Genomic DNA, 56,317 nt, shown 5'->3' on the forward strand with positions numbered 1-56,317 from the left:
AGATGCTGGCATCGCTGACGCCGTGCTTGCGGCAAAGCTCCGAGACCGGCGTACCCGCCTCGTGCTCCTTCAGAATGCCGATAATCTGTTCGTCTGTGAAACGGCTGCGCTTCATTCCCTGGTCCTCTCAATGGGCCAGAGCTTACTTCAAAATGGATTATTTCAACGGGGCAAGGTCACGGCGTTTGAAAGGGCCAGTCATTTCCGCGACAGAGATGGGAAGACGTATCGACGCGATGATCGAGCGGAAACGACTGTCCCTGGCAAATCAATGAAAGGCTCGCGGGCGGGGAGGGCATTGGTGGCGCGCCAATCCGGAGCCATCGTGTTTAACGTCGGCTAAGCGCTTCTTCGAGCCAGTTGGACAAGGCGAGCTGCCCGGCGACTTGCGTAAGCGGCGCGTTGTGGTTCTCCGGTAACTTTAGAATTCCTCCGTAAACACCTCACGTGGCACGGAATTATTTAACTCATAATACGCCGCTTTGCATGTGTCCGCAGCGAAGGAGAGCAGGGTGAAACCGTGATTCCAGACGCTCCCGTTCGTTCCGAGTTCGGTGTTCTTCATTAGCTCGGGTATATGGTCGAGATCATGTCTCGGCTTGTAGATCTCGTCCTTGATGGAGACGGGGATTGCTCCGTGCCCAATGCACCGGCCGCGCTGCACCCCCTCAAAGGGCTGGTAGATACTGAGCGAATGTTCATGGCCCCAGAACCAGGCCGAAATCTCGCCTTTTGCCGAAAGCTCGTTGAACGCTCTCAAAAGATGCGGGTTCGTAGCCTTCCGCTTTCCGGTCGCCAGTTTTGGCCCGACCTCGGAGTAGGCGGAGAACAATTGGTGATGGGAGAGGAGAATTGTCTTCCCCTGAAACTCCTCCATCCGTTTCACATGCCAATCCAGTTCATCGTCGTCGATAGTGACGAGGGCGTCGCCGACGCCATACGGGCTGTAGTCGTGCTTCCCGGTATCCAACGCCAGCAGCTGCCAATTCTCGTCGGTCGACCTCAGGCAGAAGAAGCTCGCCCCCTGATCCTTGGGTTCCGGGTTCAGGCTCTGAACCAGTTCGTAAAAGCCGAGCCCGCCGGAGTACATGTCGTGGTTTCCGGAAAGGGTGTAGACTGCTTTATCGGTGCCCTTGCGATAGATTTTCTCGACAGGAGCGAGGAAGTTCTCCCGGCACTCGTGCGGTGTACCCGAGTAGTAGATGTCGCCAAGGTGAATAAGGACCTGAGGGTCGAAATCTGTGATGGCCCTGAGCAGTTCAAATGCGGGGTTGTTGCCCGTTCCCCAGTCCGCCATCAGCGCGATACTGGCATCAGCGGCGATTGAAATGATCCGATCCCCCACGTCCGCGGGCCGAATATAGGGGATTTCCGCGCGATCTCCTTCCGGCCCAAAGTAACGGTGATACTCCTCCAGGCAAGTTATCCACTCACCGTCACAAGGACTTCCGGCATATTCGTCCGCGACCTGTTGAAGCGACATTTTGTCATTCCGGGAAAGCGCCTTTAGGTATCGCAGCGCTAGCTCAGAACAGAGACGGGGGACGCTTCGAAGCTGGAGGTCCCTTGGACGCGGTCCGTCGTAGAGTTCGGGCAAACCTGCCTCTCGCCGAGCGATATTGCGGGCGTCCTCTCTCGCCTGACTTGATGCCGATCGTTGCAGCCCTCGGCGTCGAGCACCGATGTGTGACGCATCCAGCCTCTGACCGATCTCCTCGACAGCCGACTGAAAGACCGACAGCAATGGGTCTCTGAACGTCTCGAAATCTTCGCTCATCACCGGGCCTTGTCCCTTGAGGAAATCCACCGCTCGATCAGGGGAAGGTACTTCATCACCTGTTCGCGATCGCTCGCCTTCTCCTCAGGCGAAAGATCAGAGTATCCCGTTTCTATCTGCAATTCCCACCGTCGAACCAGTTCCTTCGGAATGATTAGCGAACCGTCTGGCTGCCGTTCACAGGATGAATGGACGTAACGTTGCCAATGGGCCCAACGGGCATGCTCTATCGCCGCAAGCTCTTCAATCAACTGGGAAATCCCGGAAATCATAGCCATCTCCCTAGATAAGGCCCTCGTCGACTAATCTGCGGTAGTGCTTGCCGAGTGTCGTCAACTCGCAATGTTGACTACTCATCGCGGCATGCCACATGTGCTTCGTTCCCACGGGCCGAACAAGATTGACTCGAGCGAAGTTTTGGAGTGTCGCGAAAACCGCGTTGTTGGTTGGATCGGGTTTCGGAAACGTGGAGTCTGCTTCCTGGTCGGTCGTCCGCTCGGGCTCGAAGGAGGGGTCGAGCTGGAATTGATGGTTTTGTGTTGGAAAAAGCTCTGGCAATTGGCGCAGTTCATTCAGGGCGATAGGCGGCCGGGCCTTTCTGAGCGAAACGAAGGATTCCACGTTGGTCTTGAAAACCGGTCGTTGGCCGCCCCATGGTCCCAAGGATTGATCGATGTGGGCGTATACGCTGCCAGGGGTGATATCCCCGACGAGGTTGGCGGCCGCACCTTCAAGGGCGTCAACCAGTAGGTTGGTGAAGACGCCCGGTGCGCCATTGCCGCCCTCGTGAGCGTATTGCACTTCGCTTGACGCCGTAAGAATGGTGAAACCAGGGTCAAGTTCGGTAGTGCCGGAGCCGGCTTGCTTGTTACCGATGATCCCTCCGTGGCAGCTGTCCAAAATGATGATCTTGTTAGCGGCACCGGATTGCTTCGCGAGGTTCATAACCTCGAGAAGCGGAATGCCATCGCTTCCATCCCGACAGTCGCTCGGACAAAGAAAGCCGCCCGCTGCGTCAATATACCCATGGCCTGCGAAATACAGGAGCGCGATTTCGGGCTTCCCGGAAAATAGCTTGACGATGCTGTCTCGAAACTGCCTTCGGTCGACCGACGTCAATTTATCGGTGCCCAGGAGTTTTCGGGGCGTTTGGAAATTCAAGTCCCCGTTTTCGTGTTTCTCTAGCACTTGAGCGACCGACTGCGCATCCGCCACGCAACCCCGGAGCGGGGTGAAACGCTCGTAGTAATCGATCCCCACGATCAGTGCCTTGCGGTCTTTCATCGCCTTCCCCCCCCGGAAGCGAATGGCTTCTGCACCGGCGCCGGAACTTTCAACGGCTACCCCTAATTAAAAGCTTCAGGTTATCCCATGTCCAGCGGTACATAGTGTCGGACGCGTACGCGGCGATCGGTTTCACACAGGACTTCCCGAAATAGCCCCAGAGCAGAAAATACGGGACATTATTGTCCTGGGCGATTTCGGCGCTGACACCCGTTGCCGTATTTGTGTGCTGCCCGCAGATTACGGCGACGACATCTACCGACCGAATACGCAGGCGAGCTTTGTCTTTCCACCGGACGTCTATCGCCTCTTTGATTGACCAATCCGCCAGCTCGAAAGGGCTATCCGGATGTTTTGCTTGTCCAACCAGCAGGGTTTTGAGCGCTTCGTCGTTGTCATAATCGAAGCTGATGAATAGCCGCTTTTTATACATCCGACGTTCTCCCACCGCGCATTAATGACGAGTCTGAGTCTTCCGTCCACCACGTTCCGAGTTCTTCGTATCGGCCAGCGTTGATTGAGCAGCTGCGACGCCGTTTCAACTCAGTCAATGTCATTGTAGCGGACGCTTACGAGCCTAAATCGCCGCTTCTTCGCTTGGTATGTCTCGTCGAATTTCCGATAGTGCGGATGGTCAGCGAGCGCCGCCTCGATCTCCTCTTCGGCCTTACCGAATTGTTCGTTGTCCATCCAAGGTCCATTGTCCGTTCTGTGGCGACGAACACAGGACGTCAGGTATCGGCTTCGAAAGATGACTATGTTCACATCGCGGTGAGCGCGGGTGACGTCTTCCCAGTATTCAAGGAGGCTAGGGTCCCAAGGCCTCGGTGGTCGTGTCTCAGCGACAGCCTTGGTAGTAGGTCCCCATATTAGCCTCGGGGCGAAGTAGAGAATGCCTTCGTAACCCGAACCAATTGCCCACTTCCCAACGTTGTCAGTCAAGCTTGTGCCGCCCGTTACCTCTTCGGCCATCTCCTCAGCGATGAACGTATCCGCACGATACGATGCCTCGGTTACGGCCTCGTATGCGCGGCGTCGTGCAGCGGGTTCTGTAAGATTCAAGATTTTGTCGAACGATGCATCCGCTTCCACGAATGCCGCGTTCTCGATTTGCATCTCATAGTGTTGGGCCTCCGAGAGGGCTGCCTTAGGTGACAAAGCGAAATAATGCCCACAGTTGATATCTTTCCCGGCGAACCTTCCCTGTGCGGACCACTTCCGCTCGTCGTCCATGAAAAGTCGCCACAGTGGCGGATCGCCGATGACATCCTCCTTGTCGTGCCACCTGCTGAACACTCCTTGGATACTACGCGAATGATCCAGGCTGCTTGACTGGCATTCAAAGCCTGGAATGTACGCCGCCTCGGTTTCGTCAGGCGAAGGGTTGACGTCGGGCAGAATCTGGATGCTCCTGCGGAGCCGCGCCAGCCACTTGAACATATCGAGCGACCACTTCCTGAGAGTTCGAGCAGAACGAATCTTGCGGACTTGCGCTCTTCGTGCAAGAAGATCATTTTATCGCGCTGATTGTTGGCCTCAGCCGATTGCCTCAATGTAGACTTGCGATGGCAACGGCCATGTCGCCCGACTTGTATCCGACGCTGTCTTGGGATCCGCGATCACCAGTAAGTGCCTTTGGTCGGTGCCGCTTGGTCTCTGCGACGGGAGAGGGGAATACAAGGCGCACCTTCATTCATGCGGCGAGCCGCGTCGCGGCAGCCTTGATGGCCGTGGAACACTCAGCGAAGGCGCTCTTGCGAGCTTCGCGGAATTTTTCTCGAAACCTGCATCGATCAGTTGGATTTTATGAGGCATCACATGCAGCCGCACACGTAGCGTGACCGCGTACTGATATGGGCACGGGAGGAAATGCGTCCGCCAAGCTTTGAAGCGGTACTGACGGCCCTACTCTTTATCTAGGAGAACCGGAACGTCCCGAGATCGTGACCCTTAAATGCGCGCCAGCGACAGATCCGTTCGGCGATTGACAGCAGCGCTGTTCGAGTCCGGAGCCGTGCAGTCTGAAGCGTCCCGCATTGCTTTCCCGCTCGAGTTTCAGCCAACTAGGCGCGAGGCTACCTAGGCTCTTTCGAAGTGTTAGTTGCAACAAGCATAGGTTGTAAAAACAACCTGTCACCGAACCCTCGACATGACCGTTGCTAATCTCACCGGCTATTGACGCAATTGGACGTTCGCCATTCAAATACGCGATGACCAAAGCAAAACGGACATCTATCAATCCAGGAAAGGCGGTCGCATGTGTGCGATTGCTTGAATTCATGCGCTGAAATGGCGGAAGCTTTTCGAAGATGACAATCACAGACGCCGAAGAAATCCTTCGAATTGTCACGATGTATCGCACTTCCGATGTGGGGCAATTGGTGTCCAACGACACCGATCGCAACAACTGATCGCCAGGCGAGGTTCCACCGCTCTTGAGCCCTTGATTTCTGAGACAAGCGCAAAATAGGTTTCCGATACCGTTGGTCGACTCTGTCGCGAGAGGACATGTCGTAGTACGTATGTAACTGCTCAAAGTAGACGGCGGTGGCGCTGGTCGGCACAGATACCATCTTGCCAAAAGGATCGGATAGGCGACCACTTTGTTGGACGAATCCAATCAATCGCTCGCCCGTAGAATATTTGGCTGGACGCGACACGGAGGATTCGAGGTTCTCATTGCGGATGCCAGCGGTTCGTTTGGGAAAACTCGGCATTCGATTTTCATCAGGACACTTTAACTTGCGGCTACAAGGGTGTTCCATAAGATAGATTATGCCACTTTTGCAATTATAAATTGTAATAAACATAATATGCTCGTCATTAGATGGTTCCGGGAACCCCGCTTCGGCAACGGACGCGCTGCATCTGCTGTCGTCCGATTGGCCAATACAAGATAGTTCCTCCTTTCTCGAAGCGATGGAAGCATCTCAGGGCGTTGGGAATGGCACCGTGACAAACGAGGCGGCTCAATATGCCTTTCTAGCCGCGGCGATGGATGCGGGCATCGCTTTCGAGTTTCCCTGAGGCCAATCAGACCGGCAAGCCAAGGGGCTCATTGCGTGGAACAAATGCCGGGAGGGCTTGTTCGGGACAGGAAGAACCGGCCCGCAATTCCCCGTCCTCCCTCGGCCCAGTCGCGGGGGTGCCCCACCTGCTCCGCGTTCAGGTGGGGCTCTTTATATCTTATGCCTGCCTGGTCCACCACACTTTTGCGTGGGATCTCCCGGCGACGTCCTGATGTCGTCCCTTGTTGACGAGCGGCTCTCGAACCTCCGGCGCCTTTCCTAGGCCCCATTCCTAGACGTCCTGCCGTGGAAGCCTCAAGCACTCGGCACTCTCGCATCCGAGCACTTGGTCGCCCGTGCCGTCTCGGATGGAACCCGGCGGTCACGGAAGCGCTCGCGCGAGATTGAGCAGCGGCTGCTGGGTGGGCGACATGGTCACCATGAACTTGATCAGCAGGCCAACCGTGCCATACACGGTCGTTATGGATTAGGTATTGAGCACTGTCCGACGGGGATATCATTGAAAACCATAGGGATATCGGCAGCAGTGCCCTTCGAGTCGCAATCGATCGTCACCCCGACGACGCTGCCCCAACGGTCGATGATGACATCCCTCGCCCGTTCCTGCTCTTCAACCGTTGGAAAGAGTGGATCGGCCTCGGTGCCTGAACCTCGGGATTGTGCCTCAGGCATCGGCAATTTGGGCATCCTGCCACTGCGGACCATTTCCCCTGAACGAATTGGATGGCAATGGCCGTCGGCGAACATGAGCTGGGTTTCATCCGAGTACAGGTACTCGAGCCACAGACGGGCGGCATTCGGATGTGCGGCGAAAGCGCTGATCGCCTGCGCATAAACCCCCGCGACCACGCCGGTCTTCGGCCTGATGATTTCGATCCTGCTCTTGTCCTTCAGTCTCTCGCGGTCCGCAATAGCAAGATAGTCCCAACGGATGAGGATCGGCGTTCGTCCGTCGACAAGCGTAGCGAGATTGCCGACGAGCGAGACGAAGTTTCCTTTCTCATGGAGGGTGGCGAAAAACGTCAGCCCCAATTCGGCGGCCGTCTCATGGTTGCCGCCCGCTGCCGAAAGGCCGGCGGCGAAAATGCTCTGGATTGCCTGATTGGAACCAAGATCCCCGGCTAGACCAACCGCGCCCTTATATGCAGGCTTTTGAAGATCCGCCCAATTGGTCGGCAATATCCTGATGATGTCCGTGTTCACCTCTATCGCGATCGTTCCATAGTAGGCGCCGGCCCAGTATCCGTCCGCATCCTTGGCGGCGTCCGGGATGGTCGCCCAGGTCCTCACTTTGTAGGGCTGAAGCAACCCCTCCTTTTTCGCTGACGAAGCGAAAGGGTGGCCAACGTCTATCACGTCAGGCGCAGGCGCAGCACTCACCGCCCGCGCGTTTCTTATCTCGTCGATCACCTTGGTGGATCCGATGTCCGGCGAAAGCTCGATCACCGGTATCCCGAACCTTGTCTTGAAACCGTCGATGATGGCACCGTACCCGCACCAGTCGTGGGGCAAACCGATGACGTTGAGCTGGCCTTCAGCCTTGGCGGCCGCAACCAACTCATCGAGTGGTGTCGCTTCGGTCGCTACGGCAAATGCGAGCCACCCCGCTGTTGCCGAAGCTAGGAGTAAGGAATGTTTCGTCCACTCACCTCCCATGGCCGCTCCCTTCAACGTGATGGCCAAAGCTTGTTTAATTATAGCAGTCATGGAGTTGGAGAAAAATCGCTAAAAGGCCGCCTAGTTCGTCATAGGCGTAAGGACGCCGATCCAGAGGGCCATGGCATCGGTAGAAGATCGTCGATCTCGGCCAGTGACTTGCAGGGGCTGAGAATCTCACCCGGCCGCCGAACGGCAGTAACCGACATAGGAGATTTCTGCGCGCGCACCCGGCTACAATCCGCAACCCTCGCCGATGTCGGACGTTATCGCACCATGACGCGGCCCGAATGCGCCGCCGTGCAACAGCGGAGAACGCCATGAAGAACATCCTAGACTGGCTCGAAGAGAACGTAGACAATGACGATGTGAATTTCGATGGGGAACCCGCCCTGGAACAGCAAGCCGAGATCATTCGGGCGAAAGCGGAAGCTGCCGGCTATTTGGCCGCAGATCTCTACAGAGCATGTGGTGGCGGCATCGCCGAATATCTCAGAAATCGGCGTAGAGAAGCTGTTGGCGAGAACACCGACGGTAAATTGGCGGGCGACGCCTCTCCCGGTATTACGCCCGGTTTCAACCAGCAATGAGCGGCGAACATGCGGAGGCCGCTCAACCATCGGGTGGAAGCGCCATCAAACCAGTGATAGTGGATGTAGCGATCGTCGGATCTGGCTTTGAGAGCGGACAACGGGACAAGCGCATTTTCAGTCGGGTCCCTGCTTGGATCGCGTTATGAGCCGATTTGAGGATACAGAAGCTGCCGTGACCGAGAAGCTGCGCGCACTAAAGCTGAAGCCAGACATGACAATCAACCTGTTCGACATTGCTGTTCCCTTGAACGCAGCTGGGTTTTCTCAGGAAGAAATCATGGCAATCCTCTATGCTCTGGAGCAGGACAAGATCGTCGCGTTTGCGCCGGGAAACAGGATTCGATTGCTGAAACGATTGCCCTGACGCGGTCAATGCCAAAGCACCCTCGCCTTATCTTGTTTGAAAATCGACCGGCGGCGTCCACGGCAAGACAAAAGTGTCCTGCGTCTGCAAAGTAGGAGTGTCACTCTCTCACCGATGACGGCGGAGACTGCGAATGGGATGACTGCGGTTGCGTTATCTGCAGCGGACCGAGGTTTTGCTGAAGGCAAGCGCCGGCCGCATGACGTTCCTGTCGGCGCACATGTGCTTGACCCGAGCGCGTGCGAGGTGCGTCGGCTACTGGGTCGGATCCGAAGGTTCCCGTCGTCCCTTCACCGTACCGGCGCCCACGGAGCCAGCAGCCAACCATGACGCTTGCGAACAGGCAGCAGCAACTTGGCGAGCCTTCCCTCGTGGATTCGGTGCCCTGCCCGCTTCGCCGCCGGCAGCGCTTGCATTGATGCGCTCCCAAGGTCACGAACATGCTGGTTTTGTGTTAGAATTTCGGGGTGAATTTAAACGTCACAACTTATCGGAAATTTTCATTGATCTGTGACATAGTGCGTGCTAAATACATGACCGATCGGTCGGTTAATGTATTTGATGCGAGAGCCGATCGGGAGCAGGAGGAAATTGCGCATGCCGGAAGCGTTCATCTGCGATGCCGTTCGCACACCCATCGGCCGCTATGGCGGCGTACTTTCTTCGGTGCGCGCGGACGATCTCGCAGCCTTGCCACTCGCTGCCCTTATGGAACGAAATAGGGGTGTGGACTGGAGCAGGGTCGATGATCTTATCCTCGGCTGTGCTAATCAGGCGGGTGAAGACAACCGCAACGTCGCCCGCATGGCAGTGCTGCTTTCCGGAATGCCGGTCACCGTCCCCGCAACCACGATCAACCGGCTGTGCGGTTCCGGCATGGATGCCGTCGGAATGGCAGCGCGGGCGATCCGCGCAGGTGATTGCGACTTCGTTGTCGCGGGTGGTGTGGAGAGCATGAGCCGAGCGCCTTTCGTGATGCCAAAGGCAGACAGTGCTTTCTCCCGGGCAAACGCGGTCTACGACACCACGATCGGCTGGCGTTTCATCAATCCGAAAATGAAGGCGGGATTTGGCGTCGATTCCATGCCAGAGACGGCCGACAATGTAGCTGAAGATTTTGGCGTCAGCCGTGCCGATCAGGACGCCTTTGCCGCCCGCAGCCAGGCGCGGTGGGCCTCTGCGCAGAAGGTTGGCCTGTTTGCAGACGAACTGGTCTCAGTCCGGGTAGCTCAGAAGAAGGGCGATGCAGTTGTTGTTGACCGCGACGAGCATCCCCGTCCGGGCACGACTGCCGAGCAACTTTCAAGGCTCAAAGGCGTCAACGGTGCGGACCTCAGTGTCACCGCGGGCAATGCTTCGGGCGTCAACGATGGCGCTGCGGCCCTCGTTATCGCAAGCGAGGCAGTTGCAAGAACACAGGGGTTGTCGCCGAAAGCACGCATCGTCGCGATGGCTGCAGCCGGCGTTGAGCCGCGCATCATGGGAGTGGGCCCGGCGCCAGCTGCCCGGAAAGTCCTCGCACGTGCTGGACTCGCTATCGGGCAGATGGACGTGATCGAACTTAACGAGGCATTTGCTGCGCAGGCGCTTGCCGTGCTGCGCGATCTGGACCTTCCCGATGACGCGCCCCATGTCAATCCGAATGGTGGTGCCATCGCAATGGGGCATCCACTCGGGATGAGCGGGGCCCGATTGGTAACGACCGCAACCTACCAATTGCACCGCCGTGGCGGCCGCTATGCGCTCTGCATGATGTGCATCGGCGTCGGCCAGGGCATCGCCATCATCCTCGAGCGCGTCTGACGCGCGAAGGCAAGGGAGACAAACGATGTACGCACAGATGGTCAAGACCGACAGCGCCCACGTCAAGACGCTCGACGAAATGGATCCCGTCGAACGCGCCTTCCAGGAACGGGTCGACGCCGGCCAGAAGATCGAGCCAAAGGAATGGATGCCGGAAGGCTATCGCAAGACGTTGATGCGTCAGATCAGCCAGCACGCCCATTCCGAGATTGTCGGTCAGCTGCCGGAAGGCAATTGGATCACCCGAGCGCCCACCTTGGAGCGCAAGGCGATATTACTCGCCAAGGTGCAGGATGAGGCCGGACACGGGCTCTACCTATACTGTGCCGCTGAAACGCTCGGAATTAGCCGGGACGAAATGTATGAACAGCTGCATAGTGGCAAGGCAAAGTACTCCTCGATCTTCAACTACCCGACGCTGAACTGGGCAGACATCGGCGCGATCGGCTGGCTGGTCGATGGTGCTGCGATCATGAACCAGGTGCCGTTGCAGCGCTGTTCCTACGGGCCTTATGCCCGTGCCATGGTCCGCATCTGCAAGGAGGAAAGCTTCCATCAACGCCAGGGCTTCGACATCCTGATGAAGATGGTCAAGGGAACGCCCGCGCAGAAGGAAATGGTCCAGGACGCCTTGAACCGCTGGTGGTGGCCATCGCTGATGATGTTTGGCCCCTCCGATGACGCATCGGTGCATTCCGCACAATCGATGTCTTGGAAGATCAAGCAGAACTCCAACGACGAGCTGCGCCAAAAGTTCGTCGACCAGACGGTACCGCAGGCAGAATACCTCGGCCTCACGGTCCCGGACCCGGATCTGAAGTGGAACGAGGAAAAGGGTGGCTATGATTTCGGCGAACCTGACTGGACCGAGTTCTTCGCCGTCATCGCTGGCAACGGTCCGTGCAATGCCGAGCGCCTTGGCGCACGGCAGAAGGCATGGAACGACGGCGCTTGGTTCCGTGACGGTCTCGTTGCACATGCCGACAAGATGAAATCGCGTCGTGCCGCTGCGCAGGTCGCCGCCGAATAATGTCAGAACGCCGCGAGGCGCTCTTTGAGTAGTTGCTATCGTAACAAATCCGCGATCTCGCGCCTTCGGCCGAGGAAATGCGAGCAGGGAGAAACAACCATGTCCAGCGAATGGCCCCTTTGGGAAGTTTTCATCCGTGGCCAGCACGGCTTGAATCACCGGCATGTTGGCAGCCTTCATGCGCCCGATGCCGAGATGGCCGTCAACAACGCCCGTGACGTTTACACTCGTCGCAATGAAGGTGTGAGCATTTGGGTCGTTCGGTCCAGCGACATCACGGCCAGCGCGCCGTCCGACAAGGGCCCGCTGTTTGATCCGTCGAATTCGAAGGTCTATCGGCATCCGACTTTCTTCGACATTCCGGATGAAGTGGGGCACATGTGATGAGCGCGATCTCCAATATATCAGTCAGTGACGCGACTCTTTTCGAGTGCCTGACCCGTCTCGGCGACAATTCACTGATCCTCGGTCATCGCGTTTCAGAATGGTGCGGGCATTCACCGGCCCTTGAAGAGGACATCGCGCTTTCCAATACGGCGCTTGATCTGATCGGTCAGACGCAGCTTTGGCTCGGCCTTGCCGGAGAGATCGAAGGTCGTGGTCGCAGCGCCGACAATCTTGCTTATCTGCGTGATGCTCGCGACTTCCGCAACGTTCTGCTCGTCGAGCGTCCGAACGGCGATTTTGGGACGACGCTGATGCGTCAGTTTCTCTTTGACGCCTGGCACTTCCTCATGCTGAAGGCACTTTGCGGCTCGACCGACAAACGCATTGCAGACATTGCCGAAAAAGCCACCAAGGAAGTTGCCTACCACCTCGATCGCAGCCGTGACCTGATCATCCGCCTTGGCGACGGTACTGCCGAAAGCCATCGCCGCATGCAGGGCGCACTTGACGACCTCTGGGCCTATACCGGCGAGCTTTTTATGGGCGACACGTCCGACGTGGAGCTGGCCGAGGCGGGCATCGCGCCGGAACCCGAGAGCCTGAAAGCTGCGTGGGACGAACTGGTTGGCGAGGCACTGTCAGAGGCGACACTGAAGAAGCCGACGGACGGTTACATGCACAAGGGCGGCAAACGCGGTGTTCATACCGAACACATGGGCTTCATCCTCGCTGACCTGCAGTTTTTGCAGCGGGCTTATCCGGGCGCGACCTGGTAACGGAGGGAGGCGGTTATGACGACCGCGACTTTGCCATCGACCGCAGATGTCTGGCAGTGGCTTGGGGAGGTTCCGGATCCGGAAATCCCGGTGATCTCGCTTGTCGATCTCGGCATTATCCGAGCCATCGCTTTTGAAGGCGACACGCTGGTTGTGACAGTAACACCGACCTATTCGGGCTGTCCGGCAACCGCGATCATCAACCTGGATATCGAGCGGGCTCTACACGACAAGGGGATCGATAAGCTGCGGCTCGAGCGTCAGCTTTCGCCGGCGTGGACGACGGACTGGATTAGTGCCGATGGTCGCGAAAAGCTCAAGGCCTACGGTATCACGCCACCCGTTGATGGTACCGCGATAGATGGCCTCCTGCGCCTGCGCGCCGATCGCCTATCCGGCCGCTCCAATCTGACGATCGCCTGTCCGCGGTGCGGGTCGACGAAGACGGAAAAGATCAGCCAGTTCGGTTCGACGCCCTGCAAGGCGAGCTATCGCTGTACCGACTGTCTGGAACCATTCGATTATTTCAAGTGCATCTGACTTTTGCCTCGTGAGGTCCGTAACATGGCACGTTTCCATTCTCTTCAGGTCACCGACGTCAGGCGCGAGACGCGTGATGCCGTGGTTGTCACGCTCGCTCCGCTTGACCAGGACCGAAGCTCGTTCGATTTCACGCAGGGACAGTACCTGACGTTCCGTCGCAAGTTTGACGGCGAGGAGTTGCGCCGATCCTATTCGATCTGTGCCGGGCGCGACGAGGGTGTACTGCGGGTCGGCATCAAGCGGGTGGATGGCGGATGCTTTTCGACCTGGGCGAACGAGGAACTGCAAATCGGTGATACGCTTGAAGCCATGCCGCCAACGGGGGCCTTCTTCACCGCGATCGAACCCGAAATATCCAAGAACTACCTCGGATTTGCTGCCGGCAGCGGGATTACACCGGTTCTTTCCATCATCAAAACCACGTTGGCGCGTGAACCGAAATCGCGCTTCACGCTCGTCTACGCGAACCGTCAGATCAGTTCGATCATGTTCCGCGAGGAACTGGATGACCTGAAGAACAGCTACCTTGGCCGCCTGTCAATTCTGCATGTTCTGGAAAGCGAGGCACAGGATATCGACCTCTTCACCGGCCGGATCGATGCGGACAAATGTGCGGCGCTCTTCCGGCATTGGGTTGACCTCAAATCCGTCAACACGGCCTTCATCTGTGGTCCCGAACCGATGATGCTGACGATCGCAGCCGCGCTTCGCGATCACGGGATGCGCGACGAGCAGATCAAGTTCGAGCTCTTTGCATCCTCGCAGCCGGGTCGGGCGCGCCGCAAAACCGAAAGCACAGCCTCTCACGATCGCGACGCGAGCTGTGAGGCAACGGTCACGCTCGACGGCGCAACGCGTGTTTTCAAGATGCCGAAGCAGGGACAAACTCTTTTGGAAGCGGCGTTGGAGAACCGTATGGACGCCCCCTACGCCTGCAAGGCAGGTGTGTGTTCCACATGCCGGGCCAAGGTCATCGAGGGTGAGACCGAGATGGAGGTCAACCACGCGCTGGAGGATTACGAAGTGCGCCAGGGCTACGTCTTGACCTGTCAGTGTTATCCGCTGAGCGACCGTGTCGTGGTCAGCTACGACCAATAAGGCGCGCCAGCGAAGGAGGAATAGCCGATGTCCGATACGATGCCGATCGAGGAATACCTGCTCAAGGGTGGCGCGCTGACGTCGCCTGACAACGTCCCACCACGCTATCGCGGCGAGCTTTTGCGGCTGATGGCAAGTTTCGTTGACAGCGAGCTTGCAGGTGCTGCCGGGTTTGCCGATACGATCAACGATGCGCCCGGTATCAAGGAACGTATCGCCTCTGCCAAGATAGTGCTTGAGAAAACCGACCATGCCGGTCGGGTCCTTGATATCATGGGGAGTTTCGGCGCAGACACTGGCCGCTATGCGGTTCATCATCCCTGGGACGCCCGGCTAGCCCGCGCAACCGACATCGGTGCCGCCCGGCAGAGCGGTGACATGCGCCTTTCGGTCTTCCACTATCCCTTGCAGGGCTGGGTCGACGCTGTGGTCATGAACGTGCTGATGGGCAGTGCGAGTGCCATCCAGCTGCGCGAGCTTACCCATGTTTCCTATCAGCCGCTTGCCGAAGTGTTCCGTGCCATTTTACCGCGCGAGGCACATCACACCGAGCTCGGCGTCGAGGGACTGAAGCGAATTGTCCAAAGTGAAGACGGGACGACAGCGGCGCGAGCAGCGATCTCCTACTGGCGCCCGCGTGTTGCTGCAAGCTTCGGGCTCTCCGGCTCGGCGCGCTACGAGACGTTGGCGCGCTTTGGCCTGCGCCACACCCCCAACGAGGCGCTGCTTTCACAATGGCAGGCGGCCGTTGACGAGCAGCTTAACGCGCTCAATCTGAACTGACCCGGAAGGACAAGACAATGAATGTTCTGGCAAACCCGCCCCGTCGTCTCGAAAGCTATGTCTATGGCCGCTGGGTTCCTGGCACGCAGGATGGCACTAAGCTACTTGATGCCTCGACGGGGGTGCCGGTGGCTACAATCGATTCCACTGGCGTCGACTTTGCCTCATCCGTGGGTTACGGCCGAGAAAAGGCAGGCCCCGCACTGCGTCGCATGTCTTTCCACGAGCGTGCCGCTATGTTGAAGGCACTTGGCCAAGCATTGATGGAGCGCAAGGAGGAGTTCTACGCGCTCTCGTCGGCAACCGGTGCGACAAAGACAGACAGCTGGATCGATATCGATGGCGGCATTGGCACCTTGCTGTCCTATGCCTCAAAGGGCCGGCGCGAACTGCCCAACACGCGTGTCCTCGTTGACGGAGAAGTAGAACCGCTGTCGCGCGACGGAACTTTCGCCGCCCGGCATATTTTGTCGCCGCTGCAGGGCGTCGCCATACATATCAATGCATTCAACTTTCCGGTCTGGGGCATGCTCGAGAAGCTGGCGCCGACCCTGCTTGCCGGCATGCCGGCGATCGTCAAACCGGCGAGCCAGACGGCTTACCTGACTGAACTCGTCGTACGTCACATGGTTGCAACGGGCCTGCTTCCCGAAGGCGCGGTGCAGCTTGTCTGCGGTTCCGTAGGCGACCTCCTGGACCATGTCGATGGACAGGACGTGGTCACCTTCACCGGCTCGGCCTGGACCGGCCGCAAGCTGAAAACCCATCCGGCGATCATCGACAACTCGGTGCGCTTCACGATGGAGGCAGATAGTCTCAATGCCTCTGTTCTCGGTCTCGATGCCGCCCCCGGTACTGAGGAGTTCGACCTTTTCGTCAAGGAAGTCTCCCGAGAGATGACGGCAAAGGCAGGTCAGAAGTGTACGGCCATCCGTCGCGTCATCGCACCCCGCCCCTATTGCGACGCTCTGATCTCAGCCCTCGGCGAGCGCCTTGGCAAAACGGTGCTCGGCAATGCCGCCGATGAAAACGTTCGAATGGGACCGCTTGCTAGCCTTGCCCAACGCGACGAGGTCCGCGCGCGCATCCGCGATCTCCTGGCCGACGCCGAGATCGTTGCGGGTGATCCGGACATTCCCCGCATCGTCTCGGGTGACGTCGAAGCTGGTGCCTTCCTCAACCCGGTGCTCCTTTATTGCGACAATCCCTCGCACGCCCGGGCTGTTCATGACGTTGAAGCGTTTGGTCCGGTCAGCACGGTCATGCCCTATGACAGCGCTGACGAGGCCGTCGATCTTGCCCGCCGCGGCAAGGGTAGCCTAGTCTCCTCGGTCTTCACCAACGATCCGGCCTTCGCCGAAGAGGTGGTCCTTGGTATGGCTCCATTCCACGGCCGCGTACTGATCGGAAATCGCGTCAGCGCGAAGAGCTCGACCGGCCATGGCTCGCCGTTGCCAGGCCTTGTGCACGGTGGTCCTGGACGGGCCGGCGGCGGCGAGGAGCTGGGCGGGATTCGTGGGGTCAAGCACTACATGCAGCGCACTGCGGTCCAGGGCTCGCCGACGCTTCTGTCGGCGGTCACCGGCCGCTGGGTCCCGGATGCCGAGGTGCGCAAGGACCAGGAACATCCGTTCCGCAAGTCGCTTGCGGAATTGCAGATCGGCGATCAGCTCGTCACCGGCACACGGACGGTGACGCTTGAAGATATAGAGCATTTCGCCAACTTCACCGGTGATACGTTTTACGCCCATATGGACGAGGATGCGGCCAAGGCCAATCCGTTCTTCGACGGGCGCGTTGCCCACGGCTATCTGATCGTTTCCTTTGCCGCTGGCCTCTTTGTCGACCCAGCCCCGGGCCCGGTTCTTGCCAATTATGGCGTCGACAACCTGCGCTTCCTCACGCCAGTCAATCCCGGTGATACCTTGCAGGTGCAGTTGACCTGCAAGGAGATCAATCCGCGCATCGGGGCCGAGCACGGCGAAGTGCGCTGGGACTGCCGGGTAACCAACCAGAATGCAGCGACGGTCGCTCAATATGACGTGTTGACGATGGTCGCCAAAAGAAGGGACTGACTGACATGGCGCAGGTCTATTCCTATGATGGTGTCGTGCCCGTCATCCATCCGGAGGCCTTCGTCCATCCGGCCGCTGTGGTGATCGGCGACGTCATTGTAGGTCCTGCCTGCTATGTCGGGCCTTGCGCCGTATTGCGCGGGGACTTCGGACGCATCGTGATGGAACGCGGGTCGAACGTCCAGGAAACCTGCGTCGTCCATAGCTTCCCCAATGTCGAAGTGGTGATCGGCGAAGAGGGACATATCGGCCATGGCGCCGTTTTGCATGGTTGTCGGATTGGTCGCAATGCAATGGTGGGGATGAATGCGGTCGTCATGGACGAGGCCATCGTCGGGGAAAATTCGATCGTTGCCGCCATGGCCTTCGTCAAGGCGGGGGCCGAGATCCCCGCAAACAGCCTTGCCGTCGGCTCCCCTGCCCGGGTCGTTCGCGAACTCAGCGAGAAGGAAATGGCCTGGAAACGCCAGGGCACGGGCGTCTATCAACGCCTCGCACTTGAGGCCAGGGAAAAGCTTCAGCCAGCCCAGCCGCTTAGCGCGCCGGAGCCAGAGCGTCGACGCATCAGGGCCCCGGACTATGATCCCTTGATCCTGGAGCGGCTGAAATTCGGGGATTGAGTATCCCTATCGGACAGCCTTTACGCCCTCGAGGATCAAGGTCGTGGCGATATCGGCATACTCGTCACGACTGACCGGGCCACCCGGGCGAAACCACATGTAGACCCAGTTCATCATGCCGAAGAGCGACATCGTAACGGGCATCAAGAGAGGTTTGCTGGCGTTGAGATCCGGGTTGATCTCAATGATGGTGTTGGAGAAGCGCTTGACGATCCGACGCTCGATCGCGCGTAGCTCATCAAGCTGGTCCTGCGACAGCGCACTCGTGCCGTTCAGCTGCACCTTGTGCTCGTTGTCGGCGTCTCTGTAGTTTTCAAGCACTTGCCGCACCAGCAACCGTAGACGCTGCTGGGGTGTCGCCCCCGGCTCGTCTGCAGCGGCAACGGCGGCTTCCAGTTCCTCGAGATGGTTGCGAATGATGTCGAATATCAACGCGTCCTTGCTCGGATAATAGTGATAGAGGAGAGCCTTGGAGACGTTGCTGCGCGAGGCAATGTGGGCCATGGACGCTTTCTCCATCCCCATCTCTGCAAAGACGGCAGCGGCGCTGCTCAAAAGGCTGCGTTGTTTTTCTTCAAAGTCGATCGCGCGCGTGCGTGCCATATGATCCTGTGTCCCTGTCCTTCTCTCGCGCCCTCCACGCGATAAGCCGCTGTAAGCTCTTAATGACGCTTCCCGACGTCTCCGTGCCGGGAAGCGTCTGTCCTTATTCCTTGGGTCTGTTGTCGACGACCCGTTTCGCCTTGCCCTCGGACCGGGCGACTCCACCCGGATCGCGAATCTCGATCTTTGTGGTAACACCAACGATGCTCTTGATGTAGTGGGCAAGGGATTTTGCCGATGAGGCGCGGGCGATTTCGTCGGCTGCGTCAGGCGTACACTCGACATGAACCGTCATCTGGTCCATCCGCCCGGCCCGATTGAGTTCGATCTGGAAGTGCGGGGCAAGGCCCTGACACTTGAGGATCTGCTCCTCGATCTGCGTCGGGAAGACGTTGACGCCGCGCAGGATCATCATGTCGTCGGAGCGGCCGGTAATCTTTTCGATGCGCCGCATGGAACGGGCCGTGCCGGGCAGCAGCCGCGTCAGGTCGCGTGTGCGGTAGCGGATGATTGGCAGACCTTCCTTGGTCAAGGTCGTGAAGACGAGCTCGCCCATCTCTCCGTCGGGAAGAACCTCGCCCGTCACCGGGTCGATAATTTCAGGATAGAAGTGGTCTTCCCAGATGTGCAGGCCGTCCTTGGTCTCGACGCACTCACTGGCAACGCCCGGTCCCATGACCTCGGAGAGGCCGTAGATATCGACGGCATGCATGTCGAACGACTGTTCGATCTCCTGGCGCATCGCATTGGTCCAGGGCTCGGCACCGAAGATGCCCACCGCCAGCGAACTTTCGCGCGGATCGATCCCCTGCCGACGAAACTCGTCCAGGATCGAAAGCATGTATGAGGGCGTGACCATGATGATGCGGGGCTTGAAATCCTGCATCAGGATGACCTGCCGCTCCGTCATCCCACCGGACATCGGCACGACGGTACAGCCAAGCCGCTCGGCGCCGTAGTGGGCGCCAAGGCCACCGGTAAAGAGCCCGTAGCCGTAGGCAACATGCACCATGTCGCCTCTGCGGCCGCCGGCAGCCCGGATCGAACGCGCCACCATGTCTGCCCAGGTGTCGATATCCTTTTGTGTGTAACCGACGACCGTCGGCTTGCCGGTGGTGCCCGAAGAACCATGGATGCGCACCAGCTTCTCCCTGGGCACGGCAAACATTCCGAACGGATAGGTGTCGCGAAGGTCCTTCTTGGTCGTGAACGGGAACTTCGCAAGATCGGCGAGCGACTTCAGATCCGAGGGGTGGATGCCTGCCTCATCGAAGCGGACACGGTAGAACGATGAGTTGTCATAGGCGTGGACCAGCGACCATTTCATCCGGTCAAGCTGGAGCGCGGCAATCTCGTCGCGCGATGCCCTTTCGATCGCGTCAAGGTCGCCGGGGCGTGGTGATAGGTCTTCCATGTCTGTCTCCTCCGAGATAAGCGGCCGGCGGCTTTACGCCTCGTCCGGCAAAAGAGTGCCCTTGACCGTGCGCGAATGGCCGCGGAATTCAGCAATGTGATCGCCATTCTGATTGGTCACGTTGATATCGTAGATCCCGCCGCGCCCGCGTCGCGAGACCTCGCGCGCGGTCGCCGTCAATCGGTCGCCGACAAAGGCGGGTGCGATGAAGGTGACCGAGCAATGCTGCGCGACGGCGCGCTGATTGTACGTGTTGCAGGCAAAGGCGAAGGCGGAATCGGCCAATGTGAAGATATATCCACCATGGCACGTTCCGTGTCCGTTGGTCATTTCGGGTCTGATGATCATGGAGATCACCGAAAGGCCCGGCGCAACGCGGTCTCTTCTCATGCCAAGATGCCGGGTGGCATTGTCCTCATGCCACATCGCATCCGCGCAGGCATCGGCAAGCTCCTGTGCCGTCAGAACTACCCGGTCCGTCATCGTCCCTTAAACTCCGGCTTGCGCTTTTCCAGGAATGCGGCGACGCCTTCGGCATAATCCGCGCTACGGCCGGCCTCGCGCTGCAGATCGCGTTCGAGTTCAAGCTGCTGATCCAGCGAATTGGTGGCAGCAGCCTGGAGGGCGCGCTTGGTCATGCCGAGACCCTTCGTTGGTCCGGCTGCCAGTCTGCTGGCAAGCGCATGGGCTTCATCCAGAAGTGCCGCATCGTCGACCACTTTCCAGATCAGGCCCCAGCTCGCCGCCGTTTCCGCATCGAGCGGTTCAGCCGTCAGTGCGAGCGCCTTGGCGCGCGCCTCTCCAAGCAGGCGTGGCAGGCTCCAGGTGCCGCCGGAGTCGGGTACCAGACCGATCTTCGCGAAGGCCTGGATGAAGCGAGCTGATCGTGCTGCCAGAGCGATGTCGCAGGCAAGCGCGATATTGGCGCCGGCGCCGGCGGCGACGCCATTCACCGCACAGACGACTGGTTTGTCGAGCGTCCTGATCAGCCGGATCAGCGGGTTGTAGAACAGTTCAATGGTACGTCCGAGGTCCGGGGCTATCCCACCCTTTCGCGGATCACGGTCACCGAGATCCTGCCCGGCGCAAAAGCCACGTCCTGCCCCGGTCAGGAGCACGGCGCGCACCGCCGCATCGTTGTGAGCGCGCTCGAAGCCGTTGCGCAGCGCCACATGCATCTCCTCGTTAAAGGCATTGAGTTTGTCTGGGCGATTGAGCGTCAAGGCAAGGACGCCATCGGCAAGCGCCGACAGGACGGTGTCGGATTCGGACATGTTTCCTCCAGTTCCGCCAGGATCGGGCGGTTCATTAAAAAACTCTTGCATAAACCGACCGGCCGGTCAATTATAAATCCACACCACGCGAGGAACATATAATGGATGCCCTTTTTGACCGCTACCAGCCGACCCTTGTGGCGGCCCTCAAGGCCACGCAGGACCGCGGCTATTGGTCGGCCTATCCTGAAATCCCAAGCGGCAAGATTTATGGCGAAACAGCCAAGGACGATGGTCTGGCGTCTTATAACGCCCAGCTTGGCAGGCCCTTCGACCTGCCCGGTCATCCTGGAAGTGGGATTGTCGGGGCCGAAGTTTCGCCATTCGGCCCGTCGCTCGGCGTCACTTATCCGGCGGCCGATGCAAACAGCCTGATTGCCGCCTCGCAGGCTGCAGCATCCGCATGGGCAACTGCCCCGATCAAGACCCGTGTCGGCGTCTGCCTGGAAGTACTCGCACGTCTCAATCACCGCAGCTTTGAGATCGCCAATGCTGTCATGCACACGACGGGGCAGTCCTTTGCCATGGCATTCCAGGCTGGGGGACCGCACGCGCAAGACCGCGGCCTTGAGGCCGTCGCCTATGCCTACGCGGAGATGAGCCGCACGCCTGCGCAGGCCGTGTGGTCGAAACCGCAGGGCAAAGCCGAGCCGATCGTTCTTCAAAAGCACTGGCGGGTCGTTCCCAGAGGTGTCTCGCTGGTGATCGGCTGCCAAACCTTTCCGACCTGGAACAGCTATCCGGGCCTGTTTGCCAGCCTCGCGACCGGCAATACGGTCATCGTCAAGCCGCATCCAGGTGCAATTCTTCCTCTCGCGATCACCATTTCGGTTATTCGACAGGTGCTTGCGGAAGAAGGTTTTGACCGCAATATCGCGCTTCTCGCACCGGACGCTCCGGGTGCAGAAATCACCGCTGGCCTCGTTCAGAGCGAAGCCGTTTCCATCATCGACTACACCGGCTCCAGCAGCTTTGGGGAGTGGGTGCGGCGGCATGCCGGAGAGGCGAAGGTCTACACCGAAGAAACCGGTGTCAATTCGGTGGTCGTCGCAACGACTGACGACTTTGCCGGCATGTGCGCGAATATTGCCTTTTCGCTTTCGCTCTATAGCGGCCAGATGTGCACCGCCCCGCAGAACATCTATGTCCCCCGGAGTGGCATCGCGACGAACCAAGGCCATAAGGGTTTTGAGGACGTCGCGAAGGGAATTGCCTCGGCGATCGATGACCTTCTTGCCGATCCTGCGCGTGCTAACGGCGTCTGTGGCGCAATTGCCAATTCGGCAACCCTGGCGCGGATCGAGACAGCTCGCGGCCTTGGAACGCTCATTCGCGACTCTGCCCCGATCGATGCCGGGGATGCGCGCACGGCAACCCCTCTTATCCTTGGCGTGGATGCCGAAAAGACAGATGCACACGAGGAAGAACGCTTCGGTCCGATCGCCTTTGTCGTCGCGGTAGCCGATGCGGCCGAAGGCATTGAGAGGGCGGCAAGCCTAGCCCGTCGAAAGGGTGCGATCACGGCGGCGCTCTATGATACGGATGACACCAGGATTGAGAACGCCGTAAACGCGTTTTGCAACGCTGGCGTCAACCTCTCGATCAATTTGACGGGAGGAATTTTCGTGAACCAGAGCGCTGCCTTCAGCGACTTCCACGTCACAGGTGCAAACCCGGCAGGTAATGCCAGCCTCACCGACGCCGCCTTCGTGGCAGAGCGGTTTAGCACAGTGATGTGGCGCCAACCGAGGACGGTCTGACCGGTTACCAAGACGCCAACAACGCGAAGCCTTATTCCCTCCCTGCCCGCAATGACGGCATAGGAACGAACGGAACCAGACAGCTTTGCGATGCAGACGAGGATGCAAGCAAATGACACTGACAATAAAACAGATCGGCAAGATCGCCGTCGTGACCGTTGATAACCCGCCGGTCAATGCCCTTTCGCAGGCTGTACGACAGGATCTTTGGAACGCCGCTGAGGCGCTCGACCGCGACCCCTCGGTTGACGCGGTGGTGCTGATCTGCGCCGGACGGACATTCATTGCCGGGGCCGATGTGAGCGAATTCGGCAAACCGCCCCTCCCCCCTCACCTTCCAGACCTCGTCACGCGTATCGAGAAGACGGCCAAGCCGTGGGTCGCAGCAATCCACGGCAGTGCGCTCGGCGGAGGCTTCGAGATTGCACTCGGCTGCCGTTTTCGCGTGGCCTCGCCATCGGCGAGCATCGGTCTGCCAGAAGTACGGCTGGGGATCGTCCCGGGTGCTGGCGGCACGGTGCGCCTTCCGCGTCTGGCCGGAGCGGCGCTCGCCGCTGACATGGTCACGTCTGGCCAACCTGTCACGGCCCTGCGGGCTCGCGCGCAAGGGTTGATCGATGCCGTTGTCGAAGACGACCTGGAAAGCGGCGCGATCGACTTCCTCCGCCTGGCTCTCGCCCAACCCCTCCCGCCTCCCCTTTGCGAACGGTACGTCCCTGCCGTGGAGGCGAGCTTTTGGGAGACAACTGCGAAATCAGTTGCGTTGCGCGCCAAGCGGGAACAGGCTCCCCTTCGGGCTCTCGACTGTATCCGCAAGGCCTGCGAATACGAGTTCGAGGCTGCAATGGAGTTTGAACGTGAGACATTCCTTGACTTGCGCGGCTCGCCCCAGGCTCGAGCCTTGCGTCACGTTTTCTTCGCGGAGCGTGCAGCACCAAGGCCGCCAGAGCTTCGCGCGACAGTCCCGCAATCGATCAGATCCGCTGCGGTGATTGGCGGCGGAACGATGGGAGCCGGGATCGCTGCGGCACTTTGTGATGCCCAATTGCCAGTCACACTGGTCGAGCGTGACAGCGAGGCGCTCGACCGCGGGCTTTCCAATCTGCGCGCAATCTTCGAAAGCTCCGTCAAGCGCGGCAAGATCAGCCCCGATGTCGCGGAAGAGCGGCTTGCCGCAGTGACCGCCACGACCGACTACGGTGCCCTCGCTGACGTCGACCTCGTAATCGAGGCAGTCTTTGAGGATCTCGGCGTCAAGCGCGATGTCTTCGCCAGACTGTCGGCAGTCTGCCGCCCCGATACTTTGCTGGCCACCAACACCTCCTATCTCGATCCGGGGCAGATCGCGGCCGACATCGCGCATCCGGAGCGCTTTCTTGGCCTGCACTTCTTCAGTCCAGCTCAGGTGATGAAGCTGCTGGAGATCGTGCCAACACCGGATACGGCCCCGGTCACGCTCGCGACTGGCTTCGCACTCGCCCGCATGATGAACAAGATCCCGGTCCGTGCCGGCATCTGTGATGGCTTCATCGGCAACCGGATACTCAAGGTCACACGTGCACAGGCGGAACGCCTGCTGTTGTCGGGTGCAGAACCGCAGACCGTCGATTCCGCCATGCGTGCCTTTGGCCTGCCGATGGGGCCGTTCGAGGCGCAGGACCTTGGTGGTCTCGACATCGCTGCGTTTCAGCGTCGGGCTGCCCGCGTAAGGGGAGAGACGCCCTTTGCACCGGTCGCCGATCGGCTCTATGCCTTGGGACGTTTCGGGCAGAAGAGCGGTGGTGGCTGGTATGACTACGACAAGGGCGATCGGACGCCCAAGCCGTCCGTTGCAGTTGCTGGCATAATCGCTGCCGAAGCCTTGGCCACGCCGCAGCGACAGTGGAGCGAAGGCGAGATCGTTGATTGCATCGTATTGCCCATGATCAACGAGGCCGCAAGAATCCTGGACGAGACGATTGCTGCGCGGTCTGAAGACATCGATCTCGTTCAAATTCACGGTTATGGATTCCCACGCTTCAGAGGCGGTCTGATGCATTACGCCGAGACACGGGGACTTGGGGATATCGTTGCGATACTCGAACGTTTTGCCAAAGAAGGCCTTGCTGAGCCTCCATGCGGCCTGCTCCGCAACAGCACAGGTTCTGGCCGCTTTGGTTTACCATAGTTGCGCGTTGGACCAAAGCTGCCAACCAGTCAACTGCTCTTGGTCCGGTGCGTCCTACGAGTCAACGTGCCTCGCTCTTTGAGAACGCCGCCAGACCGGGCGGCGCCACTTCGACAAATTCAAAAATCAACGGAGTGGCGATGGTCGGAGCAGAAGTTATGTCGCTGAGCGGTGACCTAACCGGGCCTGAAGAGGTCTGCGTTCGAGGCGCGATGCTGGGGTGGGCATTTGCCTTACCGGTCCGACACCAGTGTGGGTACTGGGAGAGGGTTGGAATTCTCATCGCGAATATCGAAGGCATAGCGCCCCCTCTCATCCAGCGACACCGAGTAACTCAGCCTGTCGCGGACAACGTTGTTTTCATCGAAGGTTAGGATCTTCGGCTTGATGGACGTCAGCTCCGCCTCGCCAAGATAGATCGAATTGCAAATGATTATTTGGTCGCCGGCCTGACATGTTCTAGCGGCCGCGCCATTCAAAATGCAGCATCGAGAGCCGCGTTCGCCAAGAATGACATATGTGGATATTCGCGCTCCAGAGTTTTTGTTCCAGATCTCGACAAACTCCATCGGCAGGATACCTGCCTCCTCGCAGTGGTCTGGATCGAGGGCGATCGACCCACGATAGTTCAAGTTCGCTTCTGTCACATAGATGCCGTGCAGCTTGCCGGCGACCACTTTTCTCATATTCCAACCTTTCTTTATCTCTCGCCGCGCCAGCCTTGCTGTCGCGCATGACGTCGATCGACGCGCGTCATGATGATCACCTGGTCAGCATGGGGCGGCCTTGCCCTGTCCTGATCGACTACGTGACCAATACGCAGGCACCGCCAATCATTCCCGCGCCGGCCGCGGCGAGAAGCAGGCATTCACCGGGAACAAATGGTTTCGTCGCATTGGCGATTGACAGTGACAGGGGAATTGTCGCGGCGGACGAATTCCCGAAGGCCTCGATTGTTCGCGCCGTCTTCGATGGATCGATGCCAAGATCGTTACAAACGGCATCGAAAATCCGGGCATTGGCCTGGTGCGGAACGAACCGGTCAACCTCAGATGCCGTCAGGCCGGCCCTCGCGAGTGCCTCGCGTGAGCATTGCGTCATGACTGCGACGGCGCGCGAGAAAACCTCTCTCCCGTCCTTCATAGACATCAGGAACTCCTCTCCGGCTATTTTGCCCGTAAAGGGGCGGTTGCTCCCGCCCGCTGGAATGGTGATCAGGTCATAGCCACTGCCATCGGAGGCGAGTTCGACCCCCCTCAGTCCAGCTTCGGGTTCGGCGGAAGGTGAAAGGACGACCGCGCCGGCCGCATCGGCGAACAGGACGGCGCTGGCGCGCTCGTTGGGATTGATGCGGCGGGACAAAATATTGGCGGCCACAACCAGAACCGAACGACCATGCAGGCGCACGAATCCGTCGGCCAGGGTTAGCGCGTAAAGAAAGCCCGAGCAGGCACCGGCGAGATCGATCGCGCCGGATCTCGTGAGCCCCAGCTGATACGCGAGCAGTGGCGCGGATGGCGGAAGCAGATGATCTGGCGTCGAGGTTGCTAGCAAGGTCAAGGCGACATCGTCCGGTGAGACACCTGAATTTTCGAGTGCCATCCGGCCTGCTTCTGCTGCGAGTGCACTGAGCGTCTCGCCAGCGCTTGCCCAATATCGGCTGCGAATACCGGTCCGGCGCTCGATCCAACCCGGTTCGAGCCCAAGCGTTGCCTCGATTTCGGTGCTGTCGACGCGCCGGCCGGGTACCGCATGCCCGAAACCCGCCATACGCGAGGAAGCTGCTGGTCTCATCGCGATCCTCCCTGAATGATTGTGGCAACCTCGTCGATCGCGTCGTAAACGAGGCTGAGCTCTGGGGCGCTGACGCAATAAGGCGGCATGAGGTAGATGACATTGCCAAGCGGACGAATGAGAAAGCCACGCTCGCGAAAGAGCCGCCGCATGCGCGGACCGACTTCTGCAAGATAGCCAGCGGCGGTTACATCCAGGTCAAGCGCAACGATGGTACCTGCCTGTCTCACCCCAGAGAACCGGTCGTCATCCTCAAACTTTGGCAAGTGCTGACGGTGGAGACTTCCCAATCTCTGTATACGGGAGCCTACATCCTCGTGTTTCCACACCTCGAGATTTGCGACACCGGCGGCGCAGGCAACGGGGTTGGCGGTATAGGAACTCGAGTGGAAGAATGTCTTGCGCCGATCGGTCGACAGATGCGCCTCATATATATCGGATGTGCAGAGCGTTGCCGCCAGTGGCAGGGCGCCTCCGGTCAATCCTTTCGAGGTGCACAAAATATCGGGTGACACATCCGCTTGCTGACACGCAAACATTGTTCCGGTTCGGCCCCAACCTGTCATCACTTCGTCGGCGATGACCAGACACCCGTGGCGGTGAGCGATTTCCCTGAGGGCCTTGAGGACCTCGGGGGTGTAGGTCTTCATGCCCCCCGCACCCAGCACCAGCGGCTCGAGCAAGATGGCCGCGATGCGGCCAGTGCGGCAGAATGCCTCGAAGGCGTCTAGCGCCCGCTGCTCGAGATCCGGTTCCGGAAACGGTATTCGGTCGACTCCAAAGAGCAGCGGCGCGTATGAAGCGTTGAAGACACCGCGTTCACCGGCGGACATGGTGCCGATTGTGTCCCCGTGGTAGCCGTGTTCCATCACGACAATTCGATCGCGCGCTTCGCCCGTGTTGTGGTAAAAGCCGAGCGCCATCTTCAAGGCGACTTCGACAGACGTCGAACCACTGTCGGAGTAGAAGACATGCCGTAATCCGGGGGGCGCAACAGCAACCAATCCTTCCGCCAAACGTTGCGCTGGCTCATGTGAATACTCGGCAAAAATGATCTGATCATACGCTTCGGTCGCGGCGCGGATTGCCTGCATGATGGCCGGATGTCGATGGCCGTGGGTGATCACCCACCATGAGGAGATGGCATCTAGAATTCGATTGCCATCCTCATCAACGAGGTAGGCTCCTTCCGTGGAGACGATGCGCTTCATCGGAGGTTCCAGCGCATGCTGGGTGAACGGATGCCAGATAATCGATCGGGTCATGGGCTGACCTCTCCAAATGCGGAAAGATCAAAATTGTCGTGGAACGCCCTCCTCAAACCCGTTGCTGTCAAGCTCGTCAGGATTGGCAATCGACCGAGGGACCGAGTGCCGCTCAATTTGCTGATGATGGATTCGGTTTCCAGGTTTTCATTACCGATAAAGGCGATGCCGAGGATCGGAACCGCGCGATGGCGCATCGCTTCGACGGACAACAGCGTGTGATTGATGGTGCCAAGCGTCGTCCGCGTGCACAGGATGACGGGAATCTGCCAAGCGGCAAACACATCGGCAAACACAAGACTTTCAGAGAGCGGGACCATGAGGCCCCCTGCCCCTTCGATCACAAGTGGTCCATCGACATCGGGTGGGACAAGCCTGCGCGGATCGATTGAAGTTCCGTCGATTCGGGCTGAAAGATGCGGCGAGGCAGGTGTCGAGAGTTTGTAGGCCTCAGGGAGGATGCGTTCAGAAGGCACGCCGCCCAATCGGGACACGGTTTGTGAATCCGTTTCCCCATCGAGACCTGACTGCACCGGCTTCCAGTAATGACCGCCCAACGCATTTGTGAGCGCAGCAGCAAATACGGTCTTGCCAAGGCCGGTATCCGTGCCGGAGACGACAAAGTGTGCCGTCATTGCCCATTCTCCTTCAGGATCGTGAAGAGCCGTTCGAACATTGCTGAAATCTGCTGTTCCTCCACATTCAGAGTAATGGAGATCCGCAACCGCGCCGTACCCTCGGGAACCGTCGGTGGCCGGATTGCGCGAATATCAAATCCTTCGGCCTGCATCTGGCGGGCAATCGAGACCGCGCGTCCGTTGTCACCAATCAAGACCGGGATGATCTGCGAGCCGCTCGGCGTCTTGGCTAGTCGGGATTGCAGTTGTGCGCTGGCAAAGGCGACGAGTTTCTCCAGGCGGGTCAGCCTCTCCGGCTCATCGGCCAGGAAACGAAGCGCCTCACGGACCGCCGCTGCCATTAGCGGCGATGGCGCGGTGGAGTAGATGAAGTTGCGGGCGCGATTGATAAGGTAGTCCACGAGGATCTTCGGCCCCCCCAGGAGCGCCCCGCTAGCGCCCAGCGCCTTGCCGCAGGTATGGACCGTCAGGACATGACTACCCGCCCCGAGATTGGCGGCAAGGCCTCGACCTTCTTGGCCGAAGACACCGGTTGCATGCGCTTCATCGACGACAAGGAAACCGTCATGGCGCCGGGCAAGTTCGGCCAACTCACGCAGCGGCGCCCTGTCACCATCCATCGAGTAGAGACTCTCAACGCCGATCCAAGGAACCCCCTTTCCTCCCTTGTCCCGCCATTCCCGAATTGCCTGCTCGACTGCACAGGCATCGTTGTGGGGCACGGCGCGGGTGATTGCCTTGCTGGCTGAGATCCCCTCCATTGCACTTGCGTGGATCAGTTCGTCATAGACGACAAGGTCGTCGCGCAGAGGCAGGGTGGAGAAGATCGCCGCATTCGCGGCATATCCGCTGGCGAAATATAGCGACTTCTCCACGCCGAAGAGCCGTGCCGCTTCCGCTTCCAGCATCTCGTGCTCGATGTGATTACCGCGGAGCAGCCGCGAGGCACCGGCGCCCACGGGAACACCCCGGTCAACCGCTGCCCTAATTGCCGCTTTCAGGCGAGCTGAATTGGCGAACCCTAGATAGTCGTTCGACGCAAAGTCGATGCCCGATGCCACGGTTACGGAACGGATGCGCGACTTGCGCTCCAACCCGGCCATGGTCTTCGCATAACGGGCAAGCGCGACCCCGCTCAAGGGCGATGTTCCAGTGGCATTGGTTCCAGGCCTAGGCGCCGAAACAGCATGGCGTCCTTGTCTTCACCGGGATTGTCTGCCGTCAGAAGTGTCTCGCCGACGAATATGGAATTGGCTCCGGCAAAGAAGCAGAGCGCCTGCATCTCATCGCTCATGTCGGTGCGTCCTGCCGATAAGCGGACATGGGACTTCGGCATCAGGATGCGGGCAAGGGCGATGGTGCGGACGAAGTCGATCGGATCGACAGCTACGGCATTGGCAAGCTTCGAGCCGGGGATTGGGATCAGCATGTTGATTGGCACACTCTCCGGGTGCTCCGGAAGGTTGGCCAATGTGACAAGCATGGAAATCCGGTCAGCAGTGGTTTCACCCATTCCGAGAATACCGCCTGCGCAGACCTTGATACCAGCATCTCGCACGGTGGCGAGGGTCTCCAGCCGATCCTCAAAGGTACGGGTGGTGATGACCTCGGGATAAAAACGTTCGGAGGTGTCGATGTTATGGTTGTAATAGTCCAGGCCGGCATCTGCTAGGCGCTCAGATTGCTCAGGAGTGAGCATGCCGAGCGTCATGCAGGTCTCCATGCCAAGAGCCTTGACGCCCTCGACCATCGCCACAAGCGTGTCCATGTCTCGGTCCTTCGGGCTGCGCCACGCCGCACCCATGCAATAACGGGTCGCTCCGCCGGCGCGAGCCTGACGTGCCGCAGCAAGGACCCGCTCGACCTCCATCAGCTTGGAGGCCTTGAGGCCCGTCGGATAGTGAGCTGATTGGCTGCAGTAACCGCAGTCCTCGGCGCATCCACCGGTCTTGATGGACAAAAGCCGGCTCATCTGAATTGCGTTTGGATCAAAGGTCTCGCGATGGATCTGCTGGGCGCGGAAAACGAGATCGTTGAAAGGTAAATTATAGATAACACCAGCCTCGTCGTAACCGATTTTTACCCTGATCGTCGCGTCCGCCTGCTCCATGCGATGCCTCCCTTCGATATTGATAGATAGAATCCATAATTATCTATAAAATGAAACGAGACGACTATGTGCAACAAACCAGCCGAAGAATTTCGGCAGTGCGAAATCAACCTGAGCGGGATTTGAGGCGCGCGTTCTTGAGCCGGCCAGGCCCAGAGCAATGGTTCCAGGGTGGGGTTAACAACCCGCACGTCGCAAGTCAGCGCTGAATGGGACCTATCCGCTGCACATGCCGTTCAAGAACGACGACGGCTTGACTGACTTCACCTTTTCGAAGGTGGTCGAGGATCAAGTGGTGATCGAGGTCGATCCGCGGGATCCATACCGCGCCATAGGTCGCAAACGCGTAGCGCGAACCCACCATCTGGAGATCATCGATTGTTGCCAACAATCGCGGCATTTTGCTTGGAGCCAGCAACAGGTGGTGGAAGCGCCGATTTGCCTCGTCCCAGGTTCGCGCGTCGCGTGCGGTATCACCAGCAATCATCGCCGCCATTGCTTCGTCCATGATGGATGTCGTCAAGTTCGGCGCGGCTTGCCGCAACGCCAGTCCCTCGAGGACCGAACGCATCAGCGCGGCTTCCTCTACGGCGGCCCGGGAAAAGCTTGCAACGCGAACGCCCCGGCGGCTCTCGCTAATGGCAAGCCCTTGGGCCTCGAGCCGGCGGAATGCTTCTCGCACCGGTACGTGACTGGTGTCGAACTCGTCGGCGATGTGGTCCTGCCTCAGCTTGCTCCCAGGCTCAAGTGCACCTGTAATGATGCGGTCCGCGAGAACGCGGCTAATGCGATTGGCAATTGTGTCCTCAGTGGCAGCGGTCATCATTTATAGATAAAAGCTGCCAGGCGCGCTGTCGAGCGTGCCTGACTATTGACCCACTGAAAAGAGAAGTTGGTGGTGCGGCCTCGAGCGGTGAAGGTCCGAAGGTCGTTCGTCGTTAGCGAGGTGGTCCCGATTTATTCTGCCCCTGCTTCTTCGCATACATCCAAAGCTGCGCGGGTGGAATGTTTCCTCATCATGAACGCGAGGTGGCGGACCTCGTATCCCGCGGGCAGCGCGACGACGGGGGACAGCAAGCCATAGGTTATCTGGACGACCGGCCTGCCCGCCGGGACGCGCTCGAGGAGGTCGAGGACGAGTTCCCGCCGCTTCTCCGGTGGCAAGTGCAGAAGCGGTATAGCTGAGATGACAGAGTCAAATTTGGTTTTGCGCTGCGCTCCCAGCGTAAGATCGAGGGCGAAGGCGTCGCCACATCGCACGTCGACTGCAGGGAACTGCTCGCGGAGATGGCGACAGAATTCCTGCGAATACTCGATCGAAATAAGATTCCTTGGGAGAACACCACGTTCCAGGATTGCCTTGGTGGTAACCCCCGTCCCCGGTCCGAGTTCCAGTACGGGAAGTCCGGAGCCCGGCTAAATGATGCTCGCCATTTTCGTGGCCGTCGCAACCGAGGTTGGGGTAGTTGCGCCCACCGCTGTACGGTCGCGCTTCCATCCCCTCAAAAACTCGATCTCATCCCTGAACTTCAAACTCACCCGCTGCCGTATGCTCACTGTTCGACTCCGCTCGTGTTTTAGTGATCGCGAACAGATATTCCAAAATCGACAAATGCAAGTCTCTTACCGGCGTTTTCAGTTCGAATTTGTCATGCTCGCGTCAACCCAATCTGCAGAAGGCAAAAAAATCGCCTCGCCTTCGACCAGCGCACGAGGATAGTGAGACCGCGCGACCACCGTCGCCCGTATGGGAGGAAATATTGCCGTCCACTAGAGGCGGCCGGCCAGGTCGAGGCCGTCCGTCGTCCCACACTCTTCTTGCGGCCGACCAAAGCTGCTCGGTCCCGATATGTTGTGTTCACGACAATGAGAGATGACCAAAGCTGTGATGAGACGTACAAGACATCTGCCGCCACAAGTACAAGGACCTTCGGTATGTCTTCGACAAGAGCTTCATTCGCTTTGACGTCGTTCGCAGCCCTTACCGTCGCTGCTGGCGCCTCCGCCCAGATGCCTCCTCAGCAACCCGACTTCAAAGCCTTCAGGATAGGTGCTCTTGAGGTCGTGGCGTTGCACGACGCTGAATTTGTGCGGCCGAATGATGGCAAGATATTTGGTGTCTCCCACACAGTTGGGGAAGTTGGCGACGTCCTCAAGGCCGCAGGCGTCCCAACTGACACCGTAACCCTCAGCGTCGACGCGCTGCTCATTAAGGAGCCGGGGCGCGTAATATTGGTCGACACCGGGGTGGGTGGCGCACTGGAGAAGTCTCTCACTCAGGCTGGTATCAAGTCGGAAGACGTCACCGACGTCCTGATCACGCACTCGCACCCTGATCACATAGGCGGTCTCGTCAGAGACGGGAAGCTTGCCTTCCCCAAGGCGACGATCCGCATGTCCTCGGCTGAATGGACGTTCGCCAAAAAGGACACACAACTCGCCGATATCATCAAGGTCATCAATAGCCACGTGCAGACGTTCAAACCAGGTGCAAAGGTCGTGCCGGCAGTCGTCTCGGTTGGACTGAAGGGTCACACGCCCGGGCATGTGGGCTATGAAATCGCGTCAGGCAAAGAAACGCTGCTCGACATCGGTGACACGGTGCACAGCTCGATCATTTCGCTCGTGAAGCCTGAATGGCCGGTTGGCTTTGACAACGATCAAAAAGCCGCCGAGAAGAACCGCATCGAGACCTTGAAAAAGCTGGCGAAGTCAGATCAGCTTGTCTTTGCACCACACTTACCATTTCCAGGTGTCGGCCACATCCAGGCCGACGGCGACCACTTCAAGTGGGTGCCGGGTGTCCCGGAAATGAAATAGCAACAAAAGACGCGGCAGCATGTCTTCCGGACTGCCGTGCTGATGGACGCGTGCGGTACGCATGGTTCCCTTCAACGAGACTGAGGGCGGATCGCCGTTGCGCGGTGGCATTCACAGTTGAGACAGAGCCGTCGAGGACGTCGCGGACACCCCGCCTCGGCGAAAAAATACGCTGCGAAATTCGTGGACGTGACAGTGATGCCGCTTGGGAGAAACGCACCCTTTGCAGTGATTTGGATCTCGTGGACGTGGGTTGCGCCCACTTCGACGATCTGACGGCAGGGCCGAAGGGCAGCCTTGGATGCGCCATATTCCTAACGAAAGTTGTGGGTGCGGAGCGCAGTGATACTCAGGGATCGTCACAACCGGCGCCAGACAAAGGCATGCCATTCCGAAGCATGGGCGTCAGATGTGCCGGGACCTCATTGAAGTCGAATCGTGCGGACTGGTCCGGCGGAAGATGGAGCTATATAGCGTTACTCGGCGTATTTAGTGATCCCCAACAAGGACGGCCACCTTCACGGAATGCGTCCTGCGCGTCGATCTCGCGTTCGGCGAGAAGAGTATATCGCTTCAGGCCGTGTCCCTGCGCAAAGGTGCACGAGTCGCACCTCTTGTCGCCAGTCTTTCGATTTGAAAAGCTTCGAACAACAGAGAGTCTTTTGCACGGTGAGAGGTCGCCGAAACATGGCGTTTTGCGACAGTAGCCCAAAGCCACTTCCTGGAAGGAACTATTGATCCACTCGACGTTAACGCCTTGGTGTCTTTCGCCTTCACGTCCGGACAGCGCGCTTCCCTGGAGGAGTATTGAATCCAGCGCGTGCGCGATGCCATGGTATCATGCTCGCCCCTGGAGGCATCATGAGGGCGACTGACGAAACTCACACTGTGCGAGCCCGTGCAACCGCTTCCTTGCGGTGATATTCGCCGCCAACTTGTATGGCCTGCAACGCTCGTGGTCTAGGCCGATGCGTCAGATTTGGGTTTGCGTCCACGTCTTGCCGCGCCCGGTTGCGGGGCGGTTGTTGCTTTCGTCTTCGAGGCTGGTTTCGCACGGGAAACGATTGTCTTCGTTGTAGCAGAGCTTGCTGTCGCAGCGGGCTTGGACGGTTTGTCCATTGACTTGGCACCCGCCGACTTGGCTGCATTCAGGAACCCGACCCGCCGAAGCCGGTTCTGTTCGAGCGCCTGCTGGAAGCCAACGTCGTTCTCTGCGTGATAGGCAAGGTCATCGAGAAACTCGGCTACATCCGATGTCGATGAGACGACGACATAGCTCAGGCCGTGGCCTGCATCGACGGAGTCTCGACCGACCGTAACGCCGAACCCGCCCGGTACCTTCTGAAACCACGTTGAACGCCACTTGCTAAAGCCAGATGTGTCGCGCTCGTATTCCTCTAGATAGGCCTTCTGCTCAGCCACTCGTCCGCGAAATACGTCAACGATGTTTTTGGCACCTGGAGTCGGCTTGGTTGCCTTCTTGGTAGACCACTTTTCAAGGAAATTAGCCATTGATTGCATCTCCACTCATGTTGAGGCATCAGAATGAGAAGACTGTCTTTCAATAATCGTTGAATCTATGCAGTTCTGTTAGAAGTCAATGCATTCAGTTGCGCAGACTGCATAGGGGCGATCTCGATATACACCAACTCTTCCTTCCCGCAGTTGCCGAACACGCGGTGGCAGCTCCGACAGGTCGATATCTGCGAGCTTGGTGCTGGCATGTCTGCTTCGGTGAGACTTTGAGACAGTCCGCGGTGGAGTGCCCGACGCATCCGTTTACGGGCAGTCTCTCGTGTTCGTTTCGCCATGTGCATTTAGGGGATGACAGGCGCTCTCTTCTCTGCGAGAAGCTTGGCGTGAGAGACAGGGGCGCCACCGTCTGGTTGGCTGAGACGTACCCTTTGAACCTGAACCGGATAATGCCGGCGGAGGGAGTCGCTCGGGATCCTTCGCTTAATGCATTGGTCTCAGCGCCTTCCTTCCCCGATCGAAAGGCGAACCATGCTGTTTCAAATCCCACCTGGGACATTGCTGAACGAGCTGCGAGAGCATGTTCCACTTGTCCATTGCATCACCAATTACGTTGCCATGAACATTGCTGCCAACGTCCTTCTGGCAGTCGGGGCCTCTCCTGCCATGGTGCATGCAGAGGAGGAGACCGCCGAGTTTGCCAAGATTGCCGGGGCACTAACGATCAACATAGGTACGCTATCATCCGGGTGGCTGCGTGGCATGGAGGCAGCTGCGATTGCCGCGAGGCAATCTGGCAAGCCATGGGTTCTCGACCCCGTCGCCCATTACGCAACGTCGTTCCGCCGTGCTGCTGCCGACCGACTCATCGAGCTCGGTCCCACCATCGTCCGCGGCAATGCCTCCGAAATCATCGCTCTTGCCGGGGGTGCTTACCGAGGCAAGGGCGTCGACAGCGGGGACGGCGTCGAACACGCTGAGTATTCTGCCCGGCTGCTTGCCGACAGGCACGGTGCGATCGTCGCGGTAACGGGCGCCGTAGACTTCATCACTGACGGGAAGCGCGCGGTTCGCATCGAAGGTGGCTCGGAATTGATGCCGCAGGTGACAGCACTGGGTTGCTCATTGACCTGCCTTGTCGGGGCATTTGCGGCTGCGCGACCCGACGTGCCGTTCGATGCGACGGTTGCGGCCCTTGCCACTTTCGCTGTTGCCGGTGAACTGGCGGCCAGCAGGTCTCAGGGCCCGGGCTCTTTTTCCTGGCGGTTCCTGGACGCGCTGGCAACGGTTGATGGGCCTTGTCTTGATCACAGCGCAAAGGTTGCGGGCGCATGAAGAACCTCGATCTTTCTTTCTATCTTGTCCTTGATCCAGACCTTTGCGCTTCCTTCGGGCTCGTGGCGACAGCGCTTGCTGCAGTTGCCGGCGGGGCGACCGTGGTTCAGTTGCGCGACAAGCGAGCTGCCACCGATCAAATCATCGAAACGGGCCGCGCGCTGAAGATGGCCTTGTCGGGCACAGGTGCGCGATTGATCGTCAATGATGACGTCGAGGCTGCGCTCGCGGTCGGTGCAGACGGCGTCCATGTCGGTCAGGACGACATGGATGTCCGCCTGGCACGCGCCCGCATTGGGCCCGACATGGTCCTCGGACTATCCGTGGAAACGCAGGCATTGGCAGAGGCGGTAGATCCAACAATTGTCGACTATGCCGGGATCGGCCCGGTGTTTGCGACCCCGACAAAGGCGGACCACAAGCAGCCAATTGGCTTTCATGGCCTTGCCTGCCTGATAACGTGTTGTCCCGTTCCATCCGTCGCGATTGGGGGACTGAAGGCTGGCCATGTGCGTGAGGTGTTTGCGGCGGGAGCCAAGGGTATTGCTGTCGTCTCCGCAATCTGCGGATCTGCGGATCCTGAGGCCGCCAGCCGTCGGATATCCTCGAACATCAGAAGCATAAGGTAAATCAATGATCCGCAACATACTCACCATCGCCGGCTCAGATCCCTCGGGAGGCGCGGGAATCCAAGCCGATCTCAAGACATTCTCTGCATGCGGTGTCTATGGGATGGCGGTGTTGACCGCGCTGACAGCGCAGAACACCCAGGGTGTCTCCGGCGTACATCTCGTCCCCGCTGCATTCGTTGCGGATCAGATCAGAGCTGTGTTCGCGGATGTGCGTGTCGACGCTATCAAGATTGGCATGATTGCCAACGCGGAAATTGCCACCGCCATAGTCGATGTGATTGTGGAGCATGAGGAGGTGCCGATCGTTCTTGATCCGGTCATGGTGGCGAAGGGTGGAGCCGCCCTCCTCGACCTGTCTGCTGTTGACGTCATAACGCGACGCCTGTTGCCGCTCGCCTCACTGCTGACGCCCAACCTGCCAGAGGCTGCCGCACTGCTTGGTGAAGACGTGGCTCAGTCACGGGAGGAAATGGCGGATCACGCAAGACGCCTCAGGGCAATGGGCCCGCAAGCAGTCCTCGTCAAGGGCGGTCATCTTTCTGGCGGTGAAAGCCCGGATGTCCTGGCGTCGGACGCGGGACTGGATTGGTTCGAAGCAAGCCGGATTGCGACCGCGAATACCCATGGCACCGGTTGCACGCTCTCGAGCGCGCTGGCTGCAGAGCTCGCAAAGGGTGCGACGCTTCCCAACGCGGTTGCCAATGCAAAGGGTTACCTTGCGCGTGCTATCGAGCATTCCGGATCGTTAAGCGTAGGCTCGGGGCATGGTCCGGTCCTGCATTTCCATCAGTTCTGGCCTCTGCTTGAGAGCCGTTGAGACGCTGGCGATTGACATGTGGCGGGGCGTCAGGATTTGACCGCTCCCGCTGTCAGCCCTGCAATGATATGCTTCTGGGCCAGGAAGAATACGACGATGGTCGGCATGATCGTCAGCGTGATGAAGGCGAGTACAAGCTGCCACGCAGTGCCAAACTCGCCGCGATAGACCATGATCCCCAGGGGCCATGGATACATCGTCTCGGAATTCAGCATGATCAATGGCAGAATGTAGCTGTTCCAGCTACCGACGAAGGAGATGATACTAACGGTCGCGATGATCGGCCGCGATAGGGGCAGAGAGATGTGCCAGAAGAAGCGGATGTATCCGCAGCCATCGACGATAGCCGCCTGAAATAATTCTTCCGGAAGGTTACGAAAATAGTTCCGGAACAAGAGAATGCTCATGCCGAGCCCAAAAGAGACCTGCGGTAAGACCACGCCCCAGTAGGAATTCAACAGCCCCAGGTCACGGATTCGTATAAACAAAGGGAGGATTGCGGTCGCTGCCGGAAACATCAAGCCGATCAGGAAGTAGTTGAGCAAGAAGCCGGCACCGAAAAACTTCACATGTGCGAAGGTGAAAGCGGCCATCGCAGAGACTGAAACGGTCAGGCAAACTGTCAACGTCGCGATGATCAGAGAATTCATCATCTGCCGCCAGTAGCGGTCTCCGAAGAGAATGTCGGTGTAGTTCTCCGGATGCCATGTGGCAGGCAACCCGAAAGGGTTGGTGCGAAGATCGCCGAGATCCTTGAAGCCGCCAAGCGCTGTCGTCAACAGCGGCACCAGCACGATCGCGGCAATGAGCGTCAGCGAGACGTAGAGGTAGATCTTCGTGCCGGTAGCAATCCGGGCGGTTGAGGCCGTGTCAGTCATTGCGCATAAATATCCGTTTGTAACCGAAAGCGAGCGTCACGCAGATGACGAACAGGACGACACCGACGGCGCTCCCGAGGCCAACCTGCATGCGCGTGACGCCAAAGTTGAACAGGAAGGTGACCATCGTCTGTGTCGCGTTGAAAGGCCCACCGCCGGTCAGCGGCATGATGAGGTCGAAGAGCTGTAGTGAACCAACGACGGCAAAGAAGACGGACAGTCGGACCGTCGAGCCGAGCAGTGGCAGCGTGATATAGCGGAACCGCTGCCAACCGCTGGCGCCGTCGATTTCGGCGGCCTCAAGCACGCTCTTGTCAAGCGACTGCAGTCCGGCGATGAACAGCATCATGTGGAAGCCGAAGTACTTCCAGACGACCACGGCCAGTACTGCGTAAATTGCCAGGTCCTTGTCCGCAAGGACATAGGGTGTCTCGACACCGATGAGGTGGGCCGCCGAGGCAAACAATCCGTAGTCGCCGTCATAGACGAAGCGCCAGATGAGACCGGCCGCAACCTCGGCGAGGACGTAGGGCAGGAAGAAGATCAAACGGAAAAGAACCACCCCGGCGATCCGGTGTGCCAGCATCATCGCCAGCCAGATGGCAAGCGGAATCTGGATCAGGATCGAAACGACGATGATCAGGGCATTGTTTTTCAGAGCCGTAAGGAAGGCAGTGTTTTTGAACAGAACCTCGAAGTTCCGCATTCCAACGAACTGCGTCGGCAAACCGTAGCCGTCCCATTTGTAGAGACTGTACCACGCTGCCTCGCCCATTGGGAGAATGACGAATATCGTAAAGAGCAACAGGGCTGGAGGCAGAAACAGGAGCAGGACCGGCAGCCGTCGCGCTAGGCTGGGATCCTTGCTGCGCGCCGATGATTTTACAGCCGAGCGCTGACGGATGACGCCAGTTGCGCTTATAGTGGTCATGTCGGCAGATCCTTCTGATGCAGATTGATTGCGGCGCGGATATCTCTCCGCGCCGCGACAGTCGTGATCAGAGCTGATCCTGCTCAAAGGCTTCCTGGATCTGCTGTGATCCGTCGGCAGGGCTCATCTGACCTGACACGATGGCCACGGAGACGTCGTTCACGACACGGCCAACGGAGGGGCCAAGATCCTGATCGAAGAAGTTCTGGTGCCAGGTCGAGTGCGCCAGCTGTTCTGCAGACTGGTGCAACAAGGGGTTCGTGACACCATCCTCGGCACCGACGGTGACAGGGATGAGCATGCCGGCCTTTGCCATTTCGCGCTCATTTTCGGCATTCGTCAGGTAGGCGAGGAAATCGAGCGTTTCAGGGGGCGCCTTTTTCGTTACCGCCCAGCCGTTCAAGCCGCCGAGAGTGTCTGTGACGGCGCCAGCGCCGCCGGCAACCGCTGGGAATGCGAAGCGACCGATGTTGTCGGGATCGAGCCCCTTTCCGTCACCGGCATTGGTGCGCTGGTTCGCCGCCGTATTTTCGAAGCCCAAGATCATCGCCGCCTTGCCGTCGCCGAAGACGCCGAGGGTTTGCGGCCAGGTGGCGCCGAGATACCCCGGCTGGAACGGCTCCAGCTTGCCGAGCTCGGCTAGCTGTTCGCCGGCCCTGACGATCGCCGGGTCGTTGAAACCTTCGCCATCACCAGCCTTCGCCGCCTCGAATGCCTTCTGGCCGCCATTACGCATGACCAGATAGCTCCAGTAGAAATGGATCGGCCATTTCTCGCCACCACCGCCAGCAATCGGCACGATGCCGGCATCCTTGAGCTTCTTTACGGCAACCAGATAGTCGTCCCACGACTTGATGCCGGCGGCATCGACCCCGGCCTCGGCAAAGAGCGCCTTGTTATAGAAGAAAGAGACGGTTCCCATCTTGAATGGCACGGCACCGATTTTTCCGTCATAAGACAGGCCCTTGACTGCCGCCGGGTTATACGTTTTTACCCAGGCACCGTCTTTCGCGTTCATCGCCTCTGTGAGATCCATCAGCGTCACTGTGGCCAGCTGCTGCTTCAGCACGCCACCGCCCCAGCTGTAGAAGAAATCCGGCGCGTCGCTCGACTGCAACAACGTCGGAAGCTTCGCCTTGAAGGCCTCGTTTTCCAGGAACTGCATTTCGATCTTCACGCCGGGGTGTTCGGCCTGGTATTTGTCCGCGATCTTGCGCCAAATCGCGACGTAATTCGGATCGAGTTCAAGATGCAGCCACCTGACTGTCGTGTCTGCTGCCGCGCTTCCCGCAGCAATCAGGAGCGTAAGTCCGGTCGCTGCAGAGCGAGAGATGAAACGGCTGCGAAGCATGGCTTTCGCCTTCATATGGTCAAACATGATTTCTCCTCCAGTAAGGGCAAAAATCGTCCTCTTCAATTTTTCCCTTATGCGGATTAAATCATCGGGAGGTTTTGGCGAATGTCAACTACCCTGCAGAAAAATGACAGTTTTTCCTTGACATCGGGGGGCGGCGACGCGTTATTTAATTCGCATACCGTTGAAATTATGAGTCCCGTGCGCTTTACGGGACATGGAAGAGCCGGCTCGCCCACATGAAGACCGCAGATCCCGAATTGATGCGCGCGATCAATCGTTTGAATGTGCTGGACACGATCCGCCGTCACGGGGCGATATCGCGTGTCGAGATCAGTGAGCGAACGCAACTGTCGACGACGACGGTGTCGGCGATCACCGGCTCTCTCCTCGATGACGGGCTCATCCTGCCTCGCCACGAGGGCGACATTCGCAATGAAGCGGCACGCGGCCGGCCACGGGTGATGCTCGAGCTCAACCCGGATGCCGCAAGAGTGGTCGGCGCCAAGATTGCCGCGAACCGCCTCGTTTTCGTGGTGGCCGACTTTCGTGGCGACGTGTTGTCGCAACTCACCCTTCCCATTCGGATCGATCGACAGCCGATCGGTGTGATTGCCGATCTTGTGGAAGATGGCGTGCGGCGCTGCGTGGTCGATGCCGGGCTTTCGCTCGAAGATATCGATACGGTCTGCCTTGGCCTTCCCGGCGTGATTGAGCATCGCACCGGTCATATTCGCAGCAGCCAGATATTCCGCGACACGAATGTTGATTTTGCCGGCGAGATGACAGCCCGCCTAAACACGCCAACAATCGTGGAGAGCGATGCACACGCCATCACGCTTGCCCATCACTGGTTTGGAAAGGCGCGCGATCTAGAGGATATGGTCCTTATTTCTCTGGAACAGACGCTCGGTCTCGGGGTGCTCCACGACAATCAGTTGTTCCGGGGCGCCGGCGGGCTTAGCCACAACCTCGGCGATCTGGTCCTTGGGATGGGACCGCGCGGCGTCGTGAGACTATCCAGCCAGGCTGGAGAGAGCGAAATTCTGGGTGACCAACCTGCCAGTGGCCGCTTTGCCGAGGCGATCCGGCTTGGGCGCGGAATGACGCATGCTCAAGCCCTTATCAAGGCCGAAGATAACACCTTGATCAGTGCCGCCATCCGCGCTGGAGAAGCCGTTGGCGTGGCGATCGCCAACATCGTCACTTTGTTTGCGCCCCCCCGCGTCATTCTTGTCGGTTCGAGCCTGGCGCTCGGCGAGCCGTTTCTCGACAGCTTGCAAAACGCCTATTCACTCGCGGTTCCCCCCTCGTTGAAGGGAGTTGCTGAACTTGTCTTTGACGATTCGACCGACGACTTCTGGGCGCAGGGGGCAGCTGCGGTAGCGCTGTATGAACTCTACGAGTCGCCGTGGAACACTACCGGTCCGGCGCTCTGATCAACAAATCACGACATTCAACGGGAGGAAATAATGGAACCAGTCGGTATCGGCATTATTGGGTGCGGGAACATCTCAGGCGCCTACCTCAAAGCGATGGCGTCCTTCCCCATCTTGGATGTTCGTGGTGTGGCAGACCTGAACCATGATCTGGCTGTGGCAAGGGCCAACGAATTCAACGTGCCGGCACGACGCATCGATGAGCTGCTTGCCGACCCCAAGGTCGAGATCATCGTCAATCTGACGATACCGAAGGCGCATGTTGCGGTTGGCCTGCAGGCGCTTGAGGCCGGCAAGCACGCCTATTCGGAAAAGCCGCTCGGCATCAATTTTGCGGAAGGCAAGCGGCTTGCTGACGCGGCAAAAGCCAGGGGTCTGCGCATTGGCGCCGCACCCGACACGTTCCTCGGCGGCGGCCATCAGACCGCGCGCACGCTGATCGATCAGGGCGTGATTGGCCAGGCCGTCGGGGGAACTGCGACCTTCATGTGCCCCGGCCACGAGCGCTGGCATCCCAACCCTGCCTTCTACTATGAAGTGGGCGGGGGACCGATGCTTGATATGGGACCCTATTACATCACCGATCTTGTCAATCTTTTTGGACCGGTTGCGCAGGTGGCGGGCTTCGCCGTCACGCCGCGCAAAGAACGGGTCATTACCAGTGAGCCGCGAAATGGTGAGCATATTCCCGTGCACGTCCCTACCCATGTCGCGGGCCTCATGGCCTTCGTGAACGGTGCTGTTGTCCAGATCGGCATGAGTTTCGACGTCGCCGGTCATAGGCACGTTCCGCTGGAGCTTTACGGAACCGAGGGAACCCTGATCGTCCCCGACCCGAACCACTTCGGTGGCGACGTGGAGGTGCTGAGGAAGGGTGGGACCTTCGAGCTGCAGCAACCAACAGCGCCTTATGGCGACGGAAACTATCGCTCGATCGGCGTTGCCGACATGGCGCACGCGATCCGCTCGAACCGTACGCATCGCGCAAATGGCGACCTCGCCCTGCATGTCCTTGAGGTCATGGAAGCGTTCCACACTGCTTCCGCGAGCGGCCGTACGGTCAACATAAGCACTCAAACAGAACGGCCCGCGCCGCTGGCACAGTCGCTCGTCGACGGCCGCTTGGCGAAGTAATTATCAGGAGGAAAATATGCGTGAAGCACTGATCGTCTGGGGCGGATGGAGTGGCCATGAGCCCCAGGAATGCGCGGCAATCATCAAGGACATGCTGGAGGAGGACGGCTTCAAGGTCTACGTCGAGCATACGACCGAAGCCTTTGCAGACCCATCGGTCCACGACCTCAGCCTCGTGGTGCCCATCGTGACGATGTCGAAGATCGAGAAGGAAGAGATCAAAAACCTGGCGGCGGCGATTGAAGGTGGGGTTGGCATTGCCGGATACCATGGTGGCGCCGGTGACAGCTTTCGGGACTGCGTTGAATACCAGTTCATCATCGGCGGCCAGTGGGTCGCCCACCCTGGAAATATCATCGACTACACGGTCAACGTTACCCGCCCTGACGATCCGGTCATGGAAGGCATCGGCGACTTCCCCTACACGTCCGAGCAATATTACATGCATGTCGACCCGTCGAACGAGGTGCTGGCGACAACGCGTTTCACCGGCGACTATGCCTATTGGATCGACGGCGTTGTAATGCCGGTTGCATGGAAGCGGAGATATGGAAAGGGGCGGGTTTTCTATTCCTCCCTCGGTCATCAGGCCAAGGAGTTCTTGGTGCCCGAGATGAAGACGATCTTCCGACGCGGCGCGAACTGGGCAGCACGCTGAGGCAACATGATATGCCGGTGCGGTCCATCGCCGCTCCGGTATTTAATAAGGATACCGTACGAATTCCTCGACGGTGTCAGATGAAGCGTTCAGCGGTCGGCGACGGAGTTGAGCGGCTGCGGGTAAGCAGGGACAGCGAGCGGACGAGGCGGAGATCGGCGATTGGCCGAGTGGGGGAATTTTCTGGGAGCACGGCAAGGTGTGCGCAGAGCATACCTGGTGGCGTTTGTCGGAGCTGCGGCATGATGCGTTTCGCCGTATCAAGCAGGCGTTCAATCGGGACAACGGATTCAATCCCGGGAAGCTCGTCGCATTGAGACAACGCCGTTTCGCGCCGTGAATGCCGCGGATAATGATCCGCTCAGCCTTCGTTCAAATGCAACGGCAATGCTCAATGTCTGAGCTATCAACGCAGCAATGTCATGTGCCCATCGTTCAAGGTGACGCGAGACCTTCATCACTCCCCGAAGGGCCGCGCTGACGCACTGGGACACTGGCACCGGGCCTATCGGCAACATTACGCAGACGAACAGTTGGAGAGCGATATGCTCTCGGCACTCGACGGATGTCTTGGCTGCAAGGGCTGTGCCACTGGATGTCCAGTCCAGACCGATATACCCCGGATGAAATCCCACTTCCTCGGCACGCTTTATCAGAAACGTCGGCGCCCTCTCGCTGACGGGGTGTCGCGACTGGAAGAGTATTCATGGATCATCGAGCGGTACCGCAAGGTATTTGCAATTGCGCCTCGGATCACGAACGCGATGACGGAAAGAATGACTGGCTTGCGCGTAAACTCTTCCTTCATTGCAGCGAAAATAGGCGTCCCGGCGCGAACGCATGGAAGAAGGTCTTCGCCGCACTCGATGCGCCTGTCGAACTCGCCGCAACGGGATGTTGCGGCATGGCTGGATTGTTTGGCCACCAGAAGCGGCATCAGCACCTGAGCACGCGGGTTTTCGATTTGTCCTGGGCGGGGCAGCACGAAGGACAGAAGGACGCCATGGTTTCCGGCTTCTCATGCCGTTGTCAAACGGAGCGGTTCGCATCTGTTCGCAGCGAGCAGCCGATGCGATGGATTGCCGACGCTATCGATGCCGGTTCGAGGTAGACGTGAGATGCGCCAGGTCGGTTGGCCGTTTGACTGCGCGTTCGTTGTTTTCGGAAGCGCTTGCCTCGAACGGACTCATGGCACTTGATCCTGTTGCTTGGAGCAAGGATTGCTCAAAACGTCCGGCAGCAACTGACAGAACTGCGGGCTGCGCGCATCTCCAGTGGCCGCCACGACAGGCGCGGATGCTTCTCCTGGCGGCTGCGGTTAGTCTTTCTGGCAGAGATGGGTGAACGACGTTTTGCGACATACGCCATAAGGATCGCAAGACGATGGCGTGCGTGGATGCTAGCCTGTTGGCGTAGGGCGGACCATTGGGGGACCGGAATGTATGATCATTGCATCATTGGGGGCGGCATCGTCGGTCTGGCCGTTGCGATGGCGTTGCAGGAAAGAGTTCCTGGTGCCAAAGTTATTGTCCTCGAGAAAGAGGAAGAGCTCGCGAGGCATCAGACGGGCCACAATAGCGGTGTCATCCATGCTGGGATTTACTACGCTCCCGGTACCCTGAAGGCAAAGCTCTGTCGTGAAGGGGCGGAAGCAACAAAGCAGTTCTGTCGCGAGAACCGCATCCCCTTCGAAACCTGCGGGAAATTGCTTGTCGCTACGAGCAAAGCAGAGATGCGCCGGATGGAGGCGCTCGAGGACAGGGCGCAGTGCAATGGAATTGACTTTACCAGGCTGACAATTGGCCAGTTGAGAGCCGATGAACCGAATATTGCGGGCATGGGCGCCCTTCTCGTTCATTCCACGGGGATTGTCGACTACGCGCTTGTGTGCCGCGCCATGGCCAAGAGAATCGTGGATCGGGGCGGCGAAATCATCCGTGGGAAAGAGGTCCTGGCCATCCTTGAGCATGAGAAAGGCGTACGGGTCCAAACATCGGCGGTGGTCGTCGAAGCCCGGAGACTGGTTGCGTGCGCCGGCCTTCAGTCAGACCGGATCGCGTTGATGGCCGGGATGAAGATCGATCATCGGATTGTGCCTTTCCGAGGAGAATATTATTCGTTGCCTGCATCCAAGGCGAAGGTGACGCAGCGCCTGATCTATCCGATCCCGGATCCTGACTTGCCCTTTCTCGGAATACATCTGACGCGAACGATTGATGGTGGAATGACCGTGGGACCCAACGCAGTGCTTGGATTCTCACGCGAAGGCTACGCTAAAGGCAGCTTCTCACCTCGAGACGTTTACAGCATGGCCACGTTCTCCGGTTTCTGGAAAATGGCGAGGAAGAACTGGCGTTCGGCGGTGTTGGAATTTGCCAATTCCGCCTCGCGTACACGCTATCTGACTGAGTGTCAGAAATACTGCCCGTCGCTGACGATCAGCGATCTTCAAAACCCACAGGCCGGCATTCGCGCACAGGCGGTCATGGCCGATGGCACTCTCGTGCACGACTTTCTGTTCAAACAGACAGACAGGATGCTGCATGTCTGCAATGCCCCATCCCCTGCGGCGACATCGGCCATTCCCATCGGTCGAATGATCGTTGATCGTTTGCTTGATCGTGATGACGGGACTTCAGACGCCATCCCTGCGCAGGCCGAAGCGTGACTGCTGCGCCGCCCCCTTCACGAAACAGCAAGGCCGCCATCGACGGGCAGAGATATGCCCGTAACCATTGATGCTTCGTCGCTCAGCAGGAAGAGGATCGCTTCGGCGACTTCATTCGGGGAAAGGAACCGTTCTAGTGGAATACGCGCTTTGACCGGGTCCGCCTTAAGAGGGTCACTCCATGCCAGCTCCCCCATCGGGGTCAAAGTTACGGTCGGATTGACACTGTTGACGCGAATGCCGGCGCTGCCGAGTTCCACAGCCATAACACGGGTAATGGCATCAAGGGCCGCCTTCGACGAGCAATAGGCCGTATGGTTTGCCAAGCCTCGACGAGCCGCATCGCTCGAAACGTTCACGATTGCACCCTTAAGTCCGCGAGAAAGCCAATCGCGTACTATGACCTGCGCCAGGACCATTGGAGCGACCGTGTTGACGTTCAGGACATGGGTGAAGTCCTCAACAGTGCTGGAAATGAAGGACTGAAGGATCGTGGTGCCGGCGCAATTGACCAGCATATCGACGGGAAGGGCCGATGCGACCTCCTCACCGATCCGATCGAGATTGGCGAGATCCATACAGATCGGTTCGCATTTCATTTCCTGCTGGAGTGACTGCAGATCGTCCGGGTTGCGCGTCAGTGCGACGACCGAGGCGCCTCGCTGCGCTAACATGACGGCTGTAGCCCGCCCAATTCCCTTGCCTGCGCCTGTGACAAGAACCCGCTTTCCAGTCCAGTCCATTATCGCCCTCGAGACCCTGATGATATTGCCGGTGACAAGACTTAGCTCGAAACGTTCCTAAAATCGATCTGGAGCACACGCATGTTCACGGTCGATCCCATTCACTATCACCAGTTTGCGTGGAGTTGGCCGGGGCGCACGAAGCCTGGCAAGAACCTTGGCTCTCGGGAAGCGCATTTGTAAAAAGAAGCTTTCGCATCGCCAGACCTTGCCAGTGCAAATCACTCGCAAACACGCACGCTTTCGATATGCCAATCGCCGTCGTACTGGTTCTGCACCCGTCGATCTTCGTGCCAACAGCGAGGCGGCGGCGGATCGACGTAGCGCTGTTCCTGGCTACTGGCGATGGACCCACCGACAAGCCCACCGATCACTCCAGCGGCAATGCCCCCCGCTATGGCCGCTCCGGTATTGTGGTGGTGATGATGGGACCGGGCGAGCGAAGGATCGGTTGCCGCAAGGAAACTGCTGACCGTGATGGCGGCTGCAACTACAGGAAAAATGGACTTTCTCATGTGGTTCATCCCAACTATTGCTATCCATGCGTCGTATTCAACCGGTTGGCTGCCACGACCTGTCCGGGAGGAACGCGCGTAAGCCCCCAATTTGTTCCAAGCCAATTGCGCCAGGGAAGCGCGCGTACCACTCAAGCCATTGCTTGCCGCGCGAAAGCTACCTCTTTCGGAACACGTTTCCTTCCCGTCAGTTTCCTTTGTTGATTGATGGAACGGAGGACAAGATGGCAGAAGACATCAAGGCAGGCTTTACCGGATCTCCAAGTGATCCTCCCGAAGGGCTTCGCAGGGCGGCGAAGACGGCCACCCAAGCTGTAAGGCGGGAAACGACAGCGCTCGCAACCGGTGCGGCTGCACATCCTCAAACAGCGACGAGCCTGCTTTTGGGGATTGGCGCCATCGCCTTCACGCTAGGGTTTTTCGCAGGCCGTGCGTCAGCTCGAGATGACTACACCTATTGGCGCTGAGCAGCTTTGCCCCAATTGCTGTTGGGGTGGCGCCAACGGTCTCGTAATGTCCCTATCGCGCCGGCAGCCATTTGGTCCGGACGCCAGTGTTGCTGCCTGCTTCTCCTGGTTCTCAGCTCCATAGGCGCCGATCCACCGGCTTCAATGTCGGTTCGTCTTCGCTGTGCATGGACGTGGCGAGAGCCCTAGCGCACCTCTGCTCCTGCGACTGCTCTTGCCTGACTGGAGGGTTTGCCAGTGGAATTTCGGACCACCAGCGGACCGTCGACCTTGATGGTCATCGGGCGAAGCTTCTTGCCGTGGACGGCCATGTCGATCAGCGCCTCTGCAGCTTTTTGGCCCATCTCGTAGTTAGGAAGAACAAGCGTCGACAATGGAGGATGCGTGTAACGAGCGAGCTCCTGATCGTCATAACCCATGACCGACAGATCCTCCGGAACACGCAGGCCCCTTTCCGCTGCAGCCTCCATCACGCCGATTGCCATCAGATCGTTGCCACAGAGGATCGCGGTCGGAGCGCTGGGTAGCGAAAGAAGTTCAAGGCCGGCCTCGTAGCCTCTGAGGGGCAGCCAGTCGCCATTGCGGACCAGAGCCTCGTCGAAGGCTACGTCGACGGTCGCAAGCGCCTGCTTGTAGCCTTTGAGCCGGTCGATTGCCGCATCCATCCAGGGCTCGCCATTGATGAAGCCGATCCGTCGATGTCCCAGCGCGGTCAGGTGCGCAGTGGCGGAAAAGCCGCCGGCGACCTCGCCCGGAACGATTGCCATTTGCTGACGCGGCTCCGCATAGCAGTTTAAAAGGACGGTCGGTGTGTTCCTGAGGCCTTCCGGCACGTGAACCTTTCGCGTGAAAATCGTCGCGTAGATCACGCCGATGATGCTTGGGTCGCGCAGAACCGACCGGAGCACAGCCTCCTCGAGTTCGGGATTGGAACGGGTTGCGTGCGCGGAAACGAGGAAGCCTTGCTCAAAGGCGTAGTCGCGTGCGCCATCGAGGCTGACGACGGGATGCGGGCTGGTTGAGATTTCGTCGACGATGAAAGCGATTGTGTCCTTCTCGATCGTCTCGGCGGGAGCCTCATTTCGGACACCAGGTAATTTATAACCAATTTTATGAGCAGCATCTCTCACCTTCGCCTGTGTTTCGGGAGAGATGCGCGATCCCGACATCTCGTTTAGAACCAGTGACACGCTCGATTGCGACACGCCTGCAATTTTGGCGATATCAGTCATGGTTGGCCGGGTTTTACCACCGCGCCGACCAACGTCGCCGCCATTCTGATTGCCCATACTTTTCCTCCCGCGATTTGCTGCGTCGCAAATCAGCATTTCGCAAGTGCTCATAAAATGGCGCTTGACTGCTAATAATATTAGCGACAGTATCCGCCCATGTGAAGCGTCTATTGCTCACGGCCGGTCGGAGGAATACCGGAATATTTTGGGAGGAGAAACTGAGATGGCTACATTCTCACGTCGTACATTCATGCTTACTGCCACGGCCCTCGGAGCGATTGCCGTTGCCGGCGCCACCGCAATGGCGGATGTTCCGAAACTAAAGCAGAAAGAGAAATACAAGGTTGGCTTTGCGCAGACCGAGTCCAACAATCCATGGCGAATTGCGCAGACAAACAGTATGAAGGAAACGGCCGAGAAGCTCGGCTATCAGCTGGTCTATACAGATGCTGCCGGCTCCGCTGCCAAGCAGGTCGCGGACGTCAACTCCATGATTGCTCAGGGTGTCGATCTGATCTTCCTCGCGCCACGCGAAGAGAAGCCACTCATCCCCGCAGTCATGGCTGCGAAAAAAGCCGGTATTCCGGTCATATTGCTGGACCGCAGTGTCGATCCTAAGCTTGCCAAGGCCGGCGAAGACTATCTGACCTTCATTGGTTCCGACTTCATCAAGGAAGGCCAGCGCGTTGCCGAGTGGCTCATCAAGAATGCAAATGGCAAGACGAAGATTATCGAACTCGAAGGAACAACCGGCGCGTCTCCTGCAAACGACCGAAAGAAGGGCTTCGATGAGGCGATCAAGGCTGCCGGTGGTTTCGAGATCGTCGCATCGCAATCAGGAGACTTTGCTCGCGACAAGGGCCGCCAGGTTGCGGAGGCACTCCTTCAGGCCCATCCGGATGCAGACATCGTTTACGCCCACAATGACGAAATGGCGATCGGCGCAATCTCGGCGATCGAGGCAGCCGGCAAGGTTCCCGGCAAGGACATTCTCGTTCTCTCGATCGACGGTGGCAAGGAAGCCGTAGGCCTCGTGGTCGACGGAAAGATCGGTGCCGTGGTCGAGTGCAACCCGCGCTTTGGCCCCAAGGCATTCGAAACGATGGCTCGATATGCCAAGGGCGAAAAGATTGAGCCGAAGCTCATCAATGATGATAAGTTCTACGACAGCTCGAACGCCAAGGCGGAGCTTGCCGGCGCCTATTGATCTCCCAGTCTGATCGCTTCCGGCCGGTTCGGCTTTTGCCGCACCGGCCGGTTTTTCTGTCAAAGCATGTGCGTCAGGATGTCGTGGAGCGTATGGCGATGCTTCTATCCATGCAGGGAATATCAAAGTCGTTTTCCGGTGTAGCGGCCTTGCGCTCGGCTTCACTCGAGATTGCCGAAGGGGAAATAATGGCGCTGGTTGGCCAGAACGGCGCCGGCAAGTCGACGCTGATAAAAATCTTGACAGGTGCCTATCATCGTGACGATGGCTCGATCCGGTTGAATGGCCAGGACATAGTGTTTTCGTCTCCCGCCGAAAGCCAGGCGGCAGGCATCGCCACGATCTACCAGGAGATCAATCTTGCACCGCAGCGTTCGGTGGCTGAGAACATCTACCTCTCGCGCGAGCCGCGTCGATTTGGATTTCTGGATCGCCACGCCATGCGCGAGGGCGCCCGGCGGGTTCTGAAAACCTTCAAGCTTGATATCGATGTCGATCGGCCTGTTGCGAGCTTCAGCGCCGCAACGCGCCAGATGGTATCAATCGCACGGGCGGTTACGCAAAATGCCAGGCTCCTGATCATGGACGAGCCGACGTCCTCCCTCGACGAGAGAGAGGTCGCTGTTCTTTTCGATACGATCCGCACACTTCAGGGTAACGGCGTCGCAGTCTGCTTCATCGGCCATCGACTGGATGAGCTCTACGCGATTTGTGATCGCGTGACGATCATGCGGGACGGACAGACCGTCGCCGTCAGCACCATGAAAGCGATGCCGAAGGTGGAACTGGTCCGGCACATGCTTGGACGCGAGCTTGCAGCCTTCGCGGCGATCAGTCGCGATGGCCCCGAAGGACCGGAGAAGCCCGTCCGGCTTGACCTATCGGCCGTCGGCTCGGGTGTGAGGGTACGCGACGTGAGCCTTTCGGTGCGCAAAGGAGAGATTTCCGGGCTGGCAGGGCTTTTGGGTTCCGGTCGCACCGAGACGGCGCGGATTATTTTCGGTGTCGACCGGCTGGAACGTGGTTCAATCCGCTTTGAGGGTTCCGAACGACACTATGACGAACCTGCTGACGCGATTGCCGATGGAATCGGACTGGTCTCCGAGGATCGCAAGGTGGATGGCATTGTTCCCGATATGAGCATCCGTGAGAACATGACGCTCGCATTGCTTCCAAAGTTGAAGAAGTCAGGGATCGTTGATCGTGCGAGGCAGGACGCTATCGTCGAACGTTTCATCAAATCGTTGGGCGTGAAGTGCGCGTCTCCTGACCAGCCGATCAAGGAGCTTTCCGGTGGGAATCAACAGAAGGTCCTCCTGGCGCGATGGCTCTGCACCGATTCTAAAGTGCTGATCGTCGACGAACCGACGCGCGGCATCGATATCGGCGCCAAGTCCGAGATACTGAAGCTGCTTAGGGGCCTCGCGGATGAAGGGTTGAGTGTCCTGATGATTTCCTCGGAACTCGAGGAACTGCTTGCAGCGGCAGACCGCGTCACTGTCCTTAGCGACGGAATGTCAGTCGCAGAGCTCCCGCGTCAAGAGCTTTCAGAGGCCAGCCTTTTGACGGCTATGGCCCACCAGGTGAATTGACATGACGATTTCAGATACGACCGTCAAAACCCAGTCGCAGTCACGTGGCTCACTCCTCGTGATGCTTAGCCGCTATGGGACATTCGTTGCCTTCCTCGCCCTCATACTATTCAACATCGTTGTTACCCCGAATTTCCTGTCCTGGCAGACCCTGAACGTGAATCTGACGCAGGTAGCGACCATTGTGATCGTTGCGACAGGCATGACGCTTGTCATTGCCACAGGAGGGATCGATCTTTCGGTTGGGTCACTGATGGCGATATCGGGAGCCGTGGCTCCCATGATCTTCATGGGTACGTTGTTTAGGATCGAAAGCTCGGAATTGGCTGTCGCGCTTGCCTTCATCATCCCCCTCCTGATCGCGATGGCGCTTGGGTGGTTTAATGGCTTTCTGGTCACGCGGTTCGCGATCCAGCCAATCGTGGCGACTCTTGTGCTCTTCATTGCTGGCCGCGGTATTGCGCAGGTCATCACCAACGGAAATCTGCAGGTCTTCAAGAACGAAGCTTTTCAGTTCATTGCGATGGGCCGTGTCGCCGGAATCCCGACCCAGGTCGCCCTGATGCTTGTCGTTGCTGCGCTTGCCTTCTGCCTGATCCGTTTCACGGTCATTGGTCGCCAGATCATCGCCGTTGGAGGCAACGAGAAGGCGGCGCGCCTGACCGGTATTCCCGTCCGCCACGTCAAGACTGTCGTATACATCATAAGCGGAGGCCTGGCTGGTCTCGCCGGGTTGATCGTCGTGGCTCGCAATTCAGCGAGCGACGCGAACCTTGTTGGCATGGGTATGGAGCTCGATGCCATCGCCGCGGTGGCAGTCGGTGGCTCGCTGTTGACGGGCGGAAGAGCCAATATCATTGGCACACTGCTTGGCGCCCTCGTGATTCAGCTGGTGCGCTACACGCTGCTCGCCAATGGTGTTCCTGACGCGGCCGCCCTGATCGTCAAGGCGGCGCTGATCATTATTGCCGTGTTCATTCAGCAGCGCGCCGACAAGTCCTGAGGAGATGAATTGATGCTATCTGCGATTTTCAGACCATTGGTGCCGAAGTCATCCGGAGACCTTGCGCGGTTTGGGGTTGTCGTTGCGCTTTTTACCCTTATTGTTTTCGGGGCGCTGCGTTATGAAAACTTCCTTTCACCGTTCAACATACTGACATTCCTCAGATACAATTCGATGTTCGCGCTGATCGCCCTTGGGATGGCATTTGTGATCATGACCGGCGGCATCGATCTGTCTGTTGGGGGAGTGGCAGCGCTGGCAAGTGTCGTTTCGGCGCTCCTGTCTCCTTATCATTGGATAGCTGGACTTGCCGGCGGCGTCGCCGCTGGTCTTGCCGTCGGACTGCTGAACGGGCTTGTCATCACCCGCATGCGGATTCAACCCTTCATCGCGACGCTTGCGGCGATGCTGGCCGCCTATGGAACGGCGCTGCTTCTTGCCGACAACCAGTCAGTATCGGTTTCCTATGATACTGGCTTCACCACGATCGGACAGGACGACTTGCTTGGCTTTCCGATCCCCGCCTGGATTGCCGTCGCCGCCTATGTTGTCGGCTGGTTGTTTCTCGAGCGTCGGCCATCCGGACGGCATGTTCTGGCGATCGGCGACGGAGAAGTGACCGCAGCACTCATGGGGCTGAAGGTGGAGCGGACGCTTCTGGCTGTCTACGCCAGCTCAGGCTTGCTTGCCGGTCTTGCCGGTGTGATCCTCGCGGCACAATTTGGCGCGGGGCAGCCAACAGAAGGTGTGGGCTGGGAACTGTTTGCAATCGCCTCGGTCGTTGTCGGCGGCACCCTCCTGACTGGCGGGGCGGGTTCCGTGGGTGCAACACTGGCAGGTGCGCTGTTGCTTGGCATGGTATTCAACGTGCTCAATTTCGAAAATGGGCTGGGCTGGATCTCCTTGTCTGCCTACTGGCAATCGGTGATCCGTGGGCTGTTTCTGCTCGTGGTCGTGGTGCTGCAGGCAAGGCTGACGGGGCGCGGCGAAAAGGCACTCGTCAGCGAAACCTGACCTGGAACAGATGGAGAGTGGCGTATGTCGTTCTTTTCCCTGGAGATCGAAACCTTCTACGAGCGGCCGAGCATGTCGAACGATACAAATTCGAGCTTGATGCCGATGTCTTCGGAAATGACAGTGCCGATTGCGCCCAAAATCGTTCGTTATCCAGCCTGAGGGCCGAACGATTCCGCAGATGTAGCGCCGATGTTTCCTCGGTCACTGCGTGCCTCGGCGTTCGAAATGTTCAGCTCCGTCAGAAGCGCTCTCCGTTGAGGGACCGACGTCGTTCATCAGGCCGAATTTCTGCCCTGAGAATGGGCGACGAACGACGTCACGAGATATCAACCGGCTTGGACCGCAGCCGGTTGACCGTTGCCAGGTCGGCACGTCTGCAAAGCTGGGGCGGCAGGCCGCGCATGATCAACTCGGCATCGGCGACCGCCATCGAGCCCAGCGCATAGAGTGCGTCACGCGTTCCACCGGTCCTGTGGGCGGAGAGCAGGATTCCGGGTGTCTTTCGCACTGGATCGTCCAATGCCACCGGCTCTTGCGGGAAGACATCGGTGGCGACCCGGATATGGCCGGATCCAGCCGCCGCAATCATTGCCGGGAAATCGACAACCGCTGCCCGGCTCATGAGGAGGAAGGCTGCTCCCTTCTTCATCATGGCGAATTCAGGCTCGCCGAGAAAGGACTGGTTTTCGCTGGTAACGCTTGCAAATACGAAAACCAGTTGGCTTGCGGAGAGCAGGTCTTCGAGACTGCTCGGCATGCAATCCGCGGTCGTAATAACCTCTGCGGGAAGCCATGGGTCAAAGACGCGAACAGGGTTCTTGAACGGGCGGATCAGTTCTCTGAACTGGCGTCCGAGATCGCCGAAGCCGATGATGCCGACGGGGGCCCCTGCAAAGCGGAAGGTGCCTTCGTTGCCGGCAAGGCCATACTGTTCGCGTCCAGCACGGAAGTCCCTGTCCGCCTCGGTAAACCCACGGGCGAGGTCAAGCCCCAACCCCAATGCTGCCTCGGCAACCGGCGAAGCGAAGGCAGCTGCAGGTGTGATAACCCAGATGCCACGCTCGACGCAGGTCTTGTAGTCGATGTTTGGAAGGAAATTGCTCTCGACATTTATAATTGCCTTGAGCCTTTGAGCACGGTTGAGGCGCGCCGTGTGCATATCCGTCTGTCCGAAGATAAGGACGGTCTCGGGAAGCAGATCGTCGATCTGTTCGGCGGACATCGGTTTGTCCTCCGAGATGACAAGTTCGCCGAGCTGTTCCAGGCGGTGTCGCACGCCTGGATCCATGATCAGGTCGAGTGTTCGCGGCAATGGGTCTACCAAGATCACGTCGCGGGGCATGATGTTCTCCTCTTCCTCCAAGGTAGTTACCACGCATCGAGTTGACAAACACCCAAGATCGCCTGGTTCCTTACCGGCGCCAGGCGACATGATACGATGAGCGCCAGGCGATCAGGTATGGCTAGACGCGCGACGAACGCGAACGCAATCAGCTGATGTCATCGACGGTAGACCAGCGGTAGGGAATTACTGACGCTACTTCTGCGGCTGCTTTTTC

At 58.8% G+C, this 56,317-nt stretch carries 55 protein-coding genes, 1 pseudogene and 1 riboswitch; of the genes and pseudogenes, 29 read left to right on the forward strand and 27 right to left on the reverse strand.

What is annotated here, in order from left to right:
* The 6 genes from FHT77_RS22330 to FHT77_RS22355 form a co-directional block, all read right to left on the reverse strand.
* A partial coding sequence (locus FHT77_RS22330) for a transposase (protein WP_183757036.1) occupies positions 1 to 115 on the reverse strand: 115 nt, incomplete at its 3' end.
* A 306-nt stretch (positions 116 to 421) separates the two neighbouring features.
* Positions 422 to 1,483 carry a metallophosphoesterase family protein gene (locus tag FHT77_RS22335; protein WP_246720075.1) on the reverse strand — a complete coding sequence of 354 codons (1,062 nt, stop codon included), beginning with the start codon at positions 1,481 to 1,483 and terminating at the stop codon, positions 422 to 424.
* 293 nt (positions 1,484 to 1,776) lie between these two features.
* A complete protein-coding gene (locus FHT77_RS22340; RefSeq protein ID WP_246720077.1) occupies positions 1,777 to 2,049 on the reverse strand; it encodes a hypothetical protein in 273 nt (90 codons plus the stop codon).
* A 10-nt stretch (positions 2,050 to 2,059) separates the two neighbouring features.
* Positions 2,060 to 3,061: a caspase domain-containing protein gene (locus tag FHT77_RS22345; protein ID WP_183757039.1), complete on the reverse strand. Its 1,002-nt coding sequence runs from the start codon at positions 3,059 to 3,061 to the stop codon at positions 2,060 to 2,062.
* 49 nt (positions 3,062 to 3,110) lie between these two features.
* Positions 3,111 to 3,494, reverse strand: coding sequence for a TIR domain-containing protein (locus FHT77_RS22350; RefSeq protein WP_183757040.1), 384 nt, complete (start codon positions 3,492 to 3,494; stop codon positions 3,111 to 3,113).
* Between the two features lie 110 nt (positions 3,495 to 3,604).
* A complete protein-coding gene (locus FHT77_RS22355; protein WP_183757041.1) occupies positions 3,605 to 4,501 on the reverse strand; it encodes a hypothetical protein in 897 nt (298 codons plus the stop codon).
* Positions 4,502 to 5,872: 1,371 nt separating this feature from the next.
* Between FHT77_RS22355 and FHT77_RS22360 the strand changes: the two genes are divergently transcribed.
* A complete protein-coding gene (locus FHT77_RS22360; RefSeq protein ID WP_259186226.1) occupies positions 5,873 to 6,088 on the forward strand; it encodes a DUF982 domain-containing protein in 216 nt (71 codons plus the stop codon).
* 461 nt (positions 6,089 to 6,549) lie between these two features.
* Here the strand turns inward: FHT77_RS22360 and FHT77_RS22365 are convergent, their stop codons facing one another.
* Positions 6,550 to 7,746 (reverse strand): ABC transporter substrate-binding protein, encoded by a 1,197-nt coding sequence (locus tag FHT77_RS22365; RefSeq protein WP_183757042.1) that lies wholly within the window; start codon positions 7,744 to 7,746, stop codon positions 6,550 to 6,552.
* A gap of 320 nt (positions 7,747 to 8,066) precedes the next feature.
* Between FHT77_RS22365 and FHT77_RS22370 the strand changes: the two genes are divergently transcribed.
* The 11 genes from FHT77_RS22370 (at position 8,067) to FHT77_RS22420 (ending at position 17,818) form a co-directional block, all read left to right on the forward strand.
* Complete coding sequence (locus FHT77_RS22370) at positions 8,067 to 8,336, forward strand: hypothetical protein (protein WP_183757043.1); 270 nt, start codon at positions 8,067 to 8,069, stop codon at positions 8,334 to 8,336.
* A 145-nt stretch (positions 8,337 to 8,481) separates the two neighbouring features.
* Positions 8,482 to 8,703 carry a hypothetical protein gene (locus FHT77_RS22375; RefSeq protein ID WP_183757044.1) on the forward strand — a complete coding sequence of 74 codons (222 nt, stop codon included), beginning with the start codon at positions 8,482 to 8,484 and terminating at the stop codon, positions 8,701 to 8,703.
* Between the two features lie 597 nt (positions 8,704 to 9,300).
* Positions 9,301 to 10,506 carry a 3-oxoadipyl-CoA thiolase gene (gene pcaF, locus FHT77_RS22380; protein ID WP_183757045.1) on the forward strand — a complete coding sequence of 402 codons (1,206 nt, stop codon included), beginning with the start codon at positions 9,301 to 9,303 and terminating at the stop codon, positions 10,504 to 10,506.
* Between the two features lie 25 nt (positions 10,507 to 10,531).
* Entirely contained in the window at positions 10,532 to 11,536 is a 1,005-nt protein-coding gene (paaA, locus tag FHT77_RS22385; protein ID WP_183757046.1) for a 1,2-phenylacetyl-CoA epoxidase subunit PaaA, read from the forward strand.
* A gap of 99 nt (positions 11,537 to 11,635) precedes the next feature.
* On the forward strand, positions 11,636 to 11,920 hold the full coding sequence (paaB, locus tag FHT77_RS22390; RefSeq protein ID WP_016557520.1) for a 1,2-phenylacetyl-CoA epoxidase subunit PaaB: 285 nt from the start codon (positions 11,636 to 11,638) through the stop codon (positions 11,918 to 11,920).
* A complete protein-coding gene (gene paaC / locus FHT77_RS22395) occupies positions 11,920 to 12,699 on the forward strand; it encodes a 1,2-phenylacetyl-CoA epoxidase subunit PaaC (protein ID WP_183757047.1) in 780 nt (259 codons plus the stop codon). The genes paaB and paaC overlap by 1 nt, the downstream gene beginning before the upstream one ends.
* Positions 12,700 to 12,714: 15 nt before the next feature.
* Positions 12,715 to 13,239, forward strand: a complete 525-nt coding sequence (gene paaD, locus FHT77_RS22400; protein ID WP_183757048.1) for a 1,2-phenylacetyl-CoA epoxidase subunit PaaD — start codon at positions 12,715 to 12,717, stop codon at positions 13,237 to 13,239.
* Between the two features lie 24 nt (positions 13,240 to 13,263).
* Positions 13,264 to 14,340 (forward strand): 1,2-phenylacetyl-CoA epoxidase subunit PaaE, encoded by a 1,077-nt coding sequence (gene paaE / locus FHT77_RS22405; RefSeq protein ID WP_183757049.1) that lies wholly within the window; start codon positions 13,264 to 13,266, stop codon positions 14,338 to 14,340.
* Between the two features lie 27 nt (positions 14,341 to 14,367).
* Complete coding sequence (locus tag FHT77_RS22410) at positions 14,368 to 15,123, forward strand: Phenylacetic acid catabolic protein (RefSeq protein ID WP_183757050.1); 756 nt, start codon at positions 14,368 to 14,370, stop codon at positions 15,121 to 15,123.
* Positions 15,124 to 15,140: 17 nt separating this feature from the next.
* Complete coding sequence (paaZ, locus tag FHT77_RS22415) at positions 15,141 to 17,198, forward strand: phenylacetic acid degradation bifunctional protein PaaZ (protein WP_183757051.1); 2,058 nt, start codon at positions 15,141 to 15,143, stop codon at positions 17,196 to 17,198.
* 5 nt (positions 17,199 to 17,203) lie between these two features.
* Positions 17,204 to 17,818 (forward strand): transferase hexapeptide repeat family protein, encoded by a 615-nt coding sequence (locus FHT77_RS22420; protein WP_183757052.1) that lies wholly within the window; start codon positions 17,204 to 17,206, stop codon positions 17,816 to 17,818.
* A gap of 6 nt (positions 17,819 to 17,824) precedes the next feature.
* On the opposite strand, the gene FHT77_RS22425 is transcribed toward FHT77_RS22420, so the two are convergent.
* The 4 genes from FHT77_RS22425 to paaG form a co-directional block, all read right to left on the reverse strand.
* On the reverse strand, positions 17,825 to 18,421 hold the full coding sequence (locus FHT77_RS22425) for a TetR/AcrR family transcriptional regulator (protein ID WP_183757053.1): 597 nt from the start codon (positions 18,419 to 18,421) through the stop codon (positions 17,825 to 17,827).
* Between the two features lie 103 nt (positions 18,422 to 18,524).
* Positions 18,525 to 19,835 (reverse strand): phenylacetate--CoA ligase PaaK, encoded by a 1,311-nt coding sequence (gene paaK / locus FHT77_RS22430; RefSeq protein WP_183757054.1) that lies wholly within the window; start codon positions 19,833 to 19,835, stop codon positions 18,525 to 18,527.
* 33 nt (positions 19,836 to 19,868) lie between these two features.
* Positions 19,869 to 20,318, reverse strand: coding sequence for a hydroxyphenylacetyl-CoA thioesterase PaaI (paaI, locus tag FHT77_RS22435; RefSeq protein WP_183757055.1), 450 nt, complete (start codon positions 20,316 to 20,318; stop codon positions 19,869 to 19,871).
* A complete protein-coding gene (gene paaG, locus FHT77_RS22440; protein WP_183757056.1) occupies positions 20,315 to 21,109 on the reverse strand; it encodes a 2-(1,2-epoxy-1,2-dihydrophenyl)acetyl-CoA isomerase PaaG in 795 nt (264 codons plus the stop codon). The genes paaI and paaG overlap by 4 nt, the downstream gene beginning before the upstream one ends.
* 101 nt (positions 21,110 to 21,210) lie before the next feature.
* Between paaG and paaN the strand changes: the two genes are divergently transcribed.
* Entirely contained in the window at positions 21,211 to 22,869 is a 1,659-nt protein-coding gene (paaN, locus tag FHT77_RS22445; protein ID WP_183757057.1) for a phenylacetic acid degradation protein PaaN, read from the forward strand.
* A gap of 112 nt (positions 22,870 to 22,981) precedes the next feature.
* Positions 22,982 to 25,036: a 3-hydroxyacyl-CoA dehydrogenase NAD-binding domain-containing protein gene (locus FHT77_RS22450; protein ID WP_183757058.1), complete on the forward strand. Its 2,055-nt coding sequence runs from the start codon at positions 22,982 to 22,984 to the stop codon at positions 25,034 to 25,036.
* 233 nt (positions 25,037 to 25,269) lie between these two features.
* Here the strand turns inward: FHT77_RS22450 and panD are convergent, their stop codons facing one another.
* The 8 genes and pseudogenes from panD to pmtA all read right to left on the reverse strand — a co-directional run bounded on the left by panD (position 25,270) and on the right by pmtA (position 32,400).
* Positions 25,270 to 25,722, reverse strand: a complete 453-nt coding sequence (gene panD, locus FHT77_RS22455) for an aspartate 1-decarboxylase (protein WP_183757059.1) — start codon at positions 25,720 to 25,722, stop codon at positions 25,270 to 25,272.
* Positions 25,723 to 25,840: 118 nt separating this feature from the next.
* Positions 25,841 to 26,830, reverse strand: coding sequence for a beta-ketoacyl-ACP synthase III (locus FHT77_RS22460; protein WP_246712672.1), 990 nt, complete (start codon positions 26,828 to 26,830; stop codon positions 25,841 to 25,843).
* Positions 26,827 to 28,095 (reverse strand): adenosylmethionine--8-amino-7-oxononanoate transaminase, encoded by a 1,269-nt coding sequence (locus FHT77_RS22465; protein ID WP_183757060.1) that lies wholly within the window; start codon positions 28,093 to 28,095, stop codon positions 26,827 to 26,829. Before FHT77_RS22465 ends, FHT77_RS22460 begins: the two co-directional genes overlap by 4 nt.
* The gene (gene bioD / locus FHT77_RS22470; RefSeq protein ID WP_183757061.1) at positions 28,092 to 28,730 is read right to left on the reverse strand and encodes a dethiobiotin synthase; all 639 of its coding nucleotides are present in this window, start codon (positions 28,728 to 28,730) and stop codon (positions 28,092 to 28,094) included. The genes FHT77_RS22465 and bioD overlap by 4 nt, the downstream gene beginning before the upstream one ends.
* Entirely contained in the window at positions 28,727 to 29,872 is a 1,146-nt protein-coding gene (locus tag FHT77_RS22475) for an 8-amino-7-oxononanoate synthase (RefSeq protein ID WP_183757062.1), read from the reverse strand. Before FHT77_RS22475 ends, bioD begins: the two co-directional genes overlap by 4 nt.
* Positions 29,869 to 30,843, reverse strand: coding sequence for a biotin synthase BioB (gene bioB, locus FHT77_RS22480; protein ID WP_183757063.1), 975 nt, complete (start codon positions 30,841 to 30,843; stop codon positions 29,869 to 29,871). Before bioB ends, FHT77_RS22475 begins: the two co-directional genes overlap by 4 nt.
* A gap of 199 nt (positions 30,844 to 31,042) precedes the next feature.
* Entirely contained in the window at positions 31,043 to 31,666 is a 624-nt protein-coding gene (locus FHT77_RS22485) for a GntR family transcriptional regulator (protein WP_183757161.1), read from the reverse strand.
* 115 nt (positions 31,667 to 31,781) lie between these two features.
* Positions 31,782 to 32,400, reverse strand: a pseudogene (pmtA, locus tag FHT77_RS22490) (phospholipid N-methyltransferase PmtA).
* Between the two features lie 378 nt (positions 32,401 to 32,778).
* Between pmtA and FHT77_RS22495 the strand changes: the two are divergent.
* Positions 32,779 to 33,663, forward strand: coding sequence for an MBL fold metallo-hydrolase (locus tag FHT77_RS22495; protein WP_183757064.1), 885 nt, complete (start codon positions 32,779 to 32,781; stop codon positions 33,661 to 33,663).
* A gap of 960 nt (positions 33,664 to 34,623) precedes the next feature.
* Here the strand turns inward: FHT77_RS22495 and FHT77_RS22500 are convergent.
* The gene (locus FHT77_RS22500) at positions 34,624 to 35,175 is read right to left on the reverse strand and encodes a hypothetical protein (protein ID WP_183757065.1); all 552 of its coding nucleotides are present in this window, start codon (positions 35,173 to 35,175) and stop codon (positions 34,624 to 34,626) included.
* A gap of 346 nt (positions 35,176 to 35,521) precedes the next feature.
* A riboswitch (TPP riboswitch) is annotated at positions 35,522 to 35,617 on the forward strand.
* A gap of 50 nt (positions 35,618 to 35,667) precedes the next feature.
* Between FHT77_RS22500 and thiM the strand changes: the two genes are divergently transcribed.
* The 3 genes from thiM to thiD are packed head-to-tail and all read left to right on the forward strand — an operon-like array spanning position 35,668 to position 37,920.
* Positions 35,668 to 36,471: a hydroxyethylthiazole kinase gene (gene thiM / locus FHT77_RS22505; RefSeq protein ID WP_183757066.1), complete on the forward strand. Its 804-nt coding sequence runs from the start codon at positions 35,668 to 35,670 to the stop codon at positions 36,469 to 36,471.
* Positions 36,468 to 37,100, forward strand: a complete 633-nt coding sequence (gene thiE, locus FHT77_RS22510; RefSeq protein ID WP_183757067.1) for a thiamine phosphate synthase — start codon at positions 36,468 to 36,470, stop codon at positions 37,098 to 37,100. Before thiM ends, thiE begins: the two co-directional genes overlap by 4 nt.
* A 4-nt stretch (positions 37,101 to 37,104) precedes the next feature.
* Positions 37,105 to 37,920, forward strand: coding sequence for a bifunctional hydroxymethylpyrimidine kinase/phosphomethylpyrimidine kinase (gene thiD / locus FHT77_RS22515; protein ID WP_183757068.1), 816 nt, complete (start codon positions 37,105 to 37,107; stop codon positions 37,918 to 37,920).
* Positions 37,921 to 37,949: 29 nt separating this feature from the next.
* Here thiD and FHT77_RS22520 read toward each other — a convergent pair whose 3' ends face one another.
* The 3 genes from FHT77_RS22520 to FHT77_RS22530 form a co-directional block, all read right to left on the reverse strand.
* Positions 37,950 to 38,798 (reverse strand): carbohydrate ABC transporter permease, encoded by an 849-nt coding sequence (locus FHT77_RS22520; RefSeq protein ID WP_183757069.1) that lies wholly within the window; start codon positions 38,796 to 38,798, stop codon positions 37,950 to 37,952.
* A complete protein-coding gene (locus FHT77_RS22525; RefSeq protein ID WP_183757070.1) occupies positions 38,791 to 39,729 on the reverse strand; it encodes a carbohydrate ABC transporter permease in 939 nt (312 codons plus the stop codon). Before FHT77_RS22525 ends, FHT77_RS22520 begins: the two co-directional genes overlap by 8 nt.
* A gap of 67 nt (positions 39,730 to 39,796) precedes the next feature.
* Positions 39,797 to 41,107 carry an extracellular solute-binding protein gene (locus FHT77_RS22530; RefSeq protein ID WP_183757071.1) on the reverse strand — a complete coding sequence of 437 codons (1,311 nt, stop codon included), beginning with the start codon at positions 41,105 to 41,107 and terminating at the stop codon, positions 39,797 to 39,799.
* Between the two features lie 215 nt (positions 41,108 to 41,322).
* Here FHT77_RS22530 and FHT77_RS22535 point away from each other — a divergent pair, with 215 nt between their 5' ends.
* From FHT77_RS22535 to lhgO, 5 genes are all read left to right on the forward strand, one after another.
* A complete protein-coding gene (locus tag FHT77_RS22535; protein ID WP_183757072.1) occupies positions 41,323 to 42,522 on the forward strand; it encodes an ROK family transcriptional regulator in 1,200 nt (399 codons plus the stop codon).
* Positions 42,523 to 42,555: 33 nt separating this feature from the next.
* Positions 42,556 to 43,656 (forward strand): Gfo/Idh/MocA family protein, encoded by a 1,101-nt coding sequence (locus tag FHT77_RS22540; protein WP_183757073.1) that lies wholly within the window; start codon positions 42,556 to 42,558, stop codon positions 43,654 to 43,656.
* Between the two features lie 16 nt (positions 43,657 to 43,672).
* Positions 43,673 to 44,314, forward strand: coding sequence for a ThuA domain-containing protein (locus tag FHT77_RS22545; RefSeq protein ID WP_183757074.1), 642 nt, complete (start codon positions 43,673 to 43,675; stop codon positions 44,312 to 44,314).
* A 422-nt stretch (positions 44,315 to 44,736) separates the two neighbouring features.
* Complete coding sequence (locus FHT77_RS31530) at positions 44,737 to 45,261, forward strand: (Fe-S)-binding protein (protein ID WP_246712673.1); 525 nt, start codon at positions 44,737 to 44,739, stop codon at positions 45,259 to 45,261.
* 491 nt (positions 45,262 to 45,752) lie between these two features.
* Positions 45,753 to 46,982, forward strand: a complete 1,230-nt coding sequence (gene lhgO / locus FHT77_RS22555; RefSeq protein WP_183757075.1) for an L-2-hydroxyglutarate oxidase — start codon at positions 45,753 to 45,755, stop codon at positions 46,980 to 46,982.
* Between the two features lie 17 nt (positions 46,983 to 46,999).
* Here lhgO and FHT77_RS22560 read toward each other — a convergent pair whose 3' ends face one another.
* Positions 47,000 to 47,725, reverse strand: coding sequence for an SDR family oxidoreductase (locus FHT77_RS22560; RefSeq protein WP_183757076.1), 726 nt, complete (start codon positions 47,723 to 47,725; stop codon positions 47,000 to 47,002).
* A 221-nt stretch (positions 47,726 to 47,946) separates the two neighbouring features.
* Complete coding sequence (locus FHT77_RS22565) at positions 47,947 to 48,240, reverse strand: hypothetical protein (RefSeq protein ID WP_183757077.1); 294 nt, start codon at positions 48,238 to 48,240, stop codon at positions 47,947 to 47,949.
* A 224-nt stretch (positions 48,241 to 48,464) separates the two neighbouring features.
* On the opposite strand from FHT77_RS22565, the gene FHT77_RS22570 reads away from it, so the two are divergent.
* Positions 48,465 to 48,707 carry a hypothetical protein gene (locus FHT77_RS22570; RefSeq protein ID WP_183757078.1) on the forward strand — a complete coding sequence of 81 codons (243 nt, stop codon included), beginning with the start codon at positions 48,465 to 48,467 and terminating at the stop codon, positions 48,705 to 48,707.
* A 185-nt stretch (positions 48,708 to 48,892) separates the two neighbouring features.
* Here the strand turns inward: FHT77_RS22570 and FHT77_RS22575 are convergent, their stop codons facing one another.
* Positions 48,893 to 49,996: a LacI family DNA-binding transcriptional regulator gene (locus tag FHT77_RS22575; RefSeq protein ID WP_183757079.1), complete on the reverse strand. Its 1,104-nt coding sequence runs from the start codon at positions 49,994 to 49,996 to the stop codon at positions 48,893 to 48,895.
* Between the two features lie 166 nt (positions 49,997 to 50,162).
* Here FHT77_RS22575 and FHT77_RS22580 point away from each other — a divergent pair, with 166 nt between their 5' ends.
* The 5 genes from FHT77_RS22580 (at position 50,163) to FHT77_RS22600 (ending at position 54,917) form a co-directional block, all read left to right on the forward strand.
* Entirely contained in the window at positions 50,163 to 51,146 is a 984-nt protein-coding gene (locus tag FHT77_RS22580) for an ABC transporter substrate-binding protein (RefSeq protein ID WP_183757080.1), read from the forward strand.
* Positions 51,147 to 51,244: 98 nt separating this feature from the next.
* A complete protein-coding gene (locus FHT77_RS22585) occupies positions 51,245 to 52,738 on the forward strand; it encodes a sugar ABC transporter ATP-binding protein (protein WP_183757081.1) in 1,494 nt (497 codons plus the stop codon).
* A 61-nt stretch (positions 52,739 to 52,799) separates the two neighbouring features.
* Positions 52,800 to 53,741 carry an ABC transporter permease gene (locus FHT77_RS22590; RefSeq protein WP_246720105.1) on the forward strand — a complete coding sequence of 314 codons (942 nt, stop codon included), beginning with the start codon at positions 52,800 to 52,802 and terminating at the stop codon, positions 53,739 to 53,741.
* A gap of 12 nt (positions 53,742 to 53,753) precedes the next feature.
* Entirely contained in the window at positions 53,754 to 54,755 is a 1,002-nt protein-coding gene (locus FHT77_RS22595; RefSeq protein ID WP_183757083.1) for an ABC transporter permease, read from the forward strand.
* A 24-nt stretch (positions 54,756 to 54,779) separates the two neighbouring features.
* Positions 54,780 to 54,917 carry a hypothetical protein gene (locus tag FHT77_RS22600; protein ID WP_183757084.1) on the forward strand — a complete coding sequence of 46 codons (138 nt, stop codon included), beginning with the start codon at positions 54,780 to 54,782 and terminating at the stop codon, positions 54,915 to 54,917.
* A gap of 157 nt (positions 54,918 to 55,074) precedes the next feature.
* On the opposite strand, the gene FHT77_RS22605 is transcribed toward FHT77_RS22600, so the two are convergent.
* On the reverse strand, positions 55,075 to 56,100 hold the full coding sequence (locus tag FHT77_RS22605; RefSeq protein WP_183757085.1) for a hydroxyacid dehydrogenase: 1,026 nt from the start codon (positions 56,098 to 56,100) through the stop codon (positions 55,075 to 55,077).
* Positions 56,101 to 56,317: the final 217 nt, after the last annotated feature.

This window comes from Rhizobium sp. BK181 (assembly GCF_014193305.1).
GTDB lineage: Bacteria > Pseudomonadota > Alphaproteobacteria > Rhizobiales > Rhizobiaceae > Rhizobium.

Coding starts and splice junctions, on each gene's coding strand:
- FHT77_RS22600 (WP_183757084.1), top strand. CDS start 54,780: ATGTCGTTCTTTTCCCTGGAGATCGAAACCTTCTACGAGCGGCCGAGC.
- FHT77_RS22565 (WP_183757077.1), bottom strand. CDS start 48,240: ATGAGAAAGTCCATTTTTCCTGTAGTTGCAGCCGCCATCACGGTCAGC.
- FHT77_RS22575 (WP_183757079.1), bottom strand. CDS start 49,996: ATGGGCAATCAGAATGGCGGCGACGTTGGTCGGCGCGGTGGTAAAACC.
- FHT77_RS22535 (WP_183757072.1), top strand. CDS start 41,323: ATGAAGACCGCAGATCCCGAATTGATGCGCGCGATCAATCGTTTGAAT.
- FHT77_RS22595 (WP_183757083.1), top strand. CDS start 53,754: ATGCTATCTGCGATTTTCAGACCATTGGTGCCGAAGTCATCCGGAGAC.
- lhgO (WP_183757075.1), top strand. CDS start 45,753: ATGTATGATCATTGCATCATTGGGGGCGGCATCGTCGGTCTGGCCGTT.
- paaN (WP_183757057.1), top strand. CDS start 21,211: ATGGATGCCCTTTTTGACCGCTACCAGCCGACCCTTGTGGCGGCCCTC.
- paaE (WP_183757049.1), top strand. CDS start 13,264: ATGGCACGTTTCCATTCTCTTCAGGTCACCGACGTCAGGCGCGAGACG.
- FHT77_RS22355 (WP_183757041.1), bottom strand. CDS start 4,501: ATGTTCAAGTGGCTGGCGCGGCTCCGCAGGAGCATCCAGATTCTGCCC.
- thiM (WP_183757066.1), top strand. CDS start 35,668: ATGCTGTTTCAAATCCCACCTGGGACATTGCTGAACGAGCTGCGAGAG.
- FHT77_RS22460 (WP_246712672.1), bottom strand. CDS start 26,830: ATGAGACCAGCAGCTTCCTCGCGTATGGCGGGTTTCGGGCATGCGGTA.
- FHT77_RS22530 (WP_183757071.1), bottom strand. CDS start 41,107: ATGTTTGACCATATGAAGGCGAAAGCCATGCTTCGCAGCCGTTTCATC.
- FHT77_RS22485 (WP_183757161.1), bottom strand. CDS start 31,666: ATGACCGCTGCCACTGAGGACACAATTGCCAATCGCATTAGCCGCGTT.
- paaB (WP_016557520.1), top strand. CDS start 11,636: ATGTCCAGCGAATGGCCCCTTTGGGAAGTTTTCATCCGTGGCCAGCAC.
- FHT77_RS22580 (WP_183757080.1), top strand. CDS start 50,163: ATGGCTACATTCTCACGTCGTACATTCATGCTTACTGCCACGGCCCTC.
- FHT77_RS22495 (WP_183757064.1), top strand. CDS start 32,779: ATGTCTTCGACAAGAGCTTCATTCGCTTTGACGTCGTTCGCAGCCCTT.
- paaI (WP_183757055.1), bottom strand. CDS start 20,318: ATGACGGACCGGGTAGTTCTGACGGCACAGGAGCTTGCCGATGCCTGC.
- paaZ (WP_183757051.1), top strand. CDS start 15,141: ATGAATGTTCTGGCAAACCCGCCCCGTCGTCTCGAAAGCTATGTCTAT.
- paaK (WP_183757054.1), bottom strand. CDS start 19,835: ATGGAAGACCTATCACCACGCCCCGGCGACCTTGACGCGATCGAAAGG.
- FHT77_RS22605 (WP_183757085.1), bottom strand. CDS start 56,100: ATGCCCCGCGACGTGATCTTGGTAGACCCATTGCCGCGAACACTCGAC.
- paaD (WP_183757048.1), top strand. CDS start 12,715: ATGACGACCGCGACTTTGCCATCGACCGCAGATGTCTGGCAGTGGCTT.
- pcaF (WP_183757045.1), top strand. CDS start 9,301: ATGCCGGAAGCGTTCATCTGCGATGCCGTTCGCACACCCATCGGCCGC.
- FHT77_RS22500 (WP_183757065.1), bottom strand. CDS start 35,175: ATGGCTAATTTCCTTGAAAAGTGGTCTACCAAGAAGGCAACCAAGCCG.
- FHT77_RS31530 (WP_246712673.1), top strand. CDS start 44,737: ATGTGCCCATCGTTCAAGGTGACGCGAGACCTTCATCACTCCCCGAAG.
- FHT77_RS22540 (WP_183757073.1), top strand. CDS start 42,556: ATGGAACCAGTCGGTATCGGCATTATTGGGTGCGGGAACATCTCAGGC.
- paaA (WP_183757046.1), top strand. CDS start 10,532: ATGTACGCACAGATGGTCAAGACCGACAGCGCCCACGTCAAGACGCTC.
- FHT77_RS22375 (WP_183757044.1), top strand. CDS start 8,482: ATGAGCCGATTTGAGGATACAGAAGCTGCCGTGACCGAGAAGCTGCGC.
- FHT77_RS22350 (WP_183757040.1), bottom strand. CDS start 3,494: ATGTATAAAAAGCGGCTATTCATCAGCTTCGATTATGACAACGACGAA.
- FHT77_RS22465 (WP_183757060.1), bottom strand. CDS start 28,095: ATGACCCGATCGATTATCTGGCATCCGTTCACCCAGCATGCGCTGGAA.
- thiD (WP_183757068.1), top strand. CDS start 37,105: ATGATCCGCAACATACTCACCATCGCCGGCTCAGATCCCTCGGGAGGC.
- thiE (WP_183757067.1), top strand. CDS start 36,468: ATGAAGAACCTCGATCTTTCTTTCTATCTTGTCCTTGATCCAGACCTT.
- FHT77_RS22370 (WP_183757043.1), top strand. CDS start 8,067: ATGAAGAACATCCTAGACTGGCTCGAAGAGAACGTAGACAATGACGAT.
- FHT77_RS22365 (WP_183757042.1), bottom strand. CDS start 7,746: ATGGGAGGTGAGTGGACGAAACATTCCTTACTCCTAGCTTCGGCAACA.
- FHT77_RS22420 (WP_183757052.1), top strand. CDS start 17,204: ATGGCGCAGGTCTATTCCTATGATGGTGTCGTGCCCGTCATCCATCCG.
- FHT77_RS22520 (WP_183757069.1), bottom strand. CDS start 38,798: ATGACTGACACGGCCTCAACCGCCCGGATTGCTACCGGCACGAAGATC.
- FHT77_RS22585 (WP_183757081.1), top strand. CDS start 51,245: ATGCTTCTATCCATGCAGGGAATATCAAAGTCGTTTTCCGGTGTAGCG.
- bioB (WP_183757063.1), bottom strand. CDS start 30,843: ATGGAGCAGGCGGACGCGACGATCAGGGTAAAAATCGGTTACGACGAG.
- FHT77_RS22425 (WP_183757053.1), bottom strand. CDS start 18,421: ATGGCACGCACGCGCGCGATCGACTTTGAAGAAAAACAACGCAGCCTT.
- paaC (WP_183757047.1), top strand. CDS start 11,920: ATGAGCGCGATCTCCAATATATCAGTCAGTGACGCGACTCTTTTCGAG.
- FHT77_RS22570 (WP_183757078.1), top strand. CDS start 48,465: ATGGCAGAAGACATCAAGGCAGGCTTTACCGGATCTCCAAGTGATCCT.
- FHT77_RS22560 (WP_183757076.1), bottom strand. CDS start 47,725: ATGGACTGGACTGGAAAGCGGGTTCTTGTCACAGGCGCAGGCAAGGGA.
- FHT77_RS22590 (WP_246720105.1), top strand. CDS start 52,800: ATGCTTAGCCGCTATGGGACATTCGTTGCCTTCCTCGCCCTCATACTA.
- FHT77_RS22545 (WP_183757074.1), top strand. CDS start 43,673: ATGCGTGAAGCACTGATCGTCTGGGGCGGATGGAGTGGCCATGAGCCC.
- FHT77_RS22410 (WP_183757050.1), top strand. CDS start 14,368: ATGTCCGATACGATGCCGATCGAGGAATACCTGCTCAAGGGTGGCGCG.
- FHT77_RS22345 (WP_183757039.1), bottom strand. CDS start 3,061: ATGAAAGACCGCAAGGCACTGATCGTGGGGATCGATTACTACGAGCGT.
- panD (WP_183757059.1), bottom strand. CDS start 25,722: ATGAGAAAAGTGGTCGCCGGCAAGCTGCACGGCATCTATGTGACAGAA.
- FHT77_RS22340 (WP_246720077.1), bottom strand. CDS start 2,049: ATGATTTCCGGGATTTCCCAGTTGATTGAAGAGCTTGCGGCGATAGAG.
- FHT77_RS22525 (WP_183757070.1), bottom strand. CDS start 39,729: ATGACCACTATAAGCGCAACTGGCGTCATCCGTCAGCGCTCGGCTGTA.
- paaG (WP_183757056.1), bottom strand. CDS start 21,109: ATGTCCGAATCCGACACCGTCCTGTCGGCGCTTGCCGATGGCGTCCTT.
- FHT77_RS22450 (WP_183757058.1), top strand. CDS start 22,982: ATGACACTGACAATAAAACAGATCGGCAAGATCGCCGTCGTGACCGTT.
- FHT77_RS22335 (WP_246720075.1), bottom strand. CDS start 1,483: ATGTCGCTTCAACAGGTCGCGGACGAATATGCCGGAAGTCCTTGTGAC.
- bioD (WP_183757061.1), bottom strand. CDS start 28,730: ATGACGGCACACTTTGTCGTCTCCGGCACGGATACCGGCCTTGGCAAG.